The sequence below is a fragment of the Achromobacter marplatensis genome (assembly GCF_002209535.1).
In the GTDB taxonomy this organism is placed as follows: domain Bacteria; phylum Pseudomonadota; class Gammaproteobacteria; order Burkholderiales; family Burkholderiaceae_B; genus Achromobacter; species Achromobacter marplatensis.
Map to the genome: position 1 here is coordinate 227,710 of NZ_NJIG01000007.1, position 56,181 is coordinate 283,890.

Genomic DNA, 56,181 nt, shown 5'->3' on the forward strand with positions numbered 1-56,181 from the left:
GCAATCCCTGCGTTGATTTCCTGACGATGTGAGCCCCGGACGGCGCAAGCCGTCCGGGCGCGCCCGGCCCAGCCCCGCTTCCCGCTTTCAACGGAAACGCGGCCCGGCGTTATCTGCAAACGAGGGCATCCGATAATGCTTTCCTTTATTGCGCAACGACTTATCCAGTCGGTGCTGGTGATGTTGACGGTGGCGCTGATCGCGTTCTCCATGTTCCGCTATGTGGGCGACCCGATCGCCAGCATGGTCGGCCAGGACACCACGCCTGAACAACGCGCGCAGCTGCGTGTCGAGCTCGGCCTGGACGATCCCTTCGTGGTGCAGTTCGCCCGCTTCGTCGGCAATGCGGTGCAGGGCGACTTCGGCATCTCGTACCGCCAGCGCCGGCCCGTCAGCGAACTGCTTGAAGAACGCATGCCCGCCACGCTGGAACTGTCTTTCGTGTCCGCCGTCATGGCATTGGCGCTGGGCATTCCGATGGGCATCTACACCGCGCTCAAGCGGCACGGCGTGCTGTCCAAGGCCTTCATGGCGATCTCGCTGGCCGGCATCTCGCTGCCGACATTCCTGATCGGCATCCTGCTCATCCTGGTCTTCGGCGTGCAACTGCGATGGCTGCCCAGCTTCGGACGCGGCGACGTCGTCAGCCTGGGGTGGTGGACCACCGGCTTTCTGACCAAGTCGGGCTGGCTGGCGCTGATCATGCCGGCCATCACGCTGGCGCTGTTCCAGATGACGCTGATCATGCGCCTGGTGCGCGCCGAGATGCTGGAGGTGCTGCGCGCCGACTTCATCAAGTTCGCGCGCGCCCGCGGCCTGCCCGAACGGCTGATCAATTTCCGCCACGCCTTGAAGAACACGATGGTGCCCGTCATCACCATCACCGGGCTGCAGCTGGGTTCGATCATCGCGTTCGCCATCATCACGGAAACAGTGTTCCAGTGGCCCGGCATGGGGCTGCTCTTCATCCAGGCGATCAGCATGGTGGACATCCCCGTGATGGCGGCCTATCTGGTGCTGATCGCGTTCATGTTCGTCGTCATCAATCTGGTGGTCGACCTGCTGTACTTCGCCGTAGACCCGCGTCTGCGCGTGCAGAGCAAATGAAAAATAGCCCCCACGCCGCGCCTTCGGCTTGCTGCCCCCCGAGGGGGCGCTTTTTACCTTGGGACGGCCCAGCGGTAAAAAAGGAAATCAAATGATTGCTCGCATCGCTCCAATGTTTGCCCGCGCCGCCGACAGCGACCTGTGGCACAGCTTCAAGCGGTCGCCCGGCGCCATCATCGCCGCCGCCGTGACGCTGGCCATTCTGCTGGGTGCGCTGTTCGCACCCGTCATCGCGCCGCATAACCCCTTCGACCTGGCGTCGCTCAGCATCATGGACGCCAACACGCCGCCGGCCTGGGAAGAGGGCGGCAGCCCCGACTTCCTGCTGGGCACCGACGACCAGGGCCGCGACATCCTGTCGGCCGTGCTGTATGGCTCGCGCGTGTCGCTGCTGGTGGGGTTTGCCTCGGTGCTGTTCTCGATGGTGCTGGGCGTGACGCTCGGCCTCATCAGCGGCTACGCCGGCGGCCGCATCGACAGCTTCATCATGCGCATCGCCGACGTCCAGCTGTCGTTTCCCGCCATCCTCGTCGCGCTGCTGATCGACGGCGTGGCGCGCGGCATCCTGCCGCGCGACATGCATGACCAGCTGGCGCTGTACGTGCTGATCTTCGCCATCGGCATTTCAGGCTGGGTGCAGTACGCGCGCACCGTGCGCGGCTCCACGCTCGTCGAACGCAACAAGGAATACGTGCAGGCCGCGCGCCTCATCGGCATCGGCCCCATCACCATCCTGCGCCGCCACATCCTGCCTAACGTCATGGGCCCGGTGCTGGTCATCGCCACCATCCACCTGGCGATCGCCATCATCACCGAGGCCACGCTGTCGTTCCTGGGCGTCGGCGTGCCGGTCACGTCGCCGTCGCTGGGCACGCTGATCCGCATCGGCAACAGCTACCTGTTCTCGGGCATGTGGTGGATATCGATCTTCCCCGGCATCGCGCTGGTGGCGCTGGTGCTATCGGTCAACCTGCTGGGCGACTGGCTGCGCGACGCGCTCAACCCCAAGCTGCGCTGAGGACGTCATGGCCCTGTTGAACATCGAAGACATCCGCATCGAATTCCCCAGCCGCCGCGGCACGCTGGTGGCGGTGGACGGCGTATCGCTGTCCCTGGAAAAAGGCGAGATCCTGGGCGTGGTGGGTGAATCCGGCGCAGGCAAGTCCACCATCGGCAACGCGGTGATCGGCTTGCTGGAAGCGCCCGGGCGGCTGGCCGGCGGCTCGGTGCTGCTGAACGGCGAACGCATCGACACGCTGACGCCAGCACAGAAGCGCAAAGTGCGCGGGCGCCGCATCGGCATGATCTTCCAGGATCCGCTGACCTCGCTGGACCCCTTGCAGACGGCGGAAAGCCAGTTGGTCGAGACGATGCAGGTGCACCTGAACCTGTCGCACGCCGAAGCCAAGAAGCGCGCCGTGCAGTTGCTGGTGCAGGTCGGCATCGACCAGCCCGAGCTGCGCGTGCAGCAGTACCCGCACCAGTTCTCGGGCGGCATGCGGCAACGCGTGGTGATCGCGCTGGCGCTGTGCTGCGAACCCGAGGTGATCATCGCCGACGAGCCCACCACCGCGCTGGACGTCTCCATCCAGGCGCAGATCCTGGAGCTCTTGAAAAAGCTGTGCCGCGAAGAGCAGGTCGGCATGATCATCATCACGCACGACATGGGCGTGATCGCGGACGTGACCGACCGCGTGGCGGTGCTGTATCACGGCAAGCTCGTGGAACAAGGCCCCACCGCCAAAATCCTGGGCGACCCCGACCACCCCTACACCCGCAGCCTGATCTCGGCCGTGCCGCGTCCGGACATCAAGCTCAAGCGCTTTCCGCTGGTCACCTACATCGAAGACGTGAAGACGCCGTCGCAGCCCCTGGATCTTGCCACGCACTGGCTGGGCCAACGGCGCGACTTCGGCGCGCATACCGACGGTCCGCTGGTGCAGGTGCGCGACCTATCCATGCGCTTCGTGTTGAAAAGCGCGCTGTTCAAACGCAACCAGCGCACGCTGGACGCGGTCAAGCGCGTGAACTTCTCGATCGGCGAAGGCGAGGTCTTCGGACTGGTGGGCGAATCGGGTTCCGGCAAATCCACCGTGGCGCGGCTGATCTCGGGGCTGTACACGCCCTCGGAAGGTTCCGTCACGTTCGGCGGCACGGACCTGACCGCGCTCAAGGGCGAAAAGCACCTTAACCCGTTCCGGCGCCAGATCCAGATGATCTTCCAGGATCCTTTCTCGTCGCTGAACCCCCGCATGCGCGTGCTGGACATCGTGGCCGAGCCCATCCGCTTTCACAAGCTGGCGGCAAGCGAGGCCGAGGCCCGCCGCATCGTGGCCGACCTGCTGGACGTGGTGGGCCTGGGCGACCGCGCGGCCGAGCGTTTCCCGCACGAGTTCTCGGGCGGCCAGCGCCAGCGCATCTGCATCGCCCGCGCGCTGGCCACGCGCCCACGCTTCCTGATCTGCGACGAGCCCACCTCCGCATTGGACGTATCCATCCAGGCGCAGATCCTGAACCTGCTGAAAGACCTGCAGGAAGAGCTGGGCCTGACCATGCTGTTCATCAGCCATGACCTGCCGGTGATCCGCCAGATGTGCGACCGCGTCGGCGTGATGCGTTATGGCGAATTGCTGGAAGTGGCCGAAACGGAAAGCCTGTTCGACCATCCGCAACACCCCTATAGCCAACACCTGCTTGGATTGATGCCCCGCCTGCAATCCATGTCCCGCGAGGGGCTGGACGTGGTGGAAGGCTGACGCCCGAGCGCAACCGGAGCGAGACATGACGGCGACACGACAGACCCTCTTCATCGGCGGACAGGTATTCGATGGCGCGGGCAAGATGCTGCAGGGCCACGGCGTGCTGGTTGACGGCCAGCGGGTGGCGCGCGTGGCGCCGGCGGCCGAATTCGAAGGCTACGCCGGCATGCAGGTCAACACCACCGGCATGACGCTGATGCCCAGCCTGGCGGACTGCCATGTCCACCTGGTCTATACCGGCGGCGCCGATCCCAATGCGCAGCTAAGCAAGCAAGGTCCGGCCCAGATCACGCTGACCGCGCTGGAGAATGCGCAGGCCAGTCTGCGCGGCGGCGTCACGGCGCTACGCGACTGCGGCGGCAAGGACTATCTGGAATTCGGCGTGCGCGACGCCATCGCGCGCGGCGTGTTCCCCGGCCCCACCATCAAGGCGTCCGGCCGCATCATCTGCATGACGGGCGGCCACGGCAACCGCATCGGCCGCATCGCCGACGGCTGTGAAGACGTGATCAAGGCGGTGCGCGAACAGGTGCACGCCGGCTGCGACCTGGTGAAGATCATGGCGACCGGCGGCGTCATGACGCCCGGCGTCAGCCCGATGGACGCGCACTACAGCTTCGACGAAATGAAGGCGGGCGTGCACGAGGCCAAGCGCTTTCGCAAAAGCACGGCCAGCCACGCGCAAGGCACCCAGGGCATCTTGAACGCGGTGCGCGCCGGCATCGATTCCATCGAGCACGGCATCTTCATGGACGACGACTGCCTGCGCGAAATGCTGGAGGCCCAGACCTATCTGGTGCCCACCATCGCCGCGGTGCGCAACATCATCGCCAACGCCGACAACGGCATCCCGACCTATGCCGTGGAGAAGGCGCGCGCGGTGGAACAGCGCCACCGCGAATCGTTCCAGATGTACTACAAGGCGGGCGGCCGGATCGCGATGGGCACGGACGCCGGCACGCCGTTCAACCTGCATGGCGAAAACGCCATGGAACTGGCCTACATGGTGGAATTCGGCATGACGCCGGTGGACGCGCTGATCGCCGGCACCTCGCGCGGCCACGACCTCATGGGCCTGGACCAGCACGGCATCCTGGCCGACGGCAAGGTGGCCGACCTGCTGCTGGTGCAGGGCGATCCCACGGAAGACATCCTGAAAGCGGCCGACAAGCGCTTCCATGTAGCGGTGCTGCGCAACGGCGAAGTGGCCGCGGGCGCCTTGCCGTTCTGACAGCGACAACGCGCCCGACGATAAAAAGAAAAGCCGCCGCGCCGTGAAGCGCGGCGGCTTTTTCCTTGATGCTGCGTGCGGGGAGTGCGCCTTAGCGCGCGCCGCCCATGGCGCCGCTCATCACCATCATCAGGAACTGCTCGACCGGCATCTTCTTGCCGTTGAAGTCGACCTGGCCGTCGGCGTAGTTCAGGTACGAGACGATGTTGTTGTTCTCGACCTTGGCCACACCCATCGCGGCAGCCATGGTGCCGACCATTTCAGCCTGGCCCTTGGCGGTCTGGGCGGCCTGCTCGGCCGGCACGCCGCGCATTTGCGGTTCGATCGCCATCAGGTCGGTCAGGTTGCCCTTGGACAGTACCAGCTTGGCGTCCAGCTTGCGCACCGCCTGCGTCAGCGTATCCGCGAACTCGCCGTCCATGGAGGCCGGCTTGGCCAGATCCAGGTTCAGGTTGAACGTGGACGTGCCATTGGCCGTACGCACTTCCAGCGGCGACACGGCGAGCGTCGGATTGCCGGCCAGCAACAGCTCGACGTTGGTCTTCAGGATCTGCTGCTCTTCGGGCGTGAACTGCGGCGTCTGCTCTTCACCCTTGCTTTGCATCATTCGACGCGAAGCGGCTTCGTAGACGTCGTTCAGCGCCTTGAACGCCTTGGAGTCCAGCTTCTGCACGTCGATGGCCAGCTTCATGCCGGCCATGTCCTTGGCCTGCACGTTGATCATGCCGAAATCCAGGGCCATCTTGGCGCCCAGCAGCGAATTGGCTTCCGCCACATCGACGGCGATCGTGGTGTCCTTGAACTGGACGGGCGGCTTTTCCTTGGAGGTGATCGTCCAGTCCTTGAACGTCAGCTTCTGGTTGCCCACGTACATGTCGTTGGAGGCCGGCGTCAGGTCGCTCTCCAGCGTGATGCCTTGCAGGGCCATGCTGACGATGTCGCTGTTCTCCGACTGGCCGGACAGCACCAGCTTGTCCGTCTTCAGGTCGACGACGCCGTGCTTCGTGCCCGTGGCGTATTCGACGTTGCCGGTCATGCCCGAGAAGCTCAGGTTCGTGTCGCCCTTGGCCACTTCCACCGGCGCCAGGTTGAACTTGCCCGTGATGTTCTTCGCGTAGCTGACGCTGTAATGGCCGGTCAGGGGCGTGACGCCCTTGGCGGCGGCAAACCATTCCTTGACCGCCGGGGTCTCTTCCAGGGCGAAGTCGCTGGCCACCATGGCCGGCATGAACGAGCCGGTCTTCAGGTTGGACAGGGGCAGGGGACCGTGGCTCAATTGCTCGACGAACAGCACGTCGCGCTCTTCGGCCGGCTTGCCTTCGGTGGCCGGCGCGGTGAACTTCACGCGATAGCGCGCGGTGGACGAAAACACGCCGCGCTCGAACGACACCAACTCAACCTTGGACGCGATGCCCCACTTGTCGCTAAACGTCTTCAGGCTGTCGTTGGCATTCGCGATCGACTGATTGACGAAGTCCTCGGCCTTCTGGCCCGTGTACCAGGCCGTGCCGGTCCACACTGCACCCAGTACGACAACGACACCCACTAACGCCGATTTCTTCATAGCGATCCTTTATTCTTCAAATGGATATAAGCGCACGGATTATAGGGAGTGCCGCCTAGGGAAAACACTTATTTCGTGCATAGGCGATGCAATATGTTACGTGGTGATACCGCCCTACGAAAAATCCACCGGTGCTGCAATGCCACATCAGCTACAATCGCACCGTGTGCTTTGCCAATCTGCACACGTCCGCTAGGCCCTTCGCTGCCAAGCTTCGCCCATCAGGGCGCTTCCCTTTTCTCCTTATTCGTCCGCCTGGATTGGAGTCTCTCAACTTGAGCGACGGGCTGCCGCTGGAGTTGTTTTGACTACCTCTTCCCCTTTTGCCGACCTCGGGCTGGCTGATTCCCTGTTGCGCGCCATTGCCGATACCGGCTACACCGCACCCACCCCCATTCAAGCCCAAGCCATTCCGCAAGTGCTCAAAGGCGGCGATCTGCTGGCCGCCGCACAGACCGGAACCGGCAAGACCGCCGGCTTTACGCTGCCGATCCTGCACCTGCTGATGCAGCAGAAGCCGGAACTGCGCAAGCCCGGCCGCCCCCGTTGCCTGATCCTGACCCCGACGCGTGAGCTGACCGCGCAGGTCGCGGAATCGGTGCAGACCTACGGCAAGTACACCTCGCTGACGTCCATGGTGATGTTCGGCGGCGTCAACATCAACCCCCAGATCTCCGCGCTGCGTAAGCCGCTGGACATCCTGGTGGCCACGCCCGGCCGCCTGCTGGACCATTGCGGCCAGAAGACGGTGGACCTGTCCGGCGTTGAAATCCTGGTGCTGGACGAAGCCGACCGCATGCTGGACATGGGCTTCATCCGCGACATCCGCAAGATCCTCGCGCTGCTGCCCAAGCAACGCCAGAACCTGCTGTTCTCGGCCACGTTCTCCGACGAGATCCGCACGCTGGCGCGCGGCGTCCTGAACAACCCGGGCGAGGTCTCGGTGACCCCGCGCAACACCGCCACCGAACTGGTCACCCAGACGGTGCACATGGTGGAACAGCACCACAAGCGCGACCTGATCAGCCACATCATCCGCGAAAGCGGCTGGCATCAGGTGCTGGTGTTCACGCGCACCAAGCACGGCGCCAACCGCTTGGCTGAAAAGCTGGTCAAGGACGGCCTGACCGCCGCCGCGATCCACGGCAACAAGAGCCAGTCGGCCCGCACCCGCGCGCTGGCCGGCTTCAAGGACAGCACCGTGACGGTCCTGGTCGCTACCGACATCGCCGCCCGCGGCCTGGACATCGACCAACTGCCCCAGGTCGTGAACTTCGAACTGCCCAACGTGCCGGAAGACTACGTGCACCGCATCGGCCGCACGGGCCGCGCCGGCGCCACCGGCGCCGCCGTCTCGCTGGTCGACAACAGCGAAATCAAGCTGTTGAAGGACATCGAGCGCCTGATCAAGAAGACGATCGAGCGTAAGCCGGTCGAAGGCTGGACCCCGTCCCCGACCAGCGCTGCCGCTTTCGAGCGCCAGGAACGCGACGAAGACGCCCGTAGCCCGCGCGGTGGCAACCGCAACGGCGGTGGCGGCCGTGGCGGCAACGCCGGTCGCGGCAACGGTGGCGGCAATGCCGGCGCCGGCCGTTCGCGTCCGGCCCAGGGCCAGCCCCGCGCCGCCGCCGGCGGCCGTGCCCCCGCCGCGCCGGCCCGTGCAGGCGGCGAAGGCCGCGGCAACGGCGGTGCTCGCGACGGCAAGCCCGCTGACCGTCCGGCGCACGCCGGCCGCAGCGAAGGCCGCCCGCAGCAAAGCCAGCGCCGTCCGGAAAGCACTGCCCGCCCGGCCGGCAACGGCAGCTCGGGGCGCCCGGCTGAGGGACGTCCGGCTCAGGGCCGTCCGTCCGGCGCCCCCCGCGCGGCGTTGCTGGGCAAGTAATCCCCAGCAGGTAATATCACCGGCACTCCCACATCCTGCGATCCAAGGACCCGCGCCATCATGCCTTTATCCACCTGGTTGACGTTCTTCCTGGCCTCCTGGGCCATTTCGTTCTCACCCGGAGCGGGCGCGATCTCGGCGATGTCCTCGGGATTGAAGTACGGTTTTGCACGCGGCTACTGGAACACGGCCGGCCTCATCATGGGCATCCTGTTCCAGTTCGTCGTCGTGGCCGTGGGATTGGGCGCGGTGCTGGCCACGTCCGAAATGGCCTTCAATGTGGTCAAGTACCTGGGCGTGGGCTACCTGATCTACCTGGGCATTCGCCAGATCCGCACCGATGCCGCGCCCGTCGCGGTCGATGCGGGCGACCCCAAGCAGGCGTCGATCCGCGAACTCGTCATGCGCGGGTTCCTGATCAACACCATGAATCCCAAGGGCACGGTGTTCCTGCTGGCCGTGGTGCCGCAGTTCGTCGACCCGGCGCTCGCGCTGACGCCGCAGTACGCGGCGCTGGCCGGCACGCTGGCCTTCACCGACCTGGTCGCCATGGGCGTGTACACGCTGCTGGCGGCGCGCGTGCTGCGCATGCTGCGCGACGCCAAGCACATCCGCTGGATGAACCGCACCTTCGGGTCGCTGTTCATCCTGGCTGGCGTATTCCTGGCGTCGTTCCGCCGCCATTCCTGAATCTTCATGCGCGGGGCACGCGTCGGCGACGACGCGTGCCCCGCGCTTTTCATGCAAGCAGCCGGACCGCGCCGGCCTAACAAGCGGCGTTAAGTACAATCCTCCGACCATGAATATCCCTCAAGAAGTTGCGCGGCGCCGAACGTTCGCGATCATTTCCCACCCTGACGCGGGCAAGACCACGCTGACCGAAAAGCTGTTGCTGTTCGCAGGCGCGATCCAGATCGCCGGCAGCGTCAAGGCGCGCAAAGCGTCCCGCCACGCCTCGTCCGACTGGATGGAAATCGAAAAGCAACGCGGCATTTCCGTGGCGTCCTCGGTGATGCAGATGGAATACCGCGACTGCGTCATCAACCTGCTCGACACCCCGGGCCACCAGGACTTCTCAGAAGACACCTACCGGGTGCTGACGGCGGTGGATGCCGCGCTGATGGTGATCGACGCCGCCAACGGCGTCGAACCGCAGACGATCCGCCTGCTGCAGGTCTGCCGCGCGCGCAACACGCCCATCATCACGTTCATCAACAAGATGGACCGCGAGGTGCGCGAGCCGCTGGAACTGCTGTCTGAAATCGAAGGCCACCTGGGCATGGACGCCGTGCCGTTCTCGTGGCCAGTCGGCATGGGCAAGGCGTTCGGCGGCGTGTTCGACATCCGCCGCGACCGCATGCGCGTCTTCCGCCCGGGCCAGGAACGCCGTTCCGACAACGATGACGTCATCGAAGGCCTGACCAACCCCGAAATCGCCCGCCGTTACGGCTCGGCATTCGAGCAGGCCAGTGGCGAGATCGAACTGATCAACGAAGCCGCCCCCGCGTTCGACCGCGAGCAGTTCCTGGCCGGCAAGCAGACCCCAGTGTTCTTCGGGTCGGCCATCAACAACTTCGGCGTGCAGGAAGTGCTGGACGCGCTGGTCGACCATGCGCCGCCCCCGGGCCCGCGCATGGCGCTGCAACGCGAAGTGCTGCCCGAAGAGCCCAAATTCACTGGCGTGGTGTTCAAGGTGCAGGCCAACATGGATCCGGCGCACCGTGACCGCGTGGCCTTCGTGCGCGTCAGCTCGGGCCGCTTCGAACGCGGCATGCGCCTGAAGGTCGCCCGCACCAACAAGGAAATGCGCCCCAACAACGTGGTGTCTTTCCTGTCGCAGCGGCGCGAGCTGCTGGACGAGGCCTATGCCGGCGACGTGATCGGTATTCCCAACCACGGCGTGCTGCAACTGGGCGACGTGCTGACCGAAGGCGAAACCCTGCAGTTCACGGGCCTGCCGTTCTTCGCCCCCGAGCTCTTCCAGGCGGTCGAAGTCAAGGACCCGCTGCGCACCAAGCAACTGCGCACCGGCCTGACCCAATTGGGCGAAGAGGGCGCCATCCAGGTGTTCCGCCCCGAGGCCGCCGGCGGCTCGCTGCTGCTGGGCGCGATCGGCCAGCTGCAGTTCGAAGTGGTCGCCCACCGCCTCAAGACGGAGTACGGCGCAGACGCCCGAATGCTGCCTTCCCGCTACACAATGGCACGTTGGATTACGTCTGAAAACCCGAAAGCGCTGCGCAAGTTCATGGATGCCAATGCGGCCCATATCGCCTATGATGTGGTCGATGCGGCGGCGTTTTTGATCAGTTCCCCTGCGCAGTTGCGCGTAGCCGAGGACCTGTATCCCGAAGTGAAATTCCATGCAATGCGCGAGCACGGCGGCAAGGTTTTCGGGGACAAGGCGTAGACCCGTTCGGGTTCCGCACGGCAGATGAGGGTAGCAATGTCTTGGCGTTTATTATTCGCAACGCTCCTGATCGCGCTTGGCGCGTCGGCCTGGGGCGGGATTCAATTGGGTGACTGGCTGGTGGCGCACGCGCCCCCCGCCGCACCGGCTCCTGGGCAGGACGCGGCGGCTTCGCAGCAACCTGTTCTGGATGCCAACGGGCGGCCTTACGTGGCGCAGCCCCCGCAGCCCCGCATCGACGGCACCCTGGGCGTGCCGGACAAGCCCGCAGACCGCGAATGGCAGGTCAATACGGTGTCGCTGTTCGACACCGTCAGCGATCCCGCCGTGAAGCTCTCGCGCGAACGCATCACGCCGGAGCAGGCCCGCGAAATCGCAGCCGCCTCCGAAGTGCCGCTGCCTTCGGGCACATCCGACGTCAGCACGCTGGACTTGCAGGTGCCCGGCACCTCCACCGCCATCAACGGCGGCCAGGCGCAGACCCAGGCTGGCGGTTACGGCACCCCGCAAATGGTGCAAGCGCCTCCGCCTCCGCCCAATACGGCGCTCAGCCCCGGCGCGCCCGGCTGGCAAGACGCTCTCAAGCGCGAACTGGCGCAATGCGCCTCGCAAGGCTTCTTCGACCGCCCCTCGTGTTCCTGGGCGGCTCGCAACAAGTACTGCGCGCCGAACCGCGCCTGGGGCACGATGGCCGAATGCCCGGCCCGCCCACAGTGAGCGCGCTCCCGCCGCGCCTCAGCTGAAAATGCCCTCACGCCCGCTCTTGCGGGCGTGCTGCTTTCAACGGACGTCATTGCCTTGAGGCGGGCGGGCCGGCGGCAAAAACAAAAATGGCGCCCCGAGGGGCGCCATTGCTTTGGCCGAAAAGTTTATTCAGGCACGGACATCTGGCTTTGCAGGTAATTCTGGATGCCGACCTTGTCGATCAGGTCGATCTGGGTTTCCAGATAGTCGATGTGCTCTTCGGTGTCGTCCAGGATGTCCTGGAACAGATCGCGCGAGACGTAGTCGCGCACAGATTCGCAATAGGCAATCGCTTCCACGACGGTAGCATGCGCGGCTTGCTCAAGCTTCAGGTCACAGGCCAGCAGCTCGGGCACGTCTTCACCGATCAGCAGCTTGTGCAGGTCTTGCAGGTTGGGCAGGCCATCCAGCATGAAGATGCGCGCGATCAGGCGATCAGCGTGCTTCATTTCACCGATGGATTCTTCGTACTCGTGCTTGCCCAGCTTGTCGAAGCCCCAATGATTCAGCATGCGGGCATGCAGGAAATATTGGTTGATGGCCGTCAGTTCGTTGGTCAGTTGCTTGTTCAAGAACTGGATGACGGTTTTGTCGCCTTTCATAATGGACTCCTTGCAGTCAGGCGCGACGCAAATGCATCGCGACAAAGGAGCGCACGATGCCGCGCGTACGCAACCCCGGCAGACTACCATCAGCCGCAGGGCCGCGCCTAGCCTTGCGCTGCATTTGGTAAACCGCTTTAGAACCGCTACAAGAAAGCGACAAGACAATGAGAATGAGTATGCGTACTTGATGCCTTGCAGGCACAAGACAGGCGTTATGCGGCCCGCACGCAAGCGATGGCGAGGAATCCATCGCGATATCTCGGCGCAGGCGGCGCGCACAGGCATCATCCGCAAGGGAAAAGGGGCCTGGAATTGCTTCAAGCCGCGTCGTTGCATATCGGCAACCCGAAACGCGATTGTGGCCGCGGACGGATCAAGCGGCTTTGCGCGTGGTCAACCAGATGCCGAAGGCGATCGGCACGATGCCCAACAGGTCCAGCCAGGATACGGGTTCGCGCAGCACCAGCCAGCCGAACAGCAGGCCCAACGGCGGCATCAGGAAATGCAGCGCGCTGGCCGAGGTGGCGCTGGCGCGGCCCAGGATCATGAACCACAGGTAATAGCCGCCCATCGACACCGCCACGATCATGTAGGCCATGCTCCACACCAGGCTGGCGGTCAGACGCGCATCCCCCAGGCTCTCGTGCATCAACGCGAACGGCAGCAGGGCGACGGCGCCGGCCAGCGATTGGATGCCCGTCGACGTCCACAGCCCGGCAGAGGGCTTCAGACGCTTGTAGAGCAGGGTGCCCGCGACCAGCGCCACCAGGCCACCCGTCACCAGCAAGGTGCCGTGCATGTCTTCCTGCATGCCGCTTAACCGCGACCTCAGCACCAGGGCCACCCCCGCCAGCCCGAGGCATAGTCCGGCAAGCTTGCGCCAGGACAGGCTCTCACCCAGCACCGGTCCGGCCAGCACGCCGATCAGCAAGGGATTGGTGCTGATCAGCACGGCGGTGAACGCGGACGACACGGTGGTCATGCCGGTCCAGCTCAGCCCCAGGTACAGCGCGTTGTTCAAGACGCCCAGCAGGATCAGCGACATCACATCGCGGCGGCTAGGCAATTTTCCCTGCCGGCCTGCGGCCGCGATACCCAGCATCAGCGCCCCGGCAATCAGGAAGCGGATCGTCAGCAGGGTCAGCGGCGGGCAGTCCCGCACCGCGATCTTGGCGGCAGCGAAAGCGGAACTCCACAGAAAGCAGAAGGCGGCGATCGGCACCCAGCTGATCCCCGGCGCGCGAGGGGCGGTCGGGGTGGCGGAAACGGCAGGCGGGGTGGCCTTCATCGGGGTTCCATGAGAGCAGGGCGCCACGCATGCCGCGTGGAGCAGGCATTCTGCGCGCCCCGCCCGTCAGGCGCAACCCGTCAACCGACGCGATGCGGGTCGGGAGAATCAGGAAAACGGGGGATATTTCGAAAGAAAACGACGCAGCCCGCTGCGTGACGGCAGCGAGCCGGGAAAGACGGCCGATGCTTAGCCTGCGGCGACCAGCGGAATGGGGAAGCTGCTGTGGTTCGCAGCCGCGCCCGATTCAACCAGCGTAGCGGGCGCATTGACCGGAACGGCGATGGAACGGACGTCGCACACGCTGGAGCAGCGGCCGCCTGGCAGGTATTCGGCGGCAGTTGCCGCGCAGCAGCCGCAGCACGTGGCTACGCCCAGCTCGAATTGCAGGTCGGACAGCGTCGTCGCGCCCCCGTCCACGCTGGCGCGGACTTGGCGTTCGGTGATGGCATTACATACGCAAATGTACATGCGAATGATTATCGAAAATTATTCAACCGATGACAAGCCCCTTGCCACAATAAAATTTGCAACGGACCGTTGACGCGCAACCCGTTGAAACAAAGGACGAATTCTTAAAGATTCGTCCCTTATTTCAGCGCGCCGACGCCTGCGCCTTGCGCAGGGTGGCCGGGGCGATTCGCAGCGCTTCGCGGTACTTTGCCACCGTCCGGCGGGCGATCACTATCCCCTGATCGGCCAGTTTTTGCATGATCTGGCTGTCGGACAAGGGTTTGGCGCGGTTCTCCTCCGCGACCATCTGGCGGATGAAGGTCTGCACCGCCGTGGCGGAGGTGGCGTCGCCACCGTCGGTGGACACCCCCGCGCCGAAGAAGCGCTTGAGCTCCAGCGTGCCAAACGGAGTGAGCATGTACTTCTGCGTTGTGGCCCGCGAAATGGTCGATTCGTGCAGTCCGAGTTCGCCGGCGATGTCCTTAAGGATGAGGGGCCGCATGGCCGAAGGGCCCTGGCTGAAGAAGGCGGTCTGGCGTTCCACGATGGCCTGGGCCACCCGCAGGATGGTGTCGAAGCGCTGCTCGACGTTGCGGATCATCCATTTGGCTTGCTGCAACTGGGATTGCAGGCCCGCGTGGGCGGATTCCTTCTGGTTGCCCAGCATCTGGGCGTACAGCCCGTTGATCTGCAACCGCGGCACCGCGGCGCTGTTGAGCGTGACCTGCCACCCACGGCGGGTCTTGCGCACGATGACGTCCGGCACCGCGTAGTCGGCCGCTGGCACCGTCCAGGCGCGCCCAGGGCGGGGTTCCAGACACAGGATAAGGGAGTGGGCCGCCCGGAACGTCGCCTCGTCGCAGCCCACGGCCGCACAGAGGCGGGCGGCATTGCCGGTAGCCAGCAAGGGCAGGTGCTGGGCGCAGATCTGCCGGGCGCAGGCCAGGACAGCGGGGTCGGCGGCTTCGGGCAGGCGGGTCAGGTCGGGGTTGCGCAGCTGCAACAGCAGGCATTCGGCCATGTCGCGTCCACCGATGCCGACCGGGTCGAACGATTGCAGCAAGGACAGCGCGGCGCGCAATTCGTCGATGTCCGGTTCTGTGTCGGCGGGCAACCAGCCCAGGATCTCTTCCAGCGGCGATCCCAGGTAGCCGTTCTCGTCCAGCTCGTCGATCAGCAGTGCCGCCAGCACAACGTCGCGGGGCGCGGCGCGCGTCAGCATCAACTGCCCCAGCAGGTGCTCGCGCAGGGTGTCCGGCCGCGCCGTTTCAGGGGGGCCGAAATCCTCGTCCGAATAGACCCCGCCCGAACCCGGCATTTCATCCACCGGCGTCTCGCGTTCCGCTGCGGGCTCGTCGTCCTGCACGGAAGACTCGCGTTCGGATTCGGCTTGCGCCTCGGCCGCGGGCGTGTCGTCTTCGCGTTCCAGCAGGGGATTGTCCGCGAGCACTTGCGAGATCTCGGCCTCAAGGTCGAGCGTAGACAACTGCAACAATCGTATCGATTGTTGTAGCTGAGGGGTCAGCGTCAGATGCTGGCCAGGTCGCAGTTCTAAAATTGGGCGGGTCATAGGTACAATATTTTGCATGATGAATCTGACTTCGCCCGCAAGCGTTCGCCAGGACAGCCGACTTATCGGCCAAACCCTGCTCAAATTGGCGCTTCCCCGACTCGCTGTGCGCGCGATAGTCATCGCCGTCGCCGTGATCCTCTGGTATCTGGTCGCCTCCTGGATACTCGATTTCGGCAGACGCATGAACTACGACTTCCTGCATTCCCTGGGCCAGCCCACCATGGACATGGTCCAGAAGGTGAACCCGTACATCTGGTGGGTCGTGGCCGGAATCTGGACGCTGATCGTCTTCTTCTCGGTCAAAGCCTGGTTCTCCGCCAGCCTGGCCTCGGGCGCGGCCACGCCGGTCGGTACCGACGTGCTGGCCGATCTGGCGCCGAACCTGTCCGAAGAGTCGCTGGGCGTGCTGCGCTGGACCTGGGGCGACCGCCAAGAGCCCTTCACGGTCGGCGATTTGCGCCGCTCACTGTCTGAAATCCGCCACAACCGCATCGGCAAGATCGCCATGGTGGCCGAACAGGCGCAAATCCTGGAAGGCAGCGCCGCGCGCCCCGGCCGCGATCCCCGTGATGATGGCCGCCGGGAACCCGCCCGCGTTGAAGTGCGCGGCGAAGCCCGCGGCGACCGCTACGTCGAGCCGCGCATCGGCCCGGCCCGCTAAGCGCCCGGCCCTTTTCCTGATTCCAGGCCGCCGTCAGGCGGCCTGTTTGTTTCAGTCCCCTGCCAGCAGGCCCGTCCTATACTGGCCGCTCCAGGCTCGCGCAACCGCGGGCCGCGCACACAAGTCAAACTCGATCGGCAGCCGAGACCTGCCGGATGCGCAGCCAGCCTCCTGGAGTTGTACCCATGTTCCGCACCCCCGTCCGGTATGCCGCCGGCCTGCTGGTGGCCTGTTCGGCCGCGTTCGCCGCCACCCCGGCACTGGCCGATTGGCCCGATAAACCCATCACCTTCGTCGCCCCGTTCAGCGCAGGCGGCGCCAACGACCTGGTCGCCCGGATCATCGCGAAAGCGGTGGGCGCCACCCTGAACCAGACTGTCATCGTCGAAAACCGCCCTGGCGCGGGCGGCGTCGTGGGCGCGGCCCACGTGGCGCGCAGCCCGGCGGACGGCTACACCTATCTGGTCGGCAGCAACGGCACCGTCACCAACAGCCTGATCCGCTCGGACCAACCCTACAAGGACGACGCGCTGACCCCGGTGGCGCTGCTTTCCATCACGCCGTCCGTCATCGTGGCCAACCCGTCCAATCCCGCCAAGGACTTGAAGGACTTCGTCGAACGCGCCAAGCAGGCCAAGACCGACCGCATCACGTTCTCGACCGCCGGCAACGGCAGCACGCCGCACTTCGTGGCCGAAATGGTGAAAGAAGCAACGGGCCTGCCGGTCGAGCCGATCGCCTACAAAAGCGGTTCGGAAGGCGTCACCGCCGTGATCGGCAACCAGGTCGACGCCACCTCCGAAGCCAGCATCGTGACCCTGCCGCTGATCCAGAGCGGCAAGCTGAAGGCGCTGGCCACGACCTGGGACAGGCGCATGGCCAGCGCGCCGGACATCCCCACCACCGCGGAAGCGGGCTTTCCGGCCATCCGGATCGGCCACTGGGCGGGTCTCTTCGCACCCACGGGTACGCCCGCTGACGTCCTGGACAAGATGAATGCGGCAGTCGAGAAATCCCTGCAATCGAAGGACGTGCAGGACGCGTTGCGCCAGAGCAGCATCGAACCCGGCGGAGGCTCGCGCGCCAGCTTCGTGGATTTCGCGGCAAGCGAACGTGAACGGCTCGGTAAAGTCGTGAAAAACGGCCACATGCAAACGCAATAAGCGCAGCGTGCAAACCACGGCGGGGCGTTCCGCCCCCCGTTTTTTTCGGACTATTCTGTTTGCACTCCAGCGGAAAGTATGTTTGACTAGCAACCTATGGCCGCACACCGCACCTCCCTCGCGATTGCCACCGGACGCTCCGCCGCTCCGGTTGCCGGCCTGCGCGCTCGCTCCTCCTCGTTTGCCGCGCTATCGCTATACCTACCGATCGGTTGCCGGGCCTAGTGTCCCCGTGGTAGCTCGGCAGCCACGCTTGCCACACGCGATTTCCCCCTTTTATTTGTGAATCCTGCCGGTCAATCACGGCAACCCCTGGCACAAGACCGTCATCCGGTCACAAATGCCGCCGAGAGTAGTGCTCCCGGGATTCAAAAGAAACCGATCGAGGTGTAGTCATGATGCTTGCCAACCCCGCTACCAAATACGTCCCCTTCGCCCCCTTTGCCCGCGACTTCTCCGAACGCACCTGGCCGAGCCGCCGCATCACCAAGGCGCCGATCTGGATGAGCACGGACTTGCGCGATGGCAACCAGGCCCTGATCGAGCCGATGAGCGTCGAGCGCAAGCTCCGTTTCTTCGAACAGCTCGTGAAGATCGGCTTCAAGGAAATCGAAGTGGGCTTCCCGTCCGCCTCGCAGACCGACTTCGACTTCGTCCGCAAGCTCATCGACGAAAAGCGCATTCCGGATGACGTGACCATCATCGTGCTGACCCAGTCGCGCGAAGACCTGATCAGCCGCACCGTGGAAGCCGCGGCAGGCGCCAAGCAAGCCATCGTCCACATGTACAACGCGTGTGCGCCGGCCTTCCGCAAGGTCGTGTTCAACATGTCCAAGGAAGAGATCAAGGGCATCGCCACGACTGGCACGCGCCTGATCAAGCAATACACCTCGCAACGCCCCGAAACCAAGTGGAGCTACGAGTACTCGCCCGAAGTGTTCAGCACGACCGAACCCGAATTCGCGCTTGAAGTCTCGGATGCCGTGGCCGATGTATGGCAGCCCACGCCCGAGCACAAGATGGTGCTGAACCTGCCCGCCACGATCGAGGCCACCAGCCCCAACCTGTACGCCGACCAGATCGAGTGGATGCACAAGAACCTGGCGCGCCGCGACAGCATCGTGCTTAGCGTGCACCCGCACAACGACCGCGGCACCGCCGTGGCCGCCGCCGAATTCGCCGTGATGGCCGGTGCCGACCGCATTGAAGGCTGCCTGTTCGGCAGCGGCGAGCGCACCGGCAACGTCGACCTGGTCACGCTTGCCTTGAACCTCTACACGCAGGGCGTGCATCCGGGCCTGGACTTCTCCGACATCGACGAAGTGCGCCGCTGCGCCGAATACTGCAACCAGTTGCCGGTGCACCCGCGCCACCCGTATGCCGGCGACCTGGTCTTCACCGCGTTCTCGGGTTCGCACCAGGACGCCATCAAGAAGGGCTTCGCGCTGCAACAGGCCGACGCCGTCTGGGAAGTGCCGTACCTCCCGATCGACCCCGCCGACCTCGGCCGCAGCTACGACGCGGTGATCCGCGTGAACAGCCAGTCGGGCAAGGGCGGCGTGTCGTACCTGCTTGAACAAGAGCACGGCCTGGTCTTGCCGCGCCGCTTGCAGATCGAATTCAGCCGCGCCATCCAGCGCGTGACGGACGAGACCGGCCGCGAAGTCACCGCCGACGACGTCCACACGATCTTCAACCGCGAATACCTTGAGCAGAAGGCCCCGTGGAAACTGATCCGCCACCGCATCGACGGCAATCCGTCGGCCGGCGAAGGCCAGCACTTCAGCATCGAAGCCGAACTCGAATACAACGGCGAACGCCGCATCGTGACGGGCAAGGGCGACGGCGCCATCTCGGCCTTCGTGGCCGCGCTGGACGTGCCGGTTCGCATCATGGACTACCACGAGCACGCCATCGGCACCGGCACCGACACGCGCGCCGCATCCTACGTGGAACTGCGCGTGGGCGAATCCAGCACGGGCTTCGGCGTGGGCATCGACCGCGACATCGTGACGGCGTCGTTCCAGGCCGTGCTGAGCGCCGTCAACCGCCACATCAACTCGGGCGCCGTGACGGCGACCGAACAGGAAGCCGCCGAGGCCGCGTGATCCGCATTCCGGCACAACCATAAGCGCACGCCGCAAGCCCGAAACATGGGCTTGCGCGCCCCGGAAGATACACCTCTCTTCTGAGCGGCCCGGCCAAGAACAAAGCCCGCCTTACCTGGCGGGCTTTCTGCTTTCTGGGGCGGGCGGCTAGCTGCGCACGACGGGCCGCGGACGTTCAGCCGCGCGGCCACATGTCGGAGGCGCCGATATCCGGCGCATTGGCGGCCAGCAGGCGCTCGTGGATCCACGCAGCGACCGCCAGGGTACGGTGGTCATCGTAGCGTTGCCCGACCACCTGCAGCCCCACGGGCAGGCCCTGGGGCCCCGTCGCGAACGGCAGGTTCAAGCAAGGCAGGCCGAACAGGGTCCAGGCGCGCGAGAACTGCGGGTCGCCTGTGCCCAGGTCGGCGAACGGCGCTTCGCCGGCCGCGCTGGGGGCCAGCACCACATCGAAATCCTGGAACCAGCTGTTCACGCGTGCGCGCGATTCCTCGGCGCGGGCCAGGTTCTTGATGTGTTCCTCGGCCGTGATCTGCGAACCGGCTTCCAGCACCGCCTGGATCTTCGGGCTGAGCTGGCTGGCGTGCTCCAGGCGCTCGTAGGCGAGCGACTGCGAGGCCTCGAACGCCATGATGTCCGCGTGCAACTGCACCAGCATGCAGTCCTGCGAAGGCAGGGGCACCTCTTGCACCACGGCGCCGGCGCGCGACAGCGTGGCTGCGGCCTGCGCGAAGGCTTCCTTGGTTTCCGGCTGCGCATGGCGCCATTGCAGCGTGCGGCACATGCCGACGCGCGGCTTGCCTTCGTAGGCCAGGTCCAGCATGCGGGGATCGCGCATCATGACCGAGGCGAAGAGCGCCACGTCCGGCACCGACCGCGCAAAACCGCCGACGGTGTCCAGGGATTCGGCCAGGCTTTTCACGCCTGCGCGGGGTACGGCGCCGAACGTGGGCTTGAAGCCCACGATGCCGCAGTACGAGGCGGGACGGATGATGGAACCCGCCGTCTGCGAACCCAGCGCGAAGGGCACCATGTCGTCGGCCACGGCCGCCGCCGATCCGCTGGACGAGCCGCCCGGCGTGTAGGCGTCGTTGCGCGGGTTGCGGGTGGGGCCGGCCTGATAGGTGGCGAATTCGGTGGTGACGGTCTTGCCGACCACGACGGCGCCCGCACCGCGGCACAGCGCGACGGAAGCGGCGTCCAGGCCGGGACGATGCCGTTCGTAGATGGGCGAGCCGTAGCGCGTGGGCAGGTCGACGGTGTCGAACAGGTCTTTGACGCCGATGGGCAGGCCGTGCAACAGGCCGCGCAGCGCGCCGCCGTCCAGGACGGCCGCATGATCCAGGGCCGCCTGCTTCTGCAGCGCCGTCCAGGCATGGATGGTGTTTTCGCGTTGCTCGATGCGGGCGAAGCAGGCCCGCACCAGTTGCACCGCGGTTAATTCGCGCCGTTGCAGCTTGCGCGCGGCTTCAAGCGCGCCAAGTCTGTTTAAGGCAGTAGACATGATCCTTTCCTCTTTACCGGTGTCGCGCATTACGCGCGGCAGCTGAACTCCGCACCCGGTCCCCTTGACCGAGGGTCTGTCCTTGCCGGACGCGTGGCGCTTTCGCCACGGCGTTCCAACGGACCGATCCCAACCATTGTGCGCGTCGCGTCAATTGGGAAAAACACCGAAAACACCGTGTTTTCCCGGATAAACCGACGACGCCGCGCCATGGCTTTCTGTTGTTGCGTCACCACCAGCATAGCGCAAACCCGTGCAATACAAAGGTCATATTTGTCTTGTAAGATGAAATCGTTTTCAGTAAACCGACAGCAATAAACATATGGCTACGCGCCCGTCGCCCCGCTTTTCAATCATCGAAGTGGCCCGCAAGGCCGGGGTGTCTCCGGCGACGGTTTCGCGCGCGTTCAACCAGCCGGACATCGTGCATCCCGACACGCTGGCGCACATCCGCAACGTGGCCAAGCGCGCCGGCTTCCGGCCCAACCGCGTGGGCCGCAGCCTGCGTTCGGGCAGCACCCGCACCATCGGGCTGATCCTGCCGACGCTGTCGAACCCCGTGTTCGCCGAGTGCTTTGAAGGCGCGGAACGCCGCGCGCGCGAGTCCGGCTACAGCGTCATGCTGACCGCCACCGGCTACGACCCCGCCGTGGAATCCGCGGCAGTGCAGGGGCTGATGGACCATCAGGTCGACGGGCTGATCCTGACCGTGGCGGACGTGAACAAGAGCGCCACGCTGGACGACCTGGACAGCGCCGGCATGCCGTACGTGCTGGTCTACAACGAATCGAATACGCATCCCTTCGCCTCGGTCGACAATCGTGCCGCCGCCAGCGACATGGTCGCGCACCTGGCTGCGCTGGGCCATCGCCGCATCGCGCTGGTGACAGGCCCGCTGACCGCGTCGGACCGCGCGCGCCGACGCCTGGCCGGTGCGCGCGCGTGCGCCAAGCGGCTGGGTCTAGATGCGGTGCAGCATATCGCCATGAGTTCCCACACCGGCAGCGACGCGGACGCGCTGAAGGCTGCGCTGCGCGGCAAGCAGGCGCCCACTGCGCTGTTCTGCTCGAACGACCTGCTGGCCACGGCCGTCATCGCCGATCTGGTGGCGCTAGGCCTGTCCGTGCCCACCGACATCTCGGTATGCGGCTTTGACGGCATGCGCTTTGGCGCCTTGCTGACCCCGCCGCTGACGACCGTGGCCCAGCCCAGCGACGGTATCGGCCAGACGGCCTGCTCGAACCTGCTGGCGCAGATCCACGGCCAGCCGCCGCAATCGAACCGGCTGCCGCATTGCATCGTGGTCGGCGGCACTGCGGCGTCCGTGCGCCGTTGATCCCCTCCTATTTCGAGACCTGATCCGCATCATGCTCATCGCACAAATCACCGACCTGCACATGCGCACCCCGGGCGACAAGGCCTACGGCATCATCGATCCCGCCGCCTTCCTGGGCCCGGCCGTGCGCGCGCTGAACGCCCTGGATCCGCGGCCCGATTGCGTGCTGATCACGGGCGACCTGACCGACCTGGGCCGCCCGCACGAATACCAGGTGCTGCGCGACCACCTGCAAGCGCTGGAGATTCCGTATTTCCTCTTGCCCGGCAACCATGACGACCGCACGCAACTGCGCGCCGCCTTTCCCGACCACGCGTATCTGCAAGGCAAAAGCCCGTTCATCCAATACGCCGTCGAGACCTATCCGTTGCGCTTGCTGGCGCTGGACACGGTCGTGCCGATGAAGAGCCACGGCGAACTGTGCCAGGACCGACTGGACTGGCTGGCCGCGCGCCTGGCCGAACAACCCGACCGCCCGACGCTGGTGCTGATGCACCATCCGCCGTTCCTGACCGGCATCGAACACATGGATGCCATCGGCCTGTTGGCCGGCGCCCCGGAACTGGAACGCATCGTGTCGCGCTTTCCGCATGTGGAACGCGTGCTGTGCGGCCATCTGCATCGCACCATCTTCCAGCGCTTCGGCGGCACGATCGCGTCCACCTGTCCTGGCACCGCGCACCAGCTGGCGCTGGAACTGGGGCCGCGCCCGACCCTGCAATACATCATGGAACCGCCGGGCTACCAGCTGCATTGGTGGCAAGGCAAGAATTTGGTCACGCACCACGCCGTCATCGGGGACTACCCCGGCCCGTATCCGTTTGCCTGAATCGTTTTCCTGACCCGTAGACCGGGGCCTGACCGCCCCGGGCATTGCCACGAATCCGTCATGTTTGCGCTGCACAATGAAAAGGTTTTCATAACAGGCAACAATGCGGATCTAACTATTAGATCGTTGAGACAGCATGTCATCCATCGTTCTGGATAACCTCACCAAACAGTATGGCGGCGCCGCCGCGATCCACGGCGTGAGCTTCACCGTGCCGGCAGGCAGCTTCACGGTCTTGCTGGGCCCGTCGGGTTGCGGCAAGTCGACCACGCTGCGCATGATCGCCGGCCTGGACACGCCGACCTCGGGCACGATCCGCATCGGCGACCGCGACGTGACCGACCTGCCGCCCGCCAAGCGCCGCATCTCGATGGTGTTCCAGTCGTATGCGCTGTTTCCGCATCTGTCGGTGCGCGAGAACATCCTGTTCGGGCTGCGGGTGCGCAAGGAGCCGGCGCGCGACTTCGACCGCCGCCTGCAACGCGTGGCCGGCCTGCTGGGCCTGGGCCATCTGCTGGACCGCAAGCCCTCGCAATTGTCGGGCGGGCAGCAACAGCGCGTGGCGCTGGGGCGCGCGGTGATTTCCGAAGCGCCGGTGTGCCTGATGGACGAGCCGCTGTCCAACCTGGATGCGCAGCTGCGCCACGAAATGCGCCGCGAGATCCGCGCACTGCAGCAAGACCTGGGCATCACGATGGTGTATGTCACGCACGACCAGACCGAAGCCATGAGCATGGCCGACCAGGTGGTGCTGTTGCGCGGCGGCCAGATCGAGCAGCACGACACACCCGACGCCCTCTACGCACGACCGGCCACGGAATTTGCTGCGCGCTTCATCGGCACGCCGCCCATGAATCTGATCGGCGTGACGACGCTGCACGGCGCGATGGTCATCGCCGGCACGCAGGGTCCCGCACTCGCGGGCGCCCCGGCCGGCGCCGTCAAGCTGGGCGTACGCCCTGAACACATCCGCATCGATGACAGCGGCATTGCCGCCACCGTGGAAAGCGTCGAGTACTTCGGCGCGGACTCCATCGTGGTGTGCCGCATCGGCGACACCAGCGGCGTAGCCGTGCGAGTGGGCGGACATTTACGCGCCCGCGCGGGCGAGGCCTTGCGCCTGTCGTGGCAGGACGGGCAACAGCATTTCTTTGCCGCCGACTCGGCGGTCATCAACACCGCCGAGCGCTAAAAACCGCTCACTTCCACGGATAAGGAAACGCACCATGCGACGCATCGTACTGAAGACCCTGGCCGCCAGCCTTGCCGCCGCCTGCCTGTCCCTGCCTGCGCAGGCGCAGAACAAGCCCGTCGAGGTCGAGTTCTATTACCCGGTCGCCGTCGGCGGCCCCATCACCAAGATCGTCGACGACATGGTGGCGGATTTCCAGAAGGAAAATCCCGACATCAAGATCAAGCCGATCTATGCGGGTTCGTACCAGGACTCCATCGCCAAGGCGCTGACGGCGCTCAAGGGCGGCACGCCGCCGCAGCTGGCCGTGCTGCTGTCCACAGACATGTTCACGCTGATCGACGAAGACGCCATCGTCCCGATCGATTCCTTGGCGAAAACCGACGCCGACAAGAAGTGGCTGGGCGGCTTCTATGACGCCTTCATGCAGAACAGCCGCACGGGCGGCCACACCTGGGGCGTGCCGTTCCAGCGTTCGACCATCGTCATGTACTACAACAAGGATCTGTTCAAGGCCGCCGGCCTGGATCCCGAACGCGCGCCGGCCACCTGGGCGGAACTGGTCGACTACGGCAAGAAGCTGACCAAGCAGGACGCCTCCGGCAACACCACGCAGTGGGGCATCGAGATCCCGTCGGGCGGCGCGTTCGCGTACTGGCTGTTCCAGGCCCTGACCACGCCCAACGGCGCGATCCTGATGAACGAAGCCGGTAACGAGGTCTACCTGGACAAGCCGGCGGTAGTCGAAGCCGCCCAGTTCTGGCGCGACCTGTCGGCCAAGCACAAGATCATGCCGACCGGCACGATCGACTGGGGCACCACGCCGAAGGACTTCCTGGAGAAGAAGGCGGCGATGGTATGGACCACCACCGGCAACCTGACCAACATCCGCAAGAACGCCGACTTCCCGTTCGGCGTGGCCATGATGCCGCAGCAAAAGCGCGGCGGCAGCCCGACCGGCGGCGGCAACTTCTACATCTTCAAGAGCGGCACGCCGGCGCAGCAGCAAGCCGCGCTGAAGTTCGCGCAATGGGTCACGACGCCGGAACGCGCGGCCGACTGGAGCATCGCCACGGGCTATGTCGCGGTCACGCCGGCCGCCTGGCAAACCGAGAAGATGAAGAAGTACGCGCAGGAAGTGCCGGCCGCGGCGGTGGCGCGCGACCAGCTGGAAGTCAGCGTGGCGGAATTCTCCACGCATGAGAACCAGCGCGTCACCAAGACCCTGAACGACGCGCTGCAAGCGGCGTTGACCGGTTCGAAGACGCCGCAGCAGGCCCTGACCGATGCGCAACGCGAGGCCGACCGCATCCTGCGTTCCTACAAGTAGCCCCCAGGCCAAGCACGATGAGCCGTTCTTTAAACGCCCTGTATGGCTGGCTGCTATTGCTGCCAGCCATCGTGCTGCTCGCCGCGTTCACGCATTACCCGGCGCTGGCGACGCTTTGGCACAGCTTCTTCTCCACGCCCAAGGGCGCGCGTCCGGCGCGTTTCGTGGGCCTGGAGAACTATGCCGTCATGCGCGACGATCCGGTGTTCTGGCAATCGCTGTGGAACAACCTGTGGTTTGCGCTGGGCACGATCCCCACGTCGATCGGCATCGCGCTGGTCATGGCGCTGTGGGTGAACCGCAACCTGGCGGGCCGCGGCTTTTTGCGCATGGCCTACTTCACGCCGACGGTGCTGCCGATGGTGGCGGTGGCCAACATCTGGCTGTTCTTCTACACGCCGCAGTACGGTCTGATCGCGCAGGTGATGGGCTGGTTCGGTTCTCCCGGCCCCAACTGGCTGGGCAACCGCGACACGGCGCTGCCCGCGCTGATGCTGGTGACGGTGTGGAAGGAGGCGGGCTTTTTCATGATCTTCTACCTGGCCGCCTTGCAGACCGTGTCGCCGTCGCTGCGCGAAGCCGCCATGCTGGAAGGGGCGTCGCGCTGGCAGTATTTCCGCCGCATCCTGTGGCCGCTCTTGATGCCCACCACGCTGTTCGTGCTGATCAACGCCTTGATCAACGCATTCCGGCTGGTGGACCACGTGGTCGTCATGACGCGCGGCGGACCGGACAACGCCAGCACCTTGCTGCTGTATTACATCTACCAGGTGGGTTTCAGTTTCTGGGACACGGCTTACGCCGCCACGCTGACCGTCGTGTTGCTGGTGGTGCTGGCGCTGACCGCGCTGATCAAGTTCCGCTGGCTGGACCGCAGGACGCACTATCAATGAAAGACAAGCTCGATACCCTGGGCGCGTGGGCGCTGGGCCTTCTGTGGATCCTGCCGCTGGCTTACGCCATGTGGGCGGCGTTCCACCCGCCGGCCTACGCCACCCGCTTTGAACTGTTCGCCCCGCTGACGCTGGATAACTTCGCGCGGGCCTGGCAGGCCGCGCCGTTTCCGCGCTACTTCGTCAACACCTTCCTGTTGGTGACGATGGTGCTGGCCGCGCAGCTGGTGCTCTCGACGCTGGCCGGCTACGCGTTCGCGCGTTTCGAGTTCCGCGGCCGCGACTTCGTCTTCATGCTGGTGCTGCTGCAGTTGATGATCATGCCGGACGTGCTGCTGGTGGAGAACTACCGCTCGATGAGCCAGCTGGGCATTCGCGACACGGTGTTCGCGATCGGCCTGCCGTACTTCGCGTCGGCCTTCGGCATCTTCCTGCTGCGCCAGACCTTCAAGACGGTGCCGCGCGAACTGGAGGAAGCGGCGCGCATGGAAGGCGCCAATGCCATGCAGATCCTGTGGAAGGTCTACGTGCCGCTGGCCAAGCCGATCTATGTGGCCTACGGCCTGGTGTCCGTCAGCCACCACTGGAACAATTTCCTGTGGCCGCTGATCATCACCAATTCGGTGGAGTCCCGGCCCTTGACGGTGGGCCTGCAGGTGTTCTCGTCGACCGACCAGGGCATCGACTGGTCCGTCATCACGGCCGCCACGCTGATGTCGGCCGCGCCGCTCTTGATTGCCTTCCTGCTGTTCCAGCGCCAGTTCGTGCAATCGTTCATGCGGGCCGGGATCCGGTAGGGCGCTGAGGGTGCACCGCCATGAAGAAGGCCCCGCTACGGCGGGGCCTTTGCTTGCTGCGCCGCACCGGCGGCCAGGTCAGTAGCCGACCGTCAGCCCGGGCAGGTCCACGGTGATGCGGGGGCGTTCCAGCGCCAGCGCCAGGTTCTCGGCGAATTCGCGGGCTTCTTTCTCGTCGGTGGACAGGGTGTCGTAGCCCAAGGCATCCGCCACGCCCAGCACCTTGTCCAGCAGCAGCACCTTGCCGCTGGGGCGCAAGGGTTCGCAACCCAGGGTTTCCCAGGCGCCGTCGAACCAGTCGCGTGCCTGGGCCTGGCGTTGGGGGGACGTTTCCACGGTGGCGGTCAGGTCCAGCGAACGCCGGGTGTCGAAAACTATCGTGATGTCGCTGCGCATGGGGAATTCCTTGAATGGGCGTCAGGCCAGAAGGGTAGGCAAAAAACGCCGGCCAGATTGTCTGCCCGGCGACATTGCCTACCAGCCGCGCGAGGCTTCCCAGGTGACCTCGACGCCGGCCTCCTTCGATTGCCGCATCATGTCCAGCAACGGATAGGCGCGTTCCTTCAGGCCAACCACGCGCGCCATCGGCGAACGGGGGGCTTTGTCCTCGTCTTCTTCCTCTTCGGGGTGCTGGGCGTTGGCGATCGCTTTTTCGATGCCACTGATGGCCGGCCCCAGCTGGTCCACGGTGAAAACGCCGCGTTCCGGAATCTTGTCGCCGATGGACTTTCCGGCCGCCTGCAAAATGCCGGCCGCGTGGTCGGACAGCATCAGGACCTCGGCCACGACCTTGGAGTGAAAGGTAATCAGCATGTTGCGGTCTCCTTCATTGAATACGTTACATACACTACCGCAACGCCCACGGGATGCCAACTGGGATCCTGGCGCTGTCCCGTCGGCCGGCGCGCCCGGCCGACGGCAGCCGCGGCTAGGAGTTTGATTTTATTGACAGTTCCGCCGCGGCGATGAACGCTTGCCGGACGCTTTCGGGGCCCCTGGCCGCCGGTTCGGCCGCCAAATCAACTATCATTCAGGGGATTCCCGTGACCTTGCCGGACCGGACGCCGTCCGCCAGATCCCCGCCTTGGCCACTCACCCAGAACTTCTCCAGACGCCCATGCTCCCCGAGCAACAAAAACAGCTTATCTCCCTGATCCAGGCCGCCGTTGCGCAGAGCCTTCCCGACGCCCAGCCCAACGTGCTGCTGGAGCGCCCCAAGGTCGCCGCCCACGGTGACGTCGCCACCAACGTGGCCATGCAGCTGGCCAAGCCCGCCGGCCGCAACCCGCGCGAACTGGCCCAGGCCATCGTGCAGGCCCTGCTGGCCGACCCGGCCGCCCGCGATCTGGTCGAAAGCGCTGAAATCGCCGGCCCCGGCTTCATCAACCTGCGCATTACCGCAGCCGCCCGTCAGGCCGTCATCGGCACCGTGGCCGAACAGGGCGCCAGCTTCGGCCGCGCCCCCCGCAGCGGCGAGAAGATCCTGGTTGAATTCGTGTCGGCCAACCCCACCGGCCCGCTGCACGTGGGCCACGCCCGCCAGGCCGCCCTGGGCGACGCCCTGTGCCGCCTGTACGACGCCAGCGGCTGGGACGTGACCCGCGAGTTCTATTACAACGACGCCGGCAACCAGATCGAAAACCTGGCCATCAGCGTGCAGGCCCGCGCCCGCGGCCTGACGACCGATTCCCCCGAATGGCCGGCTGACGGCTACAAGGGCGACTACATCGTCGATATCGCGCGCGACTTCCAGGCCGGCAAGACCCTCCAGGCTTCCGACGGCCAGCCCGTCACCGCCACCGGCAACATCGACAGCCTGGACGACATCCGCGCCTTCGCCGTGGCCTACCTGCGCCGCGAACAAGACCTGGACTTGCAGGCGTTCGGCCTGAAGTTCGACAACTACTACCTGGAAAGCTCGCTGTACACGTCGGGCCGCGTCGAGGCCACCGTCAAGGCGCTGGTCGCCGGCGGCCACACCTACGAGGAAGGCGGCGCGCTGTGGCTGCGCACCACCGAACTGGGCACGGGCGACGACAAAGACCGCGTCATGCGCAAAAGCGAAGGCGGTTACACCTACTTCGTGCCGGACGTGGCCTATCACAAGGCCAAGTGGGAACGCGGCTTCCACCGCGCCGTGAACATCCAGGGCAGCGACCACCACGGCACCGTGGCCCGCGTGCGCGCCGGCCTGCAGGCGCTGAACGAAGGCATCCCGAAGGACTACCCGTCCTACGTGCTGCACAAGATGGTCAAGGTGATGCGCGGCGGCGAAGAGGTCAAGATCTCCAAGCGCGCGGGCAGCTACGTGACCATGCGCGACCTGATCGACTGGGTGGGCCGCGACGCTGTGCGCTACTTCCTGATCCAGCGCCGCGCCGACACAGAATTCGTGTTCGACGTGGACCTGGCGCTGTCCAAGAGCGACGAGAACCCCGTCTATTACATCCAGTACGCCCACGCGCGCATCTGCACGATGATCAACAACGCCGGCATGCCGGCCGCTGACGTGGCCGCCGCCGATGCGTCGCTGCTGACCGCGCCGACCGAATTCGCGCTGATGCAGCGTCTGGCCGAATTCCCGCACGTGGTGGCCCTGGCCGCCCAGGACCTGTCGCCGCATCACATCGCTTTCTGGTTGCGCGACTGCGCCTCGGATTTCCATGCCTGGTACGCCGCCGAACGCGTGCTGATCGACGACGTGGCCGTCAAGCTGGCCCGCCTGCGCCTGGCCGCCACGACGCGCCAGGTACTGGCCAACGGCCTTGAGCTGCTGGGCGTGTCCGCCCCCGAGCGGATGTAACATCGGTACATGGCAACCAAGCGCAAAACCACCCGCCGTTCCTCTGGCGAAAGCGGCAGCACTCTGTACGGGGCGCTCGCCGGCCTGCTTATCGGCCTGATCGTGGCCGCCGCCGTGGCGTTTTACGTCACCAAGGCCCCGGTGCCTTTCGTGGACCGCGCCAGCCGCCAGGGCGACGCGGGCAAGCTGCCTGACCCCCGCCAGGCGCCAGACCCCAACGCGGGCCTGTACGGCCGCGACGGCGCGGCGGGCGCGCCGCCCACCGGCCCGACCGCCACCGCCCCCGCGCCGCTGCCCGGCGCCGGCACGGGCGGCACGCCGGCCAAGCCTGACGAAACGCCCTCCAAGCTGGACGACCTGGGTGCGCTGATCGCTACGTTGCCGTCAACCGCCAAACCGCAGGCGGCGTCCACCCCGCCCGCGCAAGTCGCCATGGCGCCCGCCCAGGCACCCACGCCAATTTCCAAGTCCGCGCCGGCCGCCAACCCGGCCCCGTCCCCCAAAGCCGCGACCGCCACGGCGTCTGCGGCAACGGGCACGTACTACCTGCAGGCGGGCGCCTTCCGCGGCGAAAATGACGCGGAATCGCTGAAAGCCCGCATCATCCTGCTGGGGCTGCCGGTGGCAGTGCAGAAGGCCGAAGTCAACGGCAAGGCGATCAACCGGGTACGCGTCGGCCCGTTCGCCCGCCTGGACGACATGAACCGCGCCCGCGGCAGGCTGGGCGAGAACAAGATTGAAACCGCCGTGGTGCGCCAGTAAACGCGGCGCCTGCAGCTTGGCATTGAACGCTTGGCATTGAACTTATCCGGCCCCGGGCCTGTCTGTAACTTTTTACCCAGGAACCTCTCATCCATGTTGTCCACCAAGATTATCCGCATCATGGCCGCGGCCGCGCTGACCGCCACGGCGTTCTTCAGCCAGGCAAGCCACGCTCAAGGCACGCCGGCCTATGTGTCGATCAACCCGCCGTTGCCGTCGGACACCCCGGGCAAGGTGGAAGTGCTGGAATTCTTCGCCTACACCTGCCCGCATTGCGCCGCCATGGAACCCATGGTTGAAGACTGGGTCAAGACCGCCCCGTCCGACGTCGTGCTCAAGCAAGTGCCGATCGCCTTCAACGCCGGCATGAAGCCGCTGCAGCAGGTGTACTACACGTTCCTGGCCCTGGACCGCCAGGACCTGCACGCCAAGTTCTTCACCGCCATCCACGGCGAGCACAAGCGCCTGTTCGACAAGAAGTCCATGGGCGAGTGGGCGGCCTCCCAAGGCGTGGACCGCGCCAAGTTCGATTCGGTGTTCGACTCGTTCACCGTGCAAACCCAGGTGCAACGCGCCACCCAGTTGGCCGAGGCCTACCGCATCGACGGCACGCCCTCGTTTGCCGTGGGCGGCAAGTTCATGACCTCGCCGGTCATGGCGGGCAACAGCTACGAAGGCGCGCTGAAGGAAGTCAACCAGTTGATCCCGATGGCGCGCAGCAAGTAATCCGTGTCCGCGAATCACGGCAAAACGCCCCGGCCTCACCGCCGGGGCGTTTTCTTTTTGGAGAAGATGTTTCAGCCGCGCCGGGCGCCAAACGCCGGCGCTACACTTTCGCCACAAAAATTCGCCGCATCGACGGCATCAAACGGGTGGAAGACAAATGAAACAGCAATTCCTGCGCAATCGCGCGGCGTTGGGCCTGGGCCTGTGCCTGGCGTTCGGCGCCGTCGCCTCGCATGCCAGCACGGCCGACGGCGTGAAAATCGGCGTCCTGACGGACATGGCGGGCGTCACCGCCGACGCCACCGGCAAGGGGTCGGTGGAAGCCGCCCGCCTGGCCATCGAAGAAATGGGGGGCACGGTGCTGGGCAAGCCCATCTCGCTGGTGTCCGGCGACCACCAGCATCGCCCCGACATCGGTAGCAGCATGGTCCGCAAGTGGTACGACACCGATGGCGTGGACGTCGTGGTGGACGTGCCCAATTCGTCCGTCGCGCTGGCGGTGCAAGGCATCGCGCGCGAAAAGAAGAAGCTGGTGCTGTTCTCCAGCCCCGGAACCACCGCGCTGTCGCAAGCGCAATGCTCGCCGTATGGCGTGCAGTGGACCTACACCACCTATGCGCTGTCGCGCGGCACGGCAACCGCCGTCGTCAAGGAAGGCAACAAGCGCTGGTTCATCCTGGCCTCCGACTACGCCTTCGGCAAGCAACTGGCGGCCGACACCGAAACCGTCGTCAAAGCCAATGGCGGCGAAGTGGTGGGCACGGTGTTCCACCCGCTCAATGCCTCTGACTTCGCCTCCTTCCTGCTTCAGGCGCAGGGCTCCAAGGCGCAGATCATCGCCATCGCGAATGCGGGCGGCGACACCATCTCGGCCATCAAGCAAGCCGCGGAATTCGGCATCGGCGGCACGCAGCAGCTGGCCGCCATGCTGCTGCTGATCACGGACGTGCACAGCCTGGGCCTGCAAGCGGCACAGAAAACCTATCTGACGGTGCCGTCGTATTGGGACATGAATGACGGCACACGCGCCTTCACCAAGAAGTTCGAAGCGCGCGTCGGCCGCCCGCCCACCTTCCTGCAGGCGGGCGTGTATAGCTCGGTGCGGCATTACCTGCAGGCGGTGAAAGCCGCCGGTACGGCGGATTCGGATGCCGTGATGGCGAAGATGAAGTCGCTGCCCATCGACGACCCCTTCAGCCTGAACGCGCATATCCGCGAGGACGGGCTGGTGGTGCGCGACATGATGCTGGCGCAGGTGAAGACACCCGAGCAGTCCAAGGCGCCGTGGGACTACTACAACATCGTGCGCACCATTCCCGGCGACACGCTGGCCTGGCCGCTGTCGGAAAGCCAATGCCCGCTGGTCAAGCCATGACGCCGGCCAGGCCGTCGTCCGCCTCGGAGCCCGTCGCGCTGGCGGACTTTGGCAGCTTCTACGCTGGCGGCAAGCCCGTGCGCGTGGCCGGCCTGCCGCAGCGCGACATCGCCTTCACGCAAACCGCGTCGCTGGCTTATGACCCGAACGGCCTGTACCACTTCGAACAGGCCTATGTGCAGTACTTCATTCCGGCCCGGCTCACCCATCCGCTGCCCGTCGTGCTGCTGCACGGCGGCGGCATGACGGGCGCCATGTGGGAACAGACGCCCGACGGCCGGGCAGGGTGGATGCAGCATTTCCTGCGCCAGGGCCATGCGGTGTATGTGGTGGACAACGTGGAGCGCGGCCGCGCCGGCTGGGCCCCGTTCCAGCAGGTCTGGCCCGAGCCGCCCATCATCCGCAACGCGGAAGAAAGCTGGTCGCTGTTCCGCTTCGGACGCGCCGAGGATTTCGAGGCGCGGCGCGCGTTCGCCGGGCAGCGCTTTCCCGTCGACGCGTTCGACGACTTCATCCGCCACGCGGTGCCGCGCTGGCTGGGCAACAACGATGCGGCCTTGCGGGGTTTTTGCGCCGTGCTGGATCGCGTGGGCCCGTGCCTGGTGATGGCGCACAGCCATGGCGGCGAAGTGGCCTACCGCGCGTTGCATGCGCGGCCGGATCTGGTGCGCGGCGTGATCGGCATCGAGCCCTCGGGCTTTTCCAGCGACGTGGTCACCGCCGCCGTGGCGGACAAGCCGTTCCTGTTCGTCTATGGCGACTATCTGGATGCCACGCCGTTGTGGCAGCGCCTGTGCGCCGCCGGCCAGGACTATGCGGATTCGCTGGCGCGCCACGGCGCACGGGTGGACGTGTGGCGGCTGGCGGAGCAGGGCATCACGGGCAATTCCCACATGCCGATGATGGACGACAACAGCGACGACATTGCCGCGCGCGTCGGCGCCTGGATCCGCGCCACGGCGGTCTGAGCGCACGGCGTCGCGCGCATTGCGCGATGCCGTGCCATCAGGCTGCCATGCCGCGGGCTGCGGCGTTACTCGCGTACCGCCGCGGCTTTTTCCAGCGCCTGGGTCAGATCGGCGATGATGTCTTCCGGCGATTCCAGACCGATGTGCAGGCGGACCAACGCGTTGTCGCCTTCGCCCCAATAGCGGTGCTTGGACAGGTCCTTGGGCGACACGAGTTGCACCAGGCTTTCGTAGCCGCCCCAGGAAAAGCCGATGCCGAACAAGGTCAGCGCGTCCACGAAGGTACGTGCCGCCGCAGGCGACAGGCCCAGTTCCACCGACAGCATGCCGTTGGAGCCGGTGCAATCGCGCTGCCACAACGCATGGCCCGGGTCCGCCGGCCAGGCCGGATGGAACAGGCGCACGGTTTCGGGACGGCTCTTGAAGAATTCGCACACCTGCAACGCGTGGCGCGCGTGCTGGGCCATGCGGATCGGCATGGTGCGCACACCGCGCAGCGCCAGCCAGGCGTCGTCGGCGCTGATGGAATAACCCATCGCGTACTGCGTGCGGTTCAGTTTCTTGGCGATTGCTTCGTCGTTGGTGACCACCGCCCCCAGCATCAGGTCGGAGTGGCCGCCCACGTACTTGGTGCCGGCAATGACCGAGACCTGCGCGCCCAGCGTCAGCGGGCGATAGATATAGCCCGAGCCCCACGTGTTGTCGGTGGCCAGCACCAGGCCGTGGTCCTGGGCGAACGCGGCCATCGCGCCCATGTCCAGCATTTCGAACAACAGCGAACCGGGCGACTCCACATACAGCAGCTTCGTGTTGGGCTGCACCAGCGCTTCCAGGTCTTCGTCGGCCGAGAAGTAGGTGATGTCGATGTTCATGCGCTTGAGCACGGCATCGTCCAGTTCACGCATCGGGCCGTACACGCAGTCGGAGATCAGCGCGTGGTCGCCTGCCGAGCAGAGCGCCATCATGACCATCGTCATCGCCGACAGGCCCGACGAGGCCAGATAGCAATGCGTGCCGCCTTCCAGCTGCGTGAACACCTCTTCCAGCGCGGCATGGGTGTCCATGCCCATGCGGCCGTAGGTGGTGGCGCGGCCGCCGGCCGCCTTGGTGCGCTGCGCCTGCTCCAGCGCGGCCAGGTTCTCGAAGCGCACCGTGCTGGCGCGCATGGGTGGCAGCGGCACCGGCGCGGTGCCGGTTTCAGGATGGAACGGGGCGGTGCCCGCGTGCTGCAAAACCGTATCGATGTGTTTGGTGGTCATCTTCAGGGGAAGTGCTTAAGAATGAACGAAGCCGGAACAAGGGCGGATAGGGTGAACCATATCAGGCGCGAGGCGGCCTGTCCCTAGGCCGTGACCCAGGCGACGGCCTCCGGCAGGTCGGCGCGGCGGGTGCGGTAGCTGTTGGCGGGATGCGAGGCGTCCGCGTAGCCAAAGGAAATGCCGCACACGACGCGGCGGTCGGCGCCGATGCCCAGCACCTCGCGCAGCACCTCGGGATACATCGCCAGCGAAGCCTGCGCGACGGTGGCCACGCCGTTGGCCTGGGCCGCCAGCAGGAAGTTCGCCACATAGCCGCCGCAATCCATGGCACCGTATTCGCCCAGGGCCTCGTCGGTCGTGATGATGGCCACGTGCGGCGCGTCGAACAGCTGGAAGTTGCGCATTTCCTGGCGGCGGTAGGCCTCGCGGTCGCCGCGCGCCACGCCCACGGCGCCATACAGCTGGAAGCCGGATTCGCGCCGCCGCGCCAGATACTCGTTGCGGTATTCGCGGGGGAAGGGGAAGTCCGGAGTGAAGCCGGGGGTGACGCCAGCCTGCTCCGCCCGGGCCTGCAGCGCCGCGCGCAAACGTTCGGTGCCGGCGCCTTCGGTGATCGCCACCTGCCAGGGCTGGCAGTTGCACCAGGACGCCGTGCGCTGCGCAAGCGTCAGGATGCGCTCGATCGTCGCGCGGGGCACCGGGGCGGGCAGAAAGGCGCGGCAGCTGTGCCGGGCGCGCAGCCAGGCCTCCAGCGCGGCGTCCGGGCGGGCGTCGCTATCGTCGCGGATGGGCGTGTCCGGCGTGGGGTTTGCGGCCATGGTGTGTGTCTCTCTCCGGTTGTCGGCGCGAATGAGCCGGGTGGATTTTGCCCTTATGATGCCATTCTCCGGCTGACCGGAGCTTTCCCGTTCCAGGCGAAACCCATGCTGCCCTTCGATACCCTGATCGCATTTTTTGGCATTGCCGTCCTGCTGGCCCTGACCCCGGGGCCCGACAACCTGTTCGTGCTGATGCAATCGGCCATTTGGGGACGCAAGGCGGGCATGTTGGTCGTGCTGGGGCTGTGCACCGGGCTGCTCGGCCATACGGCCGCCGTGGCGTTTGGCCTGGCGGCGGTATTCGCCGCGTCGCCGGTGGCGTTCACGGTATTGAAGCTGGCGGGCGCCGCCTACCTGGCCTATCTGGCGTGGCAGATCCTGCGCGCGCCGGTGGAATCGGAAACCGGCAAGGCGCCCGAACCGCTCAAGCCCGGCGCCCTGTATCGCCGCGGCATCGTCATGAACCTGACCAACCCCAAGGTGCTGCTGTTCTTCTTCGCCTTCCTGCCGCAGTTCACCTCGCCGGCGCTGGGCCCGGTCGGTATCCAGACCCTGCAGCTGGGCGCGGTGTTCATGGTGTCGACCTTGCTGGTGTTCGGCGCCATCGCGTTCTTCTCGGGCGCGTTCGGCGAATTGCTGCAGCGCTCGGTGCCGGCCAAGCGCTGGCTGAACCGCATCGCCGCCCTGGTGTTCGTGGGCCTGGCCGTGCGGCTGGCGACCGCGACGCGGTAACGGACCGGACACTCGCCACCCACCTACGACGGGCCTTCGTAGGATGGGTGAAGCGCGAGACGTAGGCCGCAAGCATCTCGATATACAACGCGCGCAACCCATCAAGCAACGATGATTGCTTGGCAACGTTAGCTACAGCGCAATCGTTGCTTGATGGGTTGCGCGCGCTCGAGGCCGGTGTTCTTGCGTACGGACTCTCGCGCTCCACCCATCCTACCTCCCCGCCGCGTGCGCAGATTGCATGGACGATGACGCGCAAGGGTCGTCACACAAGAACGTCGGGCGCAACCCGGCTTGCGTTGTTATCAGGCCGCCGTGAAGCGCACGATGCCGTCGGCGCCGGTGGCGCGCTTGAGCTTGCCTTCGAAATACAGCGCGTGCAGATGCGCCAGCGCCTCGCCCATGGCGAAGGTCAGCTGGTGCAGGTCCAGCTTGCGCTTGAACAGCACGGGCACGATGTCGGACGTCGACTGCGGCTGCACGGCGCACGCTTCCAGGACCTCAGCCAGACGGTCACGGTGATGCTCGTGCTGCTGCGCGATGCGTTCGTGCAGGCCCGTGAAGGGACGGCCGTGCGAAGGCAGCACCAGGGTGTCGTCGGGCAGGCCGTCGTAGCCGTCCAGCGAACGCAGGTACAGGGGCAGCGGGTTGGCGTCGGGTTCGTAGTCGAACACACTCACGTTGGTGGAGATGCGCGGCAGCACCATGTCGCCCGAAATCAGCACATTCAGGCCGGGCGAATGCAGCGACGCGTGTTCCGGGGCATGGCCATAGCCCACGATCACACGCCAGTCGCGCTCGCCGATGCGGACCTGGTCGCCATGCATGATGCGCGTGTAGCGCGCGGGAACGGCCGGCACCAGGTTCGGGAAATAGTTGGCGCGCTGGCGGATCTGCTCTTGGGCATCCGGGTCGGTCAGCCCGTGGCGGGCGAAGTGCTCGACGGCCGACTGGCCGCCGGGGCCGCCGCCAGCTTCGGTGCGGCGCGACGACCACAAGGACGCCACCATGAAGTCCGTCATAGTCATCCACAGCCGCGCATCCCAGCGTTCACACAGCCAGTGGGCCAGGCCGATATGGTCGGGGTGCATGTGCGTGACGATCACACGCAGCACGGGCAGACCTTCCAGCTCATTCTTGAAGACCTCTTCCCACAGCGCCTTGACCTCGTCGCGCGCGATGCCACAGTCGACGATGGTCCAGCCGTCGCGGCCGTCGATGTTGTCGCGCAGCAGCCAGAGGTTGATATGATCCAGCGCGAACGGCAGCGGCATCCGGATCCATTTGACCCCGTCCGTCACCACATGCGCATGACCGGCTTCGGGCTGGAAGTCCGCCCACGGGTACTGCAGTTTCTGTTCGTTGGGGTTCATTGCCTCTCGCTCCACGCTTGACGTTACCGTCAAGTCATCATAATTTACGTTTACGTAAACTGCCACACGTCGCATGCCCTCGTCAACCTGGACCATCTCTGAACTCTCCCGCGAGTTCGACGTCACGCCCCGCACGATCCGCTTCTATGAAGACCAGGGGATCGTCAGCCCGGCGCGTGAGGGGCGCAACCGCATCTTCGGGCCGCGTGACCGCACGCGCCTGAAACTGGCGTTGCGCGGCAAGCGCCTGGGGCTGCAACTGTCCGAAATCCTGACCCTGATCGACATGTATGACGGTCCGGGGGACACCGAAGTCCAGCTGCGCCAATACCTGAGCGTCCTGGAACAGCACCGCGCCACGCTGGAGCAGCAGCGCCGCGACATCGAAGACACCCTGCAAGAGATTGCCCAGCAAGAGCGCGAATGCCGCGTGCTGCTGGCGCAGAAGCCTTAGGGCGCCGGCATGGGCGCCCTGCAGACCGTCGCGCTGTTCATCCTGACCGCGCTGGCCGAAATCGTCGGCTGCTATCTACCCTATCTATGGCTGCGCAAGGGCCATTCCATCTGGCTGCTGGCGCCCGCCGCTGCCAGCCTGGCGCTGTTCGCGTGGCTGCTCACCTTGCATCCGACCGCATCCGGCCGGGTCTACGCCGCGTATGGCGGCGTGTACATCGGCATGGCGCTGCTGTGGCTGTGGGCAGTCGACGGCGTGCGCCCCAGCGCAAGCGACTGGCTCGGCGTGGGCCTGTGCCTGGCCGGCATGCTGGTAATCATGTTCGGCCCCCGGGGCACGTAGGATGGGTGAAGCGCGAGTGATTCTTCGGAAGGACACGGCTGCCCAGCGCGCGTAACCCATCGGACGAAGGTTGCGTTGTGGCGGACCTTGCCAAGCAATCACCTCTGCTTGATGGGTTACGCGCGTTGGGGGTTTATGTTCTGGCGCGCAGTCTTTCGCGCTTCACCCATCCTACGGTCCGATTCCGAGCGGAACGATAGGCGGCGTGGAGCACGCGGCGCCCGTCAACCCGCCCGCGAATCCCGATCACTCCGCCTTGATGTTGCCTTCCTTGATGATGCGGGCGTTGTTCGTGAACTCGGCCTGCACCTGCTTGGCGAATGCCTCGCCCGACGCCGTGCCGGGCTGCAGGTAGGACTTGGCCAGCAGGTCCTGGAAGTCGGCGCTGGCAACCGCCTTGTTCAACGCGGCCAGCAGCGGCTGCGACACCGTCGGCGGCAGGTTGGCGGGCGCGAACACGCCGAAGTTGGAGTAGTACTGCGCCTGCGGCAGCTTCAGTTCGGCCATCGTGGGCACGTCCGGCCAGGCGGCCAGGCGTTGCGGCGCCATCACCGCCAACGGCCGCAGCGCGCCATTGGCCACGTGCGGCAACACGACGTCGCTGTTGACGACAAGCAGCTCGACCACGCCGCCCAGGCCGTCGGTCAGCGCCTGGCTGTTGCCGCGGTAGGGCACGTGCAGCATCTTGGTGTTGGTCTGCGTGGTGACGGCGGCCATGCCGATGTGGGCGACGGTGCCCTGGCCCGGCGTGCCGTAGCGCACGCCTTCAGGGTGCGACTTGGCGTACTCGACCAGACCGGCGAAGTCTTTCACCGGCAACGCCTTGGTCGCCACGATGGCAACCGGCGCCACGGCCACGCTGGCCACCGGCGTCAGGTCCTTCATCGGGTCGTAGTTGGTCTTGGCCAGATGCGGGAAGATCGTCAGCGGGCTGGTGGAAGCCAGCAGCAGGGTGGTGCCGTCCGGCTGCGCGCGCGCAACGAAGTCCGTGCCTACCGACGCGCCGGCGCCCGGCTTGTTTTCAACGATGACGGTGATGTTGGCTTCCTTGCGCAGCACGTCGCCCAGGCGGCGCCCGATCGCGTCGGCGCTGCCGCCGGCGGTATAGGGCACAACCAGCGTCACGGGCTTGGCGGGCCAGCTTTGGGCCATGGCGCCGCTTGCCACGATTGCCAGGGCCGCCCCCGCGGCCTTGACCAGCAATGTCTTCTTTTTCATATCGTCCTAGTGATGTTGCGTAGCACTGCGTTGGATAAAGCGTGAAACGGGAAACACATCAAGCAGGCGCGGCGGTCAGGCCGTCAGATAGCGTTGTGCCAGGCGAACCCAGTACGACGCGCCCGCCGGAATCAAAGCGTCATTGAAGTCATAGCTGGCGTTGTGCAGCATGCAGGGGCCCAGGCCGTGGCCAGCCATGCGGTGCTCGCCGTCGCCGTTGCCCAGGAACACGTAGCAGCCCGGCTTTTCCTGCAGCAGGAAGGCGAAATCTTCCGAGGCCATCGCGGGCTCGATGGTCAGCGCGCGGTCTTCGCCGACCACGTCGCGCATGACGCCCAGGCAGAACTCGGTCTCGGCCGCGGTGTTGACCAGCGCCGGATAGCGTCGCTCGAAAAACACGTCGGCCTCGCAGCCATGCGCGGCGGCGATATTGCCGGCGATCTCGTTCATGCGGCGTTCGATCAGGTCCACCACGTCCGTGCTGTAGGCGCGCACCGAGCCGCCCAGCCAGGCGGTGTTCGGGATGACGTTGATGACGCTGCCGCCCGCTTGCACCTGCGTGATGGACAGCACGGCGGCGTCCAGCGGACGCTTGCTGCGGGTAAGGATGGTCTGCAGCGACTGGCCGATGGCGAACAGCGCCGGCACCGGGTCGGCGCAATCCTGGGGCGCGGCGGCATGGCCGCCCTTGCCCTTGACCGTGATCTTGAAGCCGTTGGCGGCCGCCATCATGGGGCCGGCGCACACGCCGAAGGCGCCCGCCGGCAGGCCCGGCCAGTTGTGCATGCCGAATACCGCTTCGCAGGGAAAGCGCGTGAACAGGCCGTCCTGGATCATGGCGCGCCCACCCGCGCCGCCTTCCTCGGCCGGCTGGAAGCACAGGTACACCGTGCCGTCGAAGCCGCCCGCGGTCTGCAGGTGCCGGGCCGCCGCCAGCAGCATGGCGGTGTGGCCGTCGTGGCCACAGCCGTGCATCTTGCCGTCGTGGCGCGACCGGTGTTCGAACTGGTTTTCTTCCTGCATGGGCAGGGCGTCCATGTCGGCGCGCAGCATGATGGCCCGGTCCGACGTGCCGTGCTTGATCACCCCGACCACGCCGGTCTTGGCGATGCCGGTGTGCGTTTCAATGCCCCAGCCGCGCAGCGTGTCCGCCACCACCTTGGCCGTCCGGTGCTCTTCGTAGCAGAGCTCGGGATGCATGTGGATATCGCGCCGCAGCGCCACAATTTCGTCCAGATGGGATAGTTCGAGCACGGCAGACTCCGAGGCAATGACGCGGGATTTCAGGGACAGGGTCGAATAGTAATCAGCGTTGCTCCCTGGGAAACATGCAATTTCCTAGGGATAACCCGACTCCAATTTACGTTTACGTAAACGTAATATTTGCGGTGCATCATTGCGCAGCGATGCGTGATCGGCGCATGATGAGCCCTCCGATGGCGGCATCGCGCCGATGGCAGGCGCCCATAAGAATGTAAGTACCCACTATCACGGAGACATCGATGAATCTTCCCGGCCTGAACTTCGACCTGGGCGAAGACCTGGACATGCTGCGCGACGCCGTGCGCAATTTCGCGCAGGCCGAGATCGCGCCCCGCGCGGCTGAAGTCGATCGCAGCGATCAGTTCCCCATGGACCTCTGGCGCAAATTCGGCGAACTCGGCGTGCTCGGCATGACGGCCGACGAGGAATACGGCGGCGCCAACATGGGCTACCTGGCCCATATGGTGGTGATGGAAGAGATCTCGCGCGCCAGCGCCTCCGTGGGCTTGTCTTACGGCGCGCACTCCAACCTGTGCGTGAACCAGATCAACCGCAACGGCACGGCGGCCCAGAAGGCCAAGTACCTGCCCAAGCTGATTTCGGGCGAACACGTGGGCGCCCTGGCCATGAGCGAACCGGGCGCCGGGTCGGACGTCGTCAGCATGAAGCTGCGCGCCGAAAAGAAGGGCGACCGCTACGTGCTGAACGGCACCAAGATGTGGATCACCAACGGCCCGGACGCCGACACGCTGGTCGTCTACGCCAAGACCGATCCCGAAGCGCACCAGCGCGGCATCACCGCCTTCCTGGTGGAAAAGGGTTTCAAAGGGTTCTCGGTTGCGCAAAAGCTCGACAAGCTGGGCATGCGCGGCAGCCACACGGGCGAACTCGTGTTCCAGGACTGCGAGATTCCCGAAGAGAACGTGCTGGGCCAGGTCAACGGCGGCGTCAAGGTGCTGATGAGCGGCCTGGACTACGAACGCGCCGTGCTGTCCGGTGGGCCGCTTGGCATCATGCAGGCGGTGATGGACGTGGTCGTCCCCTACATCCACGACCGCAAGCAGTTCGGCCAGGCCATCGGCGAATTCCAGCTGATCCAGGGCAAGGTGGCCGACCTGTACACCACGCTGCAAGCCAGCCGCGCCTTCTGCTATCAGGTGGGCAAGAACCTGGATAAATTGGGCACCGAGCACGTGCGCCAGGTCCGCAAGGACTGCGCCGCGCTGATCCTGTACACGGCCGAAAAGGCCACCTGGATGGCGGGCGAAGGCGTGCAGATCCTGGGCGGCAACGGCTACATCAACGAATACCCGGTGGGCCGCCTGTGGCGCGACGCCAAGCTGTACGAGATCGGCGCCGGCACCAGTGAAATCCGCCGCATGCTGATCGGCCGCGAACTGTTCAACGAAACCGCCTGATCCGCCATCCTCCGGGCCGCATCATGATCCGCATGTCCGATGTCCAGCATATCGAGCAGGCCCCCGCCCCGGGGCCCTCGCCGCTGGACGTCGCGCGGCTGATCCTGGCGGGGTTCGACCGCCACTACGCGCTGTTCCGCTACAGCGCGCAGCGCGCTAAGGCCCTGTTCGAATCTGGCGACTGGCACGGCATCCAGCATCTGTCGCGCGAACGCATCGAGTACTACGACATGCGGGTGCGTGAATGCGCCACCCAGTTGGAAGGCGTGCTGCGTGGCCGCCCCGAGGGCGCGCTGGGCGCGGCAAGCCTCAACGGCAACGGCGCCAACGGCGCAGCGGCGCCGGCCCTGACCGACACCCAGACGGCCTACTGGCAGCAGATCAAGCAGGAATTCGTCGGCCTGCTGGGCGACCATCGCCAGCCGGAGTGTGCCGAAACCTTCTTCAATTCGGTGTCGTGCCGGCTGCTGCACCGCGACTATTTCCACAACGATTTCCTCTTCGTGCGTCCGGCGGTTGCGACCGACTACCTGGACAGCAGCACGCCGTCGTACCGCGTGTACTACCCGGCCACCGACGGGCTGGAAAAAAGCCTGATCCGCATGGTGGCGGACTTCGGCCTGGCGCTGCCGTTCGAAGACCTGCCGCGCGACACCCGGATGCTTGCGCGGGCCGCCGTCGCGCAGTTGCGCACGCTGTTGCCGCGCCACGTGGGTCGGCGCATCGCCAGCGACTGCCAGATTCATGCGCTGGGCTCGCTGTTCTTTCGCAACAAGGGCGCCTACATCGTCGGCCGCCTGATCAACCAGACCACCGTCTACCCCTTCGCCGTGGCGCTGACGCGCAATCCGGCGGGGCAGGTGACGCTGGACGCGCTGCTGCTGGGCGCGGACGACCTGAGCACGCTGTTCAGCTTCACCCGCGCCTACTTCCTGGTGGACATGGAAACGCCGGCCGCCGTCGTGAACTTCCTGGCGACGCTGCTGCCGCGCAAGCCCAAGGCCGAGCTCTACACCATGATCGGCCTGCAGAAGCAGGGCAAGACGCTGTTCTACCGCGACTTCCTGCACCACCTGGCCCACTCGCGCGACGCCTTCGACATCGCGCCCGGCATCAAGGGCATGGTGATGTGCGTATTCACGCTGCCGTCCTACCCGTACGTGTTCAAGCTGATCAAGGACCGCATCGACAAAGATGGCATGGACCACGCCACCGTGCGCCGCAAGTACCAGATGGTGAAGCTGCACGACCGCGTGGGCCGCATGGCCGACACCTGGGAGTATTCGCAGGTGGCGCTGCCGCGCAGCCGTTTCGCGCCCGCCTTGCTGGACGAACTACGCCGCCTGGTGCCCAGCCTGATCGAAGAAACCGGGGACACCGTCGTCATCCGCCATGTCTACATCGAACGGCGGATGACGCCGCTGAACATCTATCTGCGCCAGGCGTCCGACGCGCTGCTGGAACCTGCCGTGCGCGAGTACGGCGACGCGATCCGGCAGCTGGCCGCCGCCAATATCTTCCCCGGCGACATGCTTTACAAGAACTTCGGCGTGACGCGGCTGGGCCGGGTCGTCTTTTATGACTACGACGAAATCCAGCGCATGACCGAAATGAACTTCCGGCGCATCCCGCCGGCCCCCAACGAAGAAGCGGAAATGGCCTCCGAACCCTGGTACGCCATTGGACCGAACGACGTATTCCCCGAAGAATTCGGCCGCTTCCTGCTTGGCGACGCGCGCGTGCGCGGCGCCTTCATGCGCCACCACGCCGACCTGCTGGAACCGGATTGGTGGCAGGCCTGCCGCGCCCAGGTGGCGCAGGGCCGGATTGAAGAATTTTTCCCTTACGATACGGACAGACGCCTGCGTCCGGAACGCCCTTCGGGCAACCGCGCAGTGCCGATACCCAGACGCTGTCCCGACCCTCACAGGAGCTAGTCATGTCAGATCCCATCGTTATCGTTTCCATCGCCCGCACGCCCATGGGCGGCATGCTGGGCAGCCTGTCCGGCCTGGCCGCGCATGAGCTGGGCGCGGTGGCCATCAAGGCCGCCATCGAACGCGCCGGCATCAAGCCGGAGCAAGTCGATGAAGTCATCATGGGCAACGTGCTGCAAGCCGGCCAAGGCCAGGCGCCCGCGCGCCAGGCAGCGCTGGGCGCCGGCCTGCCGCTGGGCGTGGCGTGCACCACGATCCACAAGGTGTGCGGTTCGGGCCTGAAGGCCGCCATGTTCGGCCATGACCTGCTGGCGGCCGGCAGCGCCGAAGTCGTCGTCGCAGGCGGCCAGGAAAGCATGAGCAACGCGCCCTACCTGCTGTTGAAGGCGCGCCAGGGCTACCGCTTCGGCCACAACACCGTGTATGACCACATGGCGCTGGACGGCCTGGAAGACGCCTACGACAAGGGCAAGGCCATGGGCGTGTTCGCCGAAGACTGCGCCGCCAAGTACGAGTTCACGCGCGAGCAGCAGGATGCGTTCTCGCTGGAATCGCTGCGCCGCGCACGCGCCGCCACGGAAGACGGCAGCTTCAAGTGGGAAATCGCCCCCGTGACGGTCGCCGGCCGCAAGGGCGACACCGTGATCGACACCGACGAAGCCCCCACCAAGGCCATGCCGGAAAAGATCCCCACGCTCAAGCCCGCGTTCAAGAAAGACGGCACCATCACCGCCGCGAACTCGTCGTCGATCTCCGACGGCGCCGCCGCCATGGTGCTGATGCGCGCCTCCACCGCCGAGAAGCTCGGCGTCAAGCCGCTGGCCCGCATCGTGGCCCACAGCCAGCACTCGCAAGAGCCGGGCTGGTTCACGACCGCCCCCGTGGGCGCGTTGAAGAACCTGTTCGCCAAGACCGGCTGGAAGGCCGAAGACGTCGACCTGTACGAGATCAACGAAGCCTTCGCGGTGGTCACCATGGCCGCCATGACCGACTTCAAGCTGCCGCATGAAAAGGTCAACGTCAACGGCGGCGCCACCGCCCTGGGCCACCCGATCGGCGCATCGGGCGCCCGCCTGATGGCCACGCTGGTCGGCGCGCTGCGCAAGACCGGCGGCAAGCGCGGCGTCGCCACGCTGTGCATCGGCGGCGGCGAAGCCGTCGCGATGGCGATCGAGATGGTCTGACGACACGCGGGAAGGCGGACAGGCGTCCGCCTTCCCGTGGTTTTTCGCTGCGCCTTTTCTCTCATGGCCACCGGACGCGACGGGTCGGTCGCGGGCCAGATCGGAAAAGGCGCAACGAAAACCCACATCGACAAGAATGCCCGGACCAACCGGGCAGCGAGACAAACCGCTCTACGAGCGCCTTCAAATTCCAATCAAGCAGGACGGGTGGAACCCCATGCCCATCATCGAATCCCGCATCAATCCGCGGTCGCAGGACTTCACCGACAACGCGCGTGCCATGCAGGCGCAGCTGGATGACCTGAATCAGAAACTGGCGCAGACCGCGCTGGGCGGCAGCGAAGCCGCGCGCGCCAAACACGTGGCGCGCGGCAAGCTGTTGCCGCGCGACCGCGTCGAGAACCTGATCGATCCGGGCACGCCGTTCCTGGAACTGTCGCCAATGGCGGCGCACGGCATGTACGACGGCGACGCGCCGGGCGCGGGCGTCATCACCGGCATCGGCCGCGTGTCGGGCACCGAATGCGTCATCGTCTGCAACGACGCCACGGTCAAGGGCGGCACGTACTACCCGATGACGGTCAAGAAGCACCTGCGCGCGCAAGAGATCGCCGCGCAGAACCATCTGCCTTGCGTGTACCTGGTGGACTCGGGCGGCGCCAACCTGCCGCAGCAAGACGAAGTGTTCCCCGACCGCGAACACTTTGGCCGCATCTTCTACAACCAGGCGCAGATGTCCGCGCAGGGCATTTCGCAGATCGCCGTGGTGATGGGGTCGTGCACCGCCGGCGGCGCCTACGTGCCCGCCATGAGCGATGAATCCATCATCGTGAAGAACCAGGGCACCATCTTCCTGGGCGGCCCGCCGCTGGTGAAGGCCGCCACGGGCGAAGAAGTCAGCGCCGAAGACCTGGGCGGCGGCGACGTGCACACGCGCCTGTCCGGCGTAGTGGACCATCTGGCCGCCAACGACATGCATGCGCTGCAACTGGCGCGTAACGCCGTGGCCCGCCTGAACCGCAAGAAGCCCGCACCGCTGGCCACGATTCCCGTGCGCGAACCGCGCTTCGATCCCAGCGAACTGAACGGCATCATCCCCGCCGATACGCGCAAGCCCTACGACGTGCGCGAAGTCATCGCGCGCATCGTGGACGGGTCCGAATTCGACGAATTCAAGGCGCGTTTCGGCCCCACGCTGGTGACCGGCTTTGCCCACATCCAGGGCATGCCTGTCGGCATCGTCGCCAACAACGGCATCCTGTTTTCCGAGTCTGCGCAAAAGGGCGCGCACTTCATCGAACTGTGCGCGCAGCGCAAGATTCCGCTGGTGTTCCTGCAGAACATCACCGGCTTCATGGTGGGCCGCAAATACGAGAACGAAGGCATCGCGCGCCACGGCGCGAAGATGGTGACGGCGGTGGCGACCGCCGCCGTGCCGAAATTCACGGTGCTGATCGGCGGCTCGTTCGGCGCCGGCAACTACGGCATGTGCGGCCGCGCCTATTCGCCCCGCATGCTGTTCATGTGGCCCAACGCCCGCATCTCGGTGATGGGCGGCGAACAGGCCGCCAGCGTGCTGGCCACCGTCAAGCGCGATGGCATCGAAGCGCGTGGCGGCAAGTGGTCGGCCGACGAAGAGGCCGCCTTCAAAGCGCCCATCCGTGAACAGTATGAACATGAGGGCCATCCTTACTACGCCACGGCGCGCCTGTGGGACGACGGCATCATCGCGCCGGCCGATACGCGCCGCGTGCTGGGCCTGGCCTTGTCGGCCGCGCTGAACGCGCCGATCGAAGACACGAAGTTCGGCGTGTTCCGGATGTAGGGCGTTCGCCCTTGCCCCGCAGCACCGCAGTTCAAGAAGAATTACAGCCAGGATGACATCCATGTTCGACACTTTGCTGATTGCCAACCGCGGAGAGATCGCCTGCCGCGTCGCCGCCACCGCCCGCCGCATGGGCATCCGCACCGTCGCCGTCTATTCGGACGCGGACGCCAACGCGCGCCACGTGGCCGCCTGCGATCAGGCCGTGCACATCGGCGGGCCGGAACCGCGCGCCAGCTACCTGCGCGCCGACGCCATCCTGCAGGCCGCGATCGACACCGGCGCGGGCGCGATCCACCCGGGCTACGGCTTCCTGTCGGAAAACGAAGCGTTCGCCGAAGCCGCTGAAAAGGCCGGCATCTCGTTCGTCGGCCCGCCCGCGTCCGCCATCGCCGCCATGGGCAGCAAATCGGCCGCCAAGTCGCTGATGGAGAAGGCCGGCGTGCCGCTGGTGCCGGGCTATCACGGCGACAACCAGGACCCGCAATTCCTGAAGACCCAGGCCGACGGCATCGGCTATCCGGTGCTGATCAAGGCCAGCGCCGGCGGCGGCGGCAAGGGCATGCGCGTGGTGGAATCGTCGGGCGCGTTCCTGGATGCGCTGGCGTCCTGCCAACGCGAAGCCGCCTCCAGCTTCGGCGACGACCGCGTGCTGATCGAACGCTATCTGCAAAAGCCGCGCCACATCGAAATCCAGGTGTTCGCGGACACGCACGGCAACTGCGTCTACCTCTTCGAACGCGACTGCTCGGTGCAGCGCCGCCACCAGAAGGTCATCGAAGAAGCGCCGGCGCCCGGCATGACGGAAGAACGCCGCCGCGCGATGGGCGAAGCAGCGGTCGCCGCCGCGCGCGCCGTCGGCTACGTGGGCGCGGGCACCGTCGAGTTCATCGCCGAGCCGGACGGCCGCTTCTACTTCATGGAAATGAATACGCGCCTGCAGGTGGAGCATCCAGTCACTGAAATGATCACGGGCCACGACCTGGTGGAATGGCAGTTGCGCGTGGCCGCCGGCCAGCCCCTGCCCGTGCGCCAGGAGGACCTGCGCATCAACGGCCATGCCATCGAGGTCCGCATCTACGCCGAGAACCCCGAGAAGGGCTTCCTGCCGTCGATCGGCACGCTGGCCTATCTGGGCCTGCCGCCGCACACCGCCTTCACCAACGGCGACATCCGTGTGGACGGCGGCGTGCGCACGGGCGACACGATCACCCCGTTCTACGACCCCATGATCGCCAAGCTGATCGTGCACGGCGCTGATCGCGACCAGGCCCGCGCCCGCATGCTCCAGGCGCTGGCCCAGACGCAGGCCGTAGGTGTGCAGACCAACGTGGCGTTCCTGTCGCGCCTGATGCAAGACAGCGCCTTCGCCGCCGCGGACCTGGACACGGGTCTGATCGAGCGCCAGCGCGCCACGCTGCTGCCGGAGCCGCAGGCGGCCAGCGCCGCCACGCTGGCGCTGGCCTCGGCCGCCGTGCTGGTGCGCCAGGGCCTGGCCCAACCCGGCCCGCAAACCGCCGGCAAGGGCCCGTCCGACCCCTGGGACGCGCGTGATGGCTGGCGGCTGGGCAACCAGTACCAGCGCCATCTGCAGTGGGTGGACAACGGTGAAACGCGCCGCGTGACCGTCGCCCGCCAGGGCGGCGCCTGGACGCTGGATGCCGGCTCGGGTGCGCAACCCTTCCTGTGGCGTTCCCACGCCAGCGCCAATCCCAACCTGGCCTACGGTCTGCGCATCACGCTGGCAGGCCATGAGAACGCCGGTACGGTCGTTTTGCATGCCGACCGCGCCCATGTATTCGGCGAAGGCGGCGTGCACGTGCTGGAGCTCTACGACCCCTTGGCGCACGCCCAGGACACGCAGGGCGAGCACGGCGGCGGCCTGACGGCGCCGATGCCCGGCAAGATCATCTCGATCTCGGTCAAGGCGGGCGACACGGTCGAAAAGGGCCAGCCGCTTCTGGTGATGGAAGCCATGAAGATGGAGCACACGATTTCGGCGCCGGCGGACGGCCGCGTCGGGGAAGTGTTCTACGGCGTGGGCGACCAGGTCACCGAAGGCGCCGAACTGGTGTCGATCGACGCCTAGCCCTGGGGCGGATTGCCCCTGCTGCCGGCTGGCGCTTTAGTTTGGCGTCAGCCGGCTGTCACTAGAATGGCGGATTCCGGCACCGTCCGCGCGCCTGGCGCGCAATCTCCCATGCCCGCCCCCGACTCCCCCAGTCCGCTTTCCCGTCCCCCGTTCCTGCACTTCCTGTTCGCGCGCGTCAGCGCGTCGCTGGCCTTCCAGATCGTCTCGGTCGCCGTCGGTTGGCAAATCTATGCGCTGTCGGGCAGCGCGATCGACCTGGGGCTGATCGGCCTGGCGCAGTTCCTGCCCATGGCCGCGCTCACGCTGGTCGTGGGCCACGTGGCCGACCGCTACGACCGCCGCAAGATCGTCGCCCTCTGCATGGCGCTGGAAACCCTGGCCACGCTGGTGCTGGCCATCGCGGCCCTGCACGGCGTGGGCGGCAAGACGCTGATTTACGCCACCATCATCATCATGAGTTCGGCGCGCGCCTTTGAAGCGCCCACCTTATCCACGCTGATTCCGGCCGTCGTGCCCCGCGAGTGGCTGCCGCGCGCCACCGCCTTGGCGTCCTCCGGCGGCCAGATCGCGCAGATCGCTGGCCCCGCGCTGGGCGGCATCGGCTACGGATTGGGAGCCGGGTGGATCTATTGCGTGGCCGCGGCGCTGTACCTGACCGCCTTCGCGTCCATCGCCACGCTTGTCATCGAACGCGCCCCGCCGCGCAAAGAGCCGACCACCTGGCGCACGCTGTTTGCCGGCATCACCTTCATCTTCCAGCGCCGGCTGCTGCTGGGCACCTTGTCGCTGGATCTGTTTGCCGTGCTACTGGGCGGGGCGACGGCCTTGCTGCCCATCTTCGCCAAAGACATCCTGAATGCAGGTCCGTGGGCGCTGGGCGCCTTGCGCGCGGCGCCTGCCTGCGGCGCGGCGTTGATGTCGCTGACGCTCGCACGGCTGAGCCTGGGCGAAAACGTGGGGCGCCTGCTGTTTGGTTCGCTGATCCTCTTCGGGCTGGCGACCACCGTGTTCGGCCTGTCGACCTCGATTCCGCTGTCGGTCGCCGCGCTGGTCGTGCTGGGCGCCGCGGACTCGATCAGCGTCGTGGTGCGTTCATCGCTGGTGCAGTTGAATACGCCGGACCACATGCTGGGCCGGGTCAGCGCCGTGAACACCTTGTTCATCGGCGCGTCCAACCAGTTGGGCGAGTTCGAGTCCGGCGTGACGGCCGAACTGTTCGGGGCCGTGCCGGCGGTGGTGATCGGCGGCCTGGGCACGATCGCCGTGGCCGGGTTGTGGATGCGGTGGTTCCCGGAATTGCGGAAGCTCAGAACGCTGCACGGGAACGAAACGGCGCCCACCTGAGGCGGGTGTCTTGCGCATTCGTTTGCTCAACGGGTGCGCTCGATCACCCTTCGATTGCCCTGTTTGCTGCACGTCAGCGTGCCCGCGTATTTGTCGCACAGGTTGTCCAGCAACGCGGTGGCGCAAGCGCCGCTCACCGGTTGTGAAATAAGGACGGTGTCCGCGTCCCCCTTCAACTGAATATCCGCGTTCGAGTTGCGGCGCAGCCCGTCCGCGATAGCGCCTAGTGTGCGGGGCGCGCCGGAGAAGGCTTCCGCGTCCGGGGCGAATCGAGTGTTCAGCTGCCAATACGTCAGTCCCCACAGCGCAAGTGCCAGCGCTATCAGGAAAAGACCAACGGGACCCTTCAAACGGTACTTTTCAGTCCCCGCCTCCGTCGGAGGCTCGCCCAGGCCAGGCCGTCGACGGACCAGCAGGTACACCCCCAGCAACAGGAAGCCGAATCCCGCCACGACAAGCAGGCCCAGCATGGTGATGTCCAATCCAGGCAATTCCCGTACGCAAGTCAGATCCATGGTCTCTCACCGTTTCGCGTTGGCAAAGAACAGCACCAGCAATTGCGACTGCTGTTGAAAATCCAGCTGCACGAAGCCCTGTCCGATCTCGAACTGGCTGTTGGGGCTCCACTTGATCGTTTGAGGCGCCTGCTTGCCGCGGAACACTGCGGAAATGACCTCGCTGTATTTTCTTGAGAACTCGACGATCTCGGCATCCATCTGCTTGATGGGCAGTTCTGCGCGGACAACGGCTTCGCGGAACAGGCTGGCCCGCGCCAGCACGGGCAGGGCGGCTTCAATGAACTTGCTGTCGGACAACGACGTCGTGTCGCCCGTTTGGGCAAACGCCAGATAGCGGGCCAGAATCTCGGGTGCCAGGCGAAATTGCGCGCTATAGGCATCCTGACCCAGCAGGGAACTGAGCACGCCGGGATTGGCGCCGACGCCCGCGAAGCCGAATTCGCACTTGCGCCCGCCGCCGTACCGCTGGACGGTGCATGTGCCGTCGGTGCTATAGGCCTCGTACTGCCCTGATGAGAACCTGCATTCGCAGAATTTTCCCGGCGCCTGCGGCACCGCGGCCACGCCCATCTGGCCGGCCCCTTGGGCAAGGGCCACGCCGCTCGATAGCGTCAGCATTGCGCCGACGGCAGCCAGGATTCGCAGGGGAAATCGGCATTGCGGCATGAATACACCTCGCCATGTCAAAGACCTGAGCAGGAGTGAAGCTTGCCGCCACATTTGATACCAGGATGGCCGTGCCGGTGCCTGGACTAATCCAAAAAACCGTGTGCACCGGCACGGATGGTATCGGCGCTGCCTTCTTCTGACTGGCCCGGTGACGGGGCGGGATCAACGCCTCAGGCTGCGGCAGCAGGCCTCGCAATCGCCGTGCACTTGATCTCGACCAGCAGCCCGGGCCGCGCAAGCTCGCTCACGCCGATGCACGTCCACGCACACCGGCCGCGGGGAAACGTCCTGTCCTTGACGGCCCGGAACACGTCCATGTGGGTGGACATGTCGACGTGGTAGGTCGTCATGTCCACCACGTCCTCGAACGTGCAGCCGGCCTCGGCGAGCACCACGCGCAGGTTTTCCCAGGCCGCGGCGAACTGCGCCTCCGGATCCGCGATGACCTGCAGATCAGGCGTCCTGCCCACCTGCCCGGCGCAATAGACCGTGTGCCCGACCTTCACCGCAGGCGCGTAGCCGGCCCGGTCAGCAAGCGTCTTCATCGAATCGGGGAGGATGATCTGTCGGTCGGTCATGGCAGGCTGAATTCCAATGGAGTGAAGCGTTGGATTTTAGCTAGCCTGGACGGCAACCGACCGTCACTGGGTGGCTGCTGCCTACGCCTTGCCGGTGGGCGCCTGAATCATCTTCCAGCCATTGCCGGCCGGGTCACGGAAGCCGGCGTCCACGCTGCCATAGCGGTCTATGGGTTCCTGCGTGAACTCCACACCCAGCGCCTTCAGTCTGGCGTAGCTGGCGCGGCAGTCCGACACCGATAGCACCAGGGGCGGCATGGCCCCTTTGGCGACCATGGCACGCAAGGTTTTTGCGGTGGCCTCGTCATGGACAGGCGGGCCCGGTGCGAACAAGCCAAGCTGGAACGCGGGCTGATCCGGATGCTGGACCGTGAGCCAGCGATACGGGCCATTGCGCACATCCGTGTGGATGCGAAATCCTAATTTGTCTACGTAGAACGCCAGCGCCTCGTCCTGATCGTCGACGTACACGCCCACCACATTGATACCTTCGTTCATGGCTCCTCCTTGGTTGAGGCCCCCACTGTATTGCCGGCCAAGCGGCGGCGCTTCTCCAAAACTGCGGTGCCCAGATCAGGACGCTGCGCGGCCTTCACGACACACGCGGGCACCCGGCCGATGTCGGGCATCGTCGCCCGCGCCTCGCTGCGCATGGCGCTGGGGGACAAGCCCGTGACGTCATGGAAAATGCGGCCGAACGTGCCCAGGCTTTGCCAGCCGGTCGAAAAGGCAATGTCGGTGATGCTGAGCTCGGTATCGCGCAACAACGAGACGGCCTGTTCGATCCGGCGCGTCAGCAGATAGCGGTGCGGCGGAAGGCCAAAAGCCCGCTTGAAGGAACGCGCGAAATAGGCCTCCGAGACCCCACTGACCTCCGCCAGCCGGCTGACCGGCCAGGCCTCGTGCGAAGCGGCATCCATGCGGTCTTTGGCGCGCAGCAAACGGCGCAGCAGGGCAGCATCCTGCAATGGCTCCGTAGCGGCCGGATCCGGTGGGGACGCAGGCGGCGGGGCATGCGAGGCGGCGCGGGATCTCATGATTGCGGGCGTTGGAAAAGGGGGGTGTATCTGAGTGTAGAGGACTGGCCCCCGCACAATCTCAGCAGGCGTATGCACACGGGCATATTGGCCCTGGGCAGCTTGCTTGATGCTGTGCAGCAGTGCCGCTTCAAACTCGGCCATCTCAGCATCGGCATTTTCAGGCATCAAGACTCTCCTTGATTTTGGCCGGAAATGAGGCCGGCAGGTCAACGAATCTGGCTTTGGCGTAGACGATCAACACCACCACCGCTTACAAGCTCTGAGAACATTTCACCATCCGGACCGAGGCCTCGCTCCGCCATAGCACGCACGGAAGTTGAAATCCGACGAAGAGAAGGGCAGAGAACGCAATGTCTCGCGACCTGCAGCGGGCTCAAGAATGCGCGCCGCACCAATGCGCCGCAGGGAGTAGACTGACCGCCTCCCTTCGCATTTCGAGTCCAAATCCATGATTGTTAAAGCCTTGCGTGTCGGCCTGGGTCAATTGATCGTCGCGGGCGACGCCCTGACGCGGCCGCGCCCGCAGAAGCGTTCGCCGCAAGGCCAGGCGGCCGTCAACAAAGACGCGGCCGCACTCTCGCTGTACCAATTCCACGCCTGCCCGTTCTGCGTCAAGACGCGACGCGCCATGCATCGCCTGAACGTGCCGGTGGCCCTGCACGACGCCAAGCGCGATCCGCAGGCACGCGAACAATTGCTGGCCGGTGGCGGCAAGGTGAAGGTGCCTTGCTTGCGTATCGAAGAGGCGGGCGGCACGCGCTGGATGTACGAGTCCAGCGACATCATCGCCTATCTTGAACAGCGCTTCGCCAACGTCGCCTGACCGGAGTTTTCCAAGATGATGCGCCTTGCCCGCCGATTGGCACTGACGCTGTGCGCGGCAAGCGTGCTGGCGGGTTGCGAACCTTCTCTTCCGCCGCCACCGCCAGGGTCGACACTCACCGCCGAAACCATTGCCACGCGCGAAACGCCGCCGCACCACCAGTTCAAAGGGGTGCTGGCTGGCAAGCCCATTCACTTGCTTGTCAACAACTGCAAGGTCTACAAGGTGGACGCGGCCGAAGGCGAGAATGTGACCTGGACGCTGGTATTGGAGGGTGAGTTCTATCCGCTGCCCACAATATGCGTCAACCAATCGCTGACCGAAGGCAAAGGCTTTATCACGGCCTTCATCGGGCGTCAGGCGTTCGGCGCAGGCGGGTGCTGCTCGGGCCAACCCGAGTACCGTTCGAAAGACGGGTTGACCTGGAAGCCGCACTGACAGGTCTCAGGCCTGTCGCCAGAGCTTGGTTGCGGCCGCGTTCAGTCAGCGCAGATCGGCAACGTTGATTGTTCTGGCCTCGCACGCCTGAACCAGTTCGGGATCGTGGCTGGCGAACAGCACAACGCGATCTTTTGCCCAGGCCTTGAACACCTCGGCCAGCACCGCGCGGCCCTGTGCGTCGAACCCGTTGCTGGGACCGTCTGCGATCACCACCGCCGGGTCACCCAAGGCGGCCGCCGTCACGAAGACCTTGCGGCGCGTGCCCGTCGACATCTGTTCGAAGCGCTTGTCCAGGTGCGGTTCCAGCCCCAGCCGGTAAGCTAGATCAAGCACCGCGTCGTCCACGGCAACCTGCTTGTCCAAGGCGACTTGTTCCAGCAACGCACGCCCCGTCATCGCCGGAAAGGCCATGCAATTGTCCGGCACGTAGGCCAGGCGGGCCCGGGCCTCTTGCGGGGCATGCGTCAGCGAATGCCCGTCTATCCAGACGTCTCCGGCATCCGGCGCGACCGCACCCGCGATAATGCCCAGCAAGCTGGATTTGCCGGTGCTGTCTTCTTCGCATAGCGCCACGCATCCCGGGCCGAACGTGTGAGTCAGCCCCTGGAAGACGAGATAGTCGCCGTAGCGCTTGGTGAGATTGTCGATGCGTAGCATGCCGGAAGTGTACGCACGAACGCGGTCCGCGGCCAGATCCTGCATCCGGATTTTGGCCGTGTCCGATCAGGTATATTCGTCGCACCCATGACCCGAAAAATCAATCTAACTCCGATCCCCTGGCCCGTCGGCGCGG

The 56,181-nt window shown here is 65.7% G+C and carries 53 protein-coding genes (1 of these 53 only partly in view); 34 read left to right on the top strand and 19 right to left on the bottom strand.

Annotated features, from left to right (window positions below; all coding sequences use genetic code 11):
• The first annotated feature begins 135 nt into the window (after positions 1 to 135).
• From CEY09_RS18455 to CEY09_RS18470, 4 genes are all read left to right on the top strand, one after another.
• Complete coding sequence (locus CEY09_RS18455) at positions 136 to 1,107, top strand: ABC transporter permease (RefSeq protein ID WP_006224503.1); 972 nt, start codon at positions 136 to 138, stop codon at positions 1,105 to 1,107.
• A gap of 91 nt (positions 1,108 to 1,198) precedes the next feature.
• Entirely contained in the window at positions 1,199 to 2,125 is a 927-nt protein-coding gene (locus CEY09_RS18460; RefSeq protein WP_088589773.1) for an ABC transporter permease, read from the top strand.
• Positions 2,126 to 2,132: 7 nt separating this feature from the next.
• Positions 2,133 to 3,863, top strand: a complete 1,731-nt coding sequence (locus CEY09_RS18465) for a dipeptide ABC transporter ATP-binding protein (protein WP_088589774.1) — start codon at positions 2,133 to 2,135, stop codon at positions 3,861 to 3,863.
• 25 nt (positions 3,864 to 3,888) lie between these two features.
• Complete coding sequence (locus CEY09_RS18470) at positions 3,889 to 5,097, top strand: metal-dependent hydrolase family protein (RefSeq protein WP_088589775.1); 1,209 nt, start codon at positions 3,889 to 3,891, stop codon at positions 5,095 to 5,097.
• A gap of 91 nt (positions 5,098 to 5,188) precedes the next feature.
• Here CEY09_RS18470 and CEY09_RS18475 read toward each other — a convergent pair whose 3' ends face one another.
• Positions 5,189 to 6,661, bottom strand: coding sequence for a YdgA family protein (locus tag CEY09_RS18475; RefSeq protein ID WP_088589776.1), 1,473 nt, complete (start codon positions 6,659 to 6,661; stop codon positions 5,189 to 5,191).
• 304 nt (positions 6,662 to 6,965) lie between these two features.
• Here CEY09_RS18475 and CEY09_RS18480 point away from each other — a divergent pair, with 304 nt between their 5' ends.
• The 4 genes from CEY09_RS18480 (at position 6,966) to CEY09_RS18495 (ending at position 11,667) form a co-directional block, all read left to right on the top strand.
• Positions 6,966 to 8,543, top strand: a complete 1,578-nt coding sequence (locus CEY09_RS18480) for a DEAD/DEAH box helicase (protein ID WP_167390110.1) — start codon at positions 6,966 to 6,968, stop codon at positions 8,541 to 8,543.
• A 60-nt stretch (positions 8,544 to 8,603) separates the two neighbouring features.
• Complete coding sequence (locus tag CEY09_RS18485) at positions 8,604 to 9,233, top strand: LysE family translocator (RefSeq protein WP_088589778.1); 630 nt, start codon at positions 8,604 to 8,606, stop codon at positions 9,231 to 9,233.
• A gap of 109 nt (positions 9,234 to 9,342) precedes the next feature.
• Positions 9,343 to 10,950, top strand: a complete 1,608-nt coding sequence (locus CEY09_RS18490) for a peptide chain release factor 3 (protein ID WP_088589779.1) — start codon at positions 9,343 to 9,345, stop codon at positions 10,948 to 10,950.
• A gap of 24 nt (positions 10,951 to 10,974) precedes the next feature.
• Positions 10,975 to 11,667: a hypothetical protein gene (locus CEY09_RS18495; protein WP_175216743.1), complete on the top strand. Its 693-nt coding sequence runs from the start codon at positions 10,975 to 10,977 to the stop codon at positions 11,665 to 11,667.
• A 152-nt stretch (positions 11,668 to 11,819) separates the two neighbouring features.
• On the opposite strand, the gene bfr is transcribed toward CEY09_RS18495, so the two are convergent.
• The 4 genes from bfr to rpoN form a co-directional block, all read right to left on the bottom strand.
• On the bottom strand, positions 11,820 to 12,296 hold the full coding sequence (bfr, locus tag CEY09_RS18500) for a bacterioferritin (RefSeq protein ID WP_006216785.1): 477 nt from the start codon (positions 12,294 to 12,296) through the stop codon (positions 11,820 to 11,822).
• 376 nt (positions 12,297 to 12,672) lie between these two features.
• Positions 12,673 to 13,587, bottom strand: coding sequence for a DMT family transporter (locus tag CEY09_RS18505; protein ID WP_088589780.1), 915 nt, complete (start codon positions 13,585 to 13,587; stop codon positions 12,673 to 12,675).
• Between the two features lie 189 nt (positions 13,588 to 13,776).
• On the bottom strand, positions 13,777 to 14,058 hold the full coding sequence (locus tag CEY09_RS18510; RefSeq protein ID WP_006224492.1) for a (2Fe-2S)-binding protein: 282 nt from the start codon (positions 14,056 to 14,058) through the stop codon (positions 13,777 to 13,779).
• A 124-nt stretch (positions 14,059 to 14,182) separates the two neighbouring features.
• The gene (rpoN, locus tag CEY09_RS18515; protein WP_446678359.1) at positions 14,183 to 15,610 is read right to left on the bottom strand and encodes an RNA polymerase factor sigma-54; all 1,428 of its coding nucleotides are present in this window, start codon (positions 15,608 to 15,610) and stop codon (positions 14,183 to 14,185) included.
• Between the two features lie 16 nt (positions 15,611 to 15,626).
• Between rpoN and CEY09_RS18520 the strand changes: the two genes are divergently transcribed.
• The 3 genes from CEY09_RS18520 to leuA all read left to right on the top strand — a co-directional run bounded on the left by CEY09_RS18520 (position 15,627) and on the right by leuA (position 19,545).
• Positions 15,627 to 16,274: a hypothetical protein gene (locus CEY09_RS18520; protein ID WP_088589782.1), complete on the top strand. Its 648-nt coding sequence runs from the start codon at positions 15,627 to 15,629 to the stop codon at positions 16,272 to 16,274.
• A 185-nt stretch (positions 16,275 to 16,459) separates the two neighbouring features.
• The gene (locus CEY09_RS18525) at positions 16,460 to 17,437 is read left to right on the top strand and encodes a tripartite tricarboxylate transporter substrate binding protein (protein ID WP_088589783.1); all 978 of its coding nucleotides are present in this window, start codon (positions 16,460 to 16,462) and stop codon (positions 17,435 to 17,437) included.
• 395 nt (positions 17,438 to 17,832) lie between these two features.
• A complete protein-coding gene (gene leuA / locus CEY09_RS18530; protein WP_088589784.1) occupies positions 17,833 to 19,545 on the top strand; it encodes a 2-isopropylmalate synthase in 1,713 nt (570 codons plus the stop codon).
• Positions 19,546 to 19,720: 175 nt separating this feature from the next.
• Here the strand turns inward: leuA and CEY09_RS18535 are convergent, their stop codons facing one another.
• On the bottom strand, positions 19,721 to 21,049 hold the full coding sequence (locus tag CEY09_RS18535; protein WP_088589785.1) for an amidase: 1,329 nt from the start codon (positions 21,047 to 21,049) through the stop codon (positions 19,721 to 19,723).
• Between the two features lie 322 nt (positions 21,050 to 21,371).
• On the opposite strand from CEY09_RS18535, the gene CEY09_RS18540 reads away from it, so the two are divergent.
• The 6 genes from CEY09_RS18540 (at position 21,372) to CEY09_RS18565 (ending at position 27,426) form a co-directional block, all read left to right on the top strand.
• Positions 21,372 to 22,385, top strand: a complete 1,014-nt coding sequence (locus CEY09_RS18540; RefSeq protein WP_088589786.1) for a substrate-binding domain-containing protein — start codon at positions 21,372 to 21,374, stop codon at positions 22,383 to 22,385.
• 31 nt (positions 22,386 to 22,416) lie between these two features.
• A complete protein-coding gene (locus tag CEY09_RS18545) occupies positions 22,417 to 23,214 on the top strand; it encodes a phosphodiesterase (protein ID WP_088589787.1) in 798 nt (265 codons plus the stop codon).
• A gap of 136 nt (positions 23,215 to 23,350) precedes the next feature.
• Positions 23,351 to 24,406 carry an ABC transporter ATP-binding protein gene (locus CEY09_RS18550; RefSeq protein WP_088589788.1) on the top strand — a complete coding sequence of 352 codons (1,056 nt, stop codon included), beginning with the start codon at positions 23,351 to 23,353 and terminating at the stop codon, positions 24,404 to 24,406.
• A 34-nt stretch (positions 24,407 to 24,440) separates the two neighbouring features.
• Entirely contained in the window at positions 24,441 to 25,736 is a 1,296-nt protein-coding gene (locus tag CEY09_RS18555; RefSeq protein WP_006224482.1) for an ABC transporter substrate-binding protein, read from the top strand.
• 17 nt (positions 25,737 to 25,753) lie between these two features.
• Complete coding sequence (locus CEY09_RS18560) at positions 25,754 to 26,629, top strand: carbohydrate ABC transporter permease (protein ID WP_088589789.1); 876 nt, start codon at positions 25,754 to 25,756, stop codon at positions 26,627 to 26,629.
• Positions 26,626 to 27,426 carry a carbohydrate ABC transporter permease gene (locus CEY09_RS18565; RefSeq protein WP_088589790.1) on the top strand — a complete coding sequence of 267 codons (801 nt, stop codon included), beginning with the start codon at positions 26,626 to 26,628 and terminating at the stop codon, positions 27,424 to 27,426. The genes CEY09_RS18560 and CEY09_RS18565 overlap by 4 nt, the downstream gene beginning before the upstream one ends.
• 78 nt (positions 27,427 to 27,504) lie before the next feature.
• Here CEY09_RS18565 and CEY09_RS18570 read toward each other — a convergent pair whose 3' ends face one another.
• Both CEY09_RS18570 and CEY09_RS18575 read right to left on the bottom strand, forming a co-directional pair.
• Complete coding sequence (locus tag CEY09_RS18570; protein WP_006224479.1) at positions 27,505 to 27,822, bottom strand: hypothetical protein; 318 nt, start codon at positions 27,820 to 27,822, stop codon at positions 27,505 to 27,507.
• A 78-nt stretch (positions 27,823 to 27,900) separates the two neighbouring features.
• A complete protein-coding gene (locus tag CEY09_RS18575; protein ID WP_088589791.1) occupies positions 27,901 to 28,239 on the bottom strand; it encodes a DUF1840 domain-containing protein in 339 nt (112 codons plus the stop codon).
• A 304-nt stretch (positions 28,240 to 28,543) separates the two neighbouring features.
• Here CEY09_RS18575 and argS point away from each other — a divergent pair, with 304 nt between their 5' ends.
• From argS to CEY09_RS18600, 5 genes are all read left to right on the top strand, one after another.
• Positions 28,544 to 30,229 carry an arginine--tRNA ligase gene (gene argS, locus CEY09_RS18580; protein WP_088589792.1) on the top strand — a complete coding sequence of 562 codons (1,686 nt, stop codon included), beginning with the start codon at positions 28,544 to 28,546 and terminating at the stop codon, positions 30,227 to 30,229.
• 9 nt (positions 30,230 to 30,238) lie between these two features.
• Complete coding sequence (locus CEY09_RS18585) at positions 30,239 to 30,991, top strand: SPOR domain-containing protein (protein WP_088589793.1); 753 nt, start codon at positions 30,239 to 30,241, stop codon at positions 30,989 to 30,991.
• Positions 30,992 to 31,084: 93 nt separating this feature from the next.
• The gene (locus CEY09_RS18590; RefSeq protein ID WP_006226127.1) at positions 31,085 to 31,717 is read left to right on the top strand and encodes a thiol:disulfide interchange protein DsbA/DsbL; all 633 of its coding nucleotides are present in this window, start codon (positions 31,085 to 31,087) and stop codon (positions 31,715 to 31,717) included.
• Between the two features lie 157 nt (positions 31,718 to 31,874).
• A complete protein-coding gene (locus CEY09_RS18595) occupies positions 31,875 to 33,092 on the top strand; it encodes an ABC transporter substrate-binding protein (protein ID WP_088589794.1) in 1,218 nt (405 codons plus the stop codon).
• Positions 33,071 to 34,060 carry an alpha/beta hydrolase gene (locus CEY09_RS18600; protein WP_088589795.1) on the top strand — a complete coding sequence of 330 codons (990 nt, stop codon included), beginning with the start codon at positions 33,071 to 33,073 and terminating at the stop codon, positions 34,058 to 34,060. The genes CEY09_RS18595 and CEY09_RS18600 overlap by 22 nt, the downstream gene beginning before the upstream one ends.
• Positions 34,061 to 34,125: 65 nt before the next feature.
• Here the strand turns inward: CEY09_RS18600 and metC are convergent, their stop codons facing one another.
• Both metC and CEY09_RS18610 read right to left on the bottom strand, forming a co-directional pair.
• Entirely contained in the window at positions 34,126 to 35,319 is a 1,194-nt protein-coding gene (metC, locus tag CEY09_RS18605; protein WP_006226124.1) for a cystathionine beta-lyase, read from the bottom strand.
• A gap of 83 nt (positions 35,320 to 35,402) precedes the next feature.
• The gene (locus tag CEY09_RS18610; protein ID WP_088589796.1) at positions 35,403 to 36,137 is read right to left on the bottom strand and encodes a nitroreductase; all 735 of its coding nucleotides are present in this window, start codon (positions 36,135 to 36,137) and stop codon (positions 35,403 to 35,405) included.
• A gap of 105 nt (positions 36,138 to 36,242) precedes the next feature.
• Between CEY09_RS18610 and CEY09_RS18615 the strand changes: the two genes are divergently transcribed.
• The gene (locus CEY09_RS18615) at positions 36,243 to 36,869 is read left to right on the top strand and encodes a LysE family translocator (protein WP_006226122.1); all 627 of its coding nucleotides are present in this window, start codon (positions 36,243 to 36,245) and stop codon (positions 36,867 to 36,869) included.
• 305 nt (positions 36,870 to 37,174) lie between these two features.
• On the opposite strand, the gene CEY09_RS18620 is transcribed toward CEY09_RS18615, so the two are convergent.
• Positions 37,175 to 38,242 (bottom strand): MBL fold metallo-hydrolase, encoded by a 1,068-nt coding sequence (locus CEY09_RS18620; RefSeq protein WP_088589797.1) that lies wholly within the window; start codon positions 38,240 to 38,242, stop codon positions 37,175 to 37,177.
• A 73-nt stretch (positions 38,243 to 38,315) separates the two neighbouring features.
• Between CEY09_RS18620 and CEY09_RS18625 the strand changes: the two genes are divergently transcribed.
• Together CEY09_RS18625 and CEY09_RS18630 are read left to right on the top strand one after the other, a co-directional pair.
• Entirely contained in the window at positions 38,316 to 38,696 is a 381-nt protein-coding gene (locus CEY09_RS18625) for a MerR family transcriptional regulator (RefSeq protein WP_088589798.1), read from the top strand.
• Positions 38,697 to 38,705: 9 nt separating this feature from the next.
• Positions 38,706 to 39,038, top strand: a complete 333-nt coding sequence (locus CEY09_RS18630; RefSeq protein ID WP_006226119.1) for a YnfA family protein — start codon at positions 38,706 to 38,708, stop codon at positions 39,036 to 39,038.
• A gap of 246 nt (positions 39,039 to 39,284) precedes the next feature.
• Here CEY09_RS18630 and CEY09_RS18635 read toward each other — a convergent pair whose 3' ends face one another.
• The gene (locus CEY09_RS18635) at positions 39,285 to 40,256 is read right to left on the bottom strand and encodes a Bug family tripartite tricarboxylate transporter substrate binding protein (RefSeq protein ID WP_088589799.1); all 972 of its coding nucleotides are present in this window, start codon (positions 40,254 to 40,256) and stop codon (positions 39,285 to 39,287) included.
• Positions 40,257 to 40,331: 75 nt separating this feature from the next.
• Entirely contained in the window at positions 40,332 to 41,510 is a 1,179-nt protein-coding gene (locus tag CEY09_RS18640; RefSeq protein WP_088589800.1) for a M20 aminoacylase family protein, read from the bottom strand.
• A gap of 248 nt (positions 41,511 to 41,758) precedes the next feature.
• On the opposite strand from CEY09_RS18640, the gene CEY09_RS18645 reads away from it, so the two are divergent.
• The 6 genes from CEY09_RS18645 (at position 41,759) to CEY09_RS18670 (ending at position 51,319) form a co-directional block, all read left to right on the top strand.
• Positions 41,759 to 42,937, top strand: a complete 1,179-nt coding sequence (locus CEY09_RS18645; RefSeq protein ID WP_088589801.1) for an isovaleryl-CoA dehydrogenase — start codon at positions 41,759 to 41,761, stop codon at positions 42,935 to 42,937.
• Between the two features lie 23 nt (positions 42,938 to 42,960).
• The gene (gene aceK, locus CEY09_RS18650) at positions 42,961 to 44,874 is read left to right on the top strand and encodes a bifunctional isocitrate dehydrogenase kinase/phosphatase (RefSeq protein WP_088589802.1); all 1,914 of its coding nucleotides are present in this window, start codon (positions 42,961 to 42,963) and stop codon (positions 44,872 to 44,874) included.
• Between the two features lie 2 nt (positions 44,875 to 44,876).
• Complete coding sequence (locus CEY09_RS18655) at positions 44,877 to 46,058, top strand: acetyl-CoA C-acetyltransferase (RefSeq protein ID WP_088589803.1); 1,182 nt, start codon at positions 44,877 to 44,879, stop codon at positions 46,056 to 46,058.
• 217 nt (positions 46,059 to 46,275) lie between these two features.
• Complete coding sequence (locus CEY09_RS18660) at positions 46,276 to 47,883, top strand: carboxyl transferase domain-containing protein (RefSeq protein WP_088589804.1); 1,608 nt, start codon at positions 46,276 to 46,278, stop codon at positions 47,881 to 47,883.
• Positions 47,884 to 47,944: 61 nt separating this feature from the next.
• Positions 47,945 to 49,972 (top strand): acetyl/propionyl/methylcrotonyl-CoA carboxylase subunit alpha, encoded by a 2,028-nt coding sequence (locus CEY09_RS18665; RefSeq protein ID WP_088589805.1) that lies wholly within the window; start codon positions 47,945 to 47,947, stop codon positions 49,970 to 49,972.
• Positions 49,973 to 50,083: 111 nt separating this feature from the next.
• On the top strand, positions 50,084 to 51,319 hold the full coding sequence (locus tag CEY09_RS18670; RefSeq protein WP_088589923.1) for an MFS transporter: 1,236 nt from the start codon (positions 50,084 to 50,086) through the stop codon (positions 51,317 to 51,319).
• 26 nt (positions 51,320 to 51,345) lie between these two features.
• Here the strand turns inward: CEY09_RS18670 and CEY09_RS18675 are convergent, their stop codons facing one another.
• The 5 genes from CEY09_RS18675 to CEY09_RS18695 form a co-directional block, all read right to left on the bottom strand.
• Positions 51,346 to 51,789: a hypothetical protein gene (locus CEY09_RS18675; protein WP_234818339.1), complete on the bottom strand. Its 444-nt coding sequence runs from the start codon at positions 51,787 to 51,789 to the stop codon at positions 51,346 to 51,348.
• A 51-nt stretch (positions 51,790 to 51,840) separates the two neighbouring features.
• A complete protein-coding gene (locus CEY09_RS18680) occupies positions 51,841 to 52,455 on the bottom strand; it encodes a hypothetical protein (RefSeq protein ID WP_234818340.1) in 615 nt (204 codons plus the stop codon).
• A 221-nt stretch (positions 52,456 to 52,676) separates the two neighbouring features.
• The gene (locus CEY09_RS18685) at positions 52,677 to 53,084 is read right to left on the bottom strand and encodes a RidA family protein (RefSeq protein WP_088589807.1); all 408 of its coding nucleotides are present in this window, start codon (positions 53,082 to 53,084) and stop codon (positions 52,677 to 52,679) included.
• An 81-nt stretch (positions 53,085 to 53,165) separates the two neighbouring features.
• On the bottom strand, positions 53,166 to 53,582 hold the full coding sequence (locus CEY09_RS18690; RefSeq protein WP_088589808.1) for a VOC family protein: 417 nt from the start codon (positions 53,580 to 53,582) through the stop codon (positions 53,166 to 53,168).
• Positions 53,579 to 54,121 carry a helix-turn-helix transcriptional regulator gene (locus CEY09_RS18695; protein WP_377785591.1) on the bottom strand — a complete coding sequence of 181 codons (543 nt, stop codon included), beginning with the start codon at positions 54,119 to 54,121 and terminating at the stop codon, positions 53,579 to 53,581. The genes CEY09_RS18690 and CEY09_RS18695 overlap by 4 nt, the downstream gene beginning before the upstream one ends.
• A gap of 451 nt (positions 54,122 to 54,572) precedes the next feature.
• On the opposite strand from CEY09_RS18695, the gene CEY09_RS18700 reads away from it, so the two are divergent.
• Entirely contained in the window at positions 54,573 to 54,947 is a 375-nt protein-coding gene (locus CEY09_RS18700; protein ID WP_006226096.1) for a glutaredoxin family protein, read from the top strand.
• A 15-nt stretch (positions 54,948 to 54,962) separates the two neighbouring features.
• Positions 54,963 to 55,385 carry a hypothetical protein gene (locus CEY09_RS18705; RefSeq protein ID WP_088589810.1) on the top strand — a complete coding sequence of 141 codons (423 nt, stop codon included), beginning with the start codon at positions 54,963 to 54,965 and terminating at the stop codon, positions 55,383 to 55,385.
• A 45-nt stretch (positions 55,386 to 55,430) separates the two neighbouring features.
• Here CEY09_RS18705 and CEY09_RS18710 read toward each other — a convergent pair whose 3' ends face one another.
• The gene (locus CEY09_RS18710; protein ID WP_088589925.1) at positions 55,431 to 56,045 is read right to left on the bottom strand and encodes an ABC transporter ATP-binding protein; all 615 of its coding nucleotides are present in this window, start codon (positions 56,043 to 56,045) and stop codon (positions 55,431 to 55,433) included.
• An 87-nt stretch (positions 56,046 to 56,132) separates the two neighbouring features.
• Here CEY09_RS18710 and CEY09_RS18715 point away from each other — a divergent pair, with 87 nt between their 5' ends.
• Positions 56,133 to 56,181, top strand: the beginning of a protein-coding gene (locus CEY09_RS18715) for a hypothetical protein (RefSeq protein ID WP_143219567.1). It continues 383 nt past the right edge of the window; only the first 49 of its 432 coding nucleotides appear in the window; the start codon lies at positions 56,133 to 56,135; the stop codon falls past the right edge of the window.

Bases quoted from the DNA above. Each gene is read 5' to 3' on its own strand.
- CEY09_RS18690 (WP_088589808.1), bottom strand. From the start codon at position 53,582: ATGAACGAAGGTATCAATGTGGTGGGCGTGTACGTCGACGATCAGGAC.
- CEY09_RS18585 (WP_088589793.1), top strand. From the start codon at position 30,239: ATGGCAACCAAGCGCAAAACCACCCGCCGTTCCTCTGGCGAAAGCGGC.
- CEY09_RS18590 (WP_006226127.1), top strand. From the start codon at position 31,085: ATGTTGTCCACCAAGATTATCCGCATCATGGCCGCGGCCGCGCTGACC.
- CEY09_RS18630 (WP_006226119.1), top strand. From the start codon at position 38,706: ATGGGCGCCCTGCAGACCGTCGCGCTGTTCATCCTGACCGCGCTGGCC.
- leuA (WP_088589784.1), top strand. From the start codon at position 17,833: ATGATGCTTGCCAACCCCGCTACCAAATACGTCCCCTTCGCCCCCTTT.
- CEY09_RS18555 (WP_006224482.1), top strand. From the start codon at position 24,441: ATGCGACGCATCGTACTGAAGACCCTGGCCGCCAGCCTTGCCGCCGCC.
- CEY09_RS18685 (WP_088589807.1), bottom strand. From the start codon at position 53,084: ATGACCGACCGACAGATCATCCTCCCCGATTCGATGAAGACGCTTGCT.
- CEY09_RS18660 (WP_088589804.1), top strand. From the start codon at position 46,276: ATGCCCATCATCGAATCCCGCATCAATCCGCGGTCGCAGGACTTCACC.
- CEY09_RS18510 (WP_006224492.1), bottom strand. From the start codon at position 14,058: ATGTACATTTGCGTATGTAATGCCATCACCGAACGCCAAGTCCGCGCC.
- rpoN (WP_446678359.1), bottom strand. From the start codon at position 15,610: ATGACCCGCCCAATTTTAGAACTGCGACCTGGCCAGCATCTGACGCTG.
- CEY09_RS18490 (WP_088589779.1), top strand. From the start codon at position 9,343: ATGAATATCCCTCAAGAAGTTGCGCGGCGCCGAACGTTCGCGATCATT.
- CEY09_RS18680 (WP_234818340.1), bottom strand. From the start codon at position 52,455: ATGCTGACGCTATCGAGCGGCGTGGCCCTTGCCCAAGGGGCCGGCCAG.
- CEY09_RS18550 (WP_088589788.1), top strand. From the start codon at position 23,351: ATGTCATCCATCGTTCTGGATAACCTCACCAAACAGTATGGCGGCGCC.
- CEY09_RS18700 (WP_006226096.1), top strand. From the start codon at position 54,573: ATGATTGTTAAAGCCTTGCGTGTCGGCCTGGGTCAATTGATCGTCGCG.
- CEY09_RS18565 (WP_088589790.1), top strand. From the start codon at position 26,626: ATGAAAGACAAGCTCGATACCCTGGGCGCGTGGGCGCTGGGCCTTCTG.
- CEY09_RS18470 (WP_088589775.1), top strand. From the start codon at position 3,889: ATGACGGCGACACGACAGACCCTCTTCATCGGCGGACAGGTATTCGAT.
- CEY09_RS18540 (WP_088589786.1), top strand. From the start codon at position 21,372: ATGGCTACGCGCCCGTCGCCCCGCTTTTCAATCATCGAAGTGGCCCGC.
- CEY09_RS18455 (WP_006224503.1), top strand. From the start codon at position 136: ATGCTTTCCTTTATTGCGCAACGACTTATCCAGTCGGTGCTGGTGATG.
- CEY09_RS18710 (WP_088589925.1), bottom strand. From the start codon at position 56,045: ATGCTACGCATCGACAATCTCACCAAGCGCTACGGCGACTATCTCGTC.
- bfr (WP_006216785.1), bottom strand. From the start codon at position 12,296: ATGAAAGGCGACAAAACCGTCATCCAGTTCTTGAACAAGCAACTGACC.
- CEY09_RS18670 (WP_088589923.1), top strand. From the start codon at position 50,084: ATGCCCGCCCCCGACTCCCCCAGTCCGCTTTCCCGTCCCCCGTTCCTG.
- metC (WP_006226124.1), bottom strand. From the start codon at position 35,319: ATGACCACCAAACACATCGATACGGTTTTGCAGCACGCGGGCACCGCC.
- CEY09_RS18495 (WP_175216743.1), top strand. From the start codon at position 10,975: ATGAGGGTAGCAATGTCTTGGCGTTTATTATTCGCAACGCTCCTGATC.
- CEY09_RS18595 (WP_088589794.1), top strand. From the start codon at position 31,875: ATGAAACAGCAATTCCTGCGCAATCGCGCGGCGTTGGGCCTGGGCCTG.
- CEY09_RS18485 (WP_088589778.1), top strand. From the start codon at position 8,604: ATGCCTTTATCCACCTGGTTGACGTTCTTCCTGGCCTCCTGGGCCATT.
- CEY09_RS18535 (WP_088589785.1), bottom strand. From the start codon at position 21,049: ATGTCTACTGCCTTAAACAGACTTGGCGCGCTTGAAGCCGCGCGCAAG.
- CEY09_RS18610 (WP_088589796.1), bottom strand. From the start codon at position 36,137: ATGGCCGCAAACCCCACGCCGGACACGCCCATCCGCGACGATAGCGAC.
- CEY09_RS18465 (WP_088589774.1), top strand. From the start codon at position 2,133: ATGGCCCTGTTGAACATCGAAGACATCCGCATCGAATTCCCCAGCCGC.
- CEY09_RS18675 (WP_234818339.1), bottom strand. From the start codon at position 51,789: ATGCTGGGCCTGCTTGTCGTGGCGGGATTCGGCTTCCTGTTGCTGGGG.
- CEY09_RS18615 (WP_006226122.1), top strand. From the start codon at position 36,243: ATGCTGCCCTTCGATACCCTGATCGCATTTTTTGGCATTGCCGTCCTG.
- CEY09_RS18695 (WP_377785591.1), bottom strand. From the start codon at position 54,121: ATGAGATCCCGCGCCGCCTCGCATGCCCCGCCGCCTGCGTCCCCACCG.
- CEY09_RS18570 (WP_006224479.1), bottom strand. From the start codon at position 27,822: ATGCGCAGCGACATCACGATAGTTTTCGACACCCGGCGTTCGCTGGAC.
- CEY09_RS18560 (WP_088589789.1), top strand. From the start codon at position 25,754: ATGAGCCGTTCTTTAAACGCCCTGTATGGCTGGCTGCTATTGCTGCCA.
- CEY09_RS18665 (WP_088589805.1), top strand. From the start codon at position 47,945: ATGTTCGACACTTTGCTGATTGCCAACCGCGGAGAGATCGCCTGCCGC.
- CEY09_RS18475 (WP_088589776.1), bottom strand. From the start codon at position 6,661: ATGAAGAAATCGGCGTTAGTGGGTGTCGTTGTCGTACTGGGTGCAGTG.
- CEY09_RS18520 (WP_088589782.1), top strand. From the start codon at position 15,627: ATGATGAATCTGACTTCGCCCGCAAGCGTTCGCCAGGACAGCCGACTT.
- CEY09_RS18625 (WP_088589798.1), top strand. From the start codon at position 38,316: ATGCCCTCGTCAACCTGGACCATCTCTGAACTCTCCCGCGAGTTCGAC.
- CEY09_RS18635 (WP_088589799.1), bottom strand. From the start codon at position 40,256: ATGAAAAAGAAGACATTGCTGGTCAAGGCCGCGGGGGCGGCCCTGGCA.
- CEY09_RS18655 (WP_088589803.1), top strand. From the start codon at position 44,877: ATGTCAGATCCCATCGTTATCGTTTCCATCGCCCGCACGCCCATGGGC.
- CEY09_RS18600 (WP_088589795.1), top strand. From the start codon at position 33,071: ATGCCCGCTGGTCAAGCCATGACGCCGGCCAGGCCGTCGTCCGCCTCG.
- argS (WP_088589792.1), top strand. From the start codon at position 28,544: ATGCTCCCCGAGCAACAAAAACAGCTTATCTCCCTGATCCAGGCCGCC.
- CEY09_RS18705 (WP_088589810.1), top strand. From the start codon at position 54,963: ATGATGCGCCTTGCCCGCCGATTGGCACTGACGCTGTGCGCGGCAAGC.
- CEY09_RS18525 (WP_088589783.1), top strand. From the start codon at position 16,460: ATGTTCCGCACCCCCGTCCGGTATGCCGCCGGCCTGCTGGTGGCCTGT.
- aceK (WP_088589802.1), top strand. From the start codon at position 42,961: ATGATCCGCATGTCCGATGTCCAGCATATCGAGCAGGCCCCCGCCCCG.
- CEY09_RS18620 (WP_088589797.1), bottom strand. From the start codon at position 38,242: ATGAACCCCAACGAACAGAAACTGCAGTACCCGTGGGCGGACTTCCAG.
- CEY09_RS18545 (WP_088589787.1), top strand. From the start codon at position 22,417: ATGCTCATCGCACAAATCACCGACCTGCACATGCGCACCCCGGGCGAC.
- CEY09_RS18460 (WP_088589773.1), top strand. From the start codon at position 1,199: ATGATTGCTCGCATCGCTCCAATGTTTGCCCGCGCCGCCGACAGCGAC.
- CEY09_RS18645 (WP_088589801.1), top strand. From the start codon at position 41,759: ATGAATCTTCCCGGCCTGAACTTCGACCTGGGCGAAGACCTGGACATG.
- CEY09_RS18575 (WP_088589791.1), bottom strand. From the start codon at position 28,239: ATGCTGATTACCTTTCACTCCAAGGTCGTGGCCGAGGTCCTGATGCTG.
- CEY09_RS18505 (WP_088589780.1), bottom strand. From the start codon at position 13,587: ATGAAGGCCACCCCGCCTGCCGTTTCCGCCACCCCGACCGCCCCTCGC.